This is a genomic window from Kribbella sp. NPDC026596, assembly GCF_040638415.1.
Taxonomy (GTDB): domain Bacteria; phylum Actinomycetota; class Actinomycetes; order Propionibacteriales; family Kribbellaceae; genus Kribbella.
Genome location: NZ_JBEZYF010000052.1, coordinates 1 through 54,909 on the forward strand (window position 1 = coordinate 1; position 54,909 = coordinate 54,909).

59 protein-coding genes (1 of these 59 only partly in view) are annotated in these 54,909 nt (G+C 67.2%); 25 read left to right on the plus strand and 34 right to left on the minus strand.

Annotated elements, in window-relative coordinates:
• Positions 1-148: 148 nt before the first annotated feature.
• The gene (locus tag AB0E63_RS32680; RefSeq protein WP_360374789.1) at positions 149-1,084 is read right to left on the minus strand and encodes an aldo/keto reductase; all 936 of its coding nucleotides are present in this window, start codon (positions 1,082-1,084) and stop codon (positions 149-151) included.
• A gap of 71 nt (positions 1,085-1,155) precedes the next feature.
• On the opposite strand from AB0E63_RS32680, the gene AB0E63_RS32685 reads away from it, so the two are divergent.
• The gene (locus AB0E63_RS32685; RefSeq protein ID WP_360374791.1) at positions 1,156-1,989 is read left to right on the plus strand and encodes an aminoglycoside phosphotransferase family protein; all 834 of its coding nucleotides are present in this window, start codon (positions 1,156-1,158) and stop codon (positions 1,987-1,989) included.
• 82 nt (positions 1,990-2,071) lie between these two features.
• Here AB0E63_RS32685 and AB0E63_RS32690 read toward each other — a convergent pair whose 3' ends face one another.
• From AB0E63_RS32690 to AB0E63_RS32700, 3 genes are read right to left on the minus strand one after another with little or no spacing between them, the layout of a single operon-like run.
• Positions 2,072-2,533, minus strand: a complete 462-nt coding sequence (locus AB0E63_RS32690; protein WP_360374793.1) for an NUDIX domain-containing protein — start codon at positions 2,531-2,533, stop codon at positions 2,072-2,074.
• Between the two features lie 9 nt (positions 2,534-2,542).
• Positions 2,543-3,766: an RNA polymerase sigma factor gene (locus AB0E63_RS32695; protein WP_360374795.1), complete on the minus strand. Its 1,224-nt coding sequence runs from the start codon at positions 3,764-3,766 to the stop codon at positions 2,543-2,545.
• A complete protein-coding gene (locus AB0E63_RS32700; RefSeq protein ID WP_360374797.1) occupies positions 3,763-4,086 on the minus strand; it encodes a YciI family protein in 324 nt (107 codons plus the stop codon). The genes AB0E63_RS32695 and AB0E63_RS32700 overlap by 4 nt, the downstream gene beginning before the upstream one ends.
• Before the next feature lie 195 nt (positions 4,087-4,281).
• On the opposite strand from AB0E63_RS32700, the gene AB0E63_RS32705 reads away from it, so the two are divergent.
• The gene (locus tag AB0E63_RS32705) at positions 4,282-4,935 is read left to right on the plus strand and encodes a GNAT family protein (protein WP_360374799.1); all 654 of its coding nucleotides are present in this window, start codon (positions 4,282-4,284) and stop codon (positions 4,933-4,935) included.
• A 36-nt stretch (positions 4,936-4,971) separates the two neighbouring features.
• Here AB0E63_RS32705 and AB0E63_RS32710 read toward each other — a convergent pair whose 3' ends face one another.
• Positions 4,972-5,874 carry a phosphotransferase gene (locus tag AB0E63_RS32710; protein ID WP_360374801.1) on the minus strand — a complete coding sequence of 301 codons (903 nt, stop codon included), beginning with the start codon at positions 5,872-5,874 and terminating at the stop codon, positions 4,972-4,974.
• 278 nt (positions 5,875-6,152) lie between these two features.
• On the opposite strand from AB0E63_RS32710, the gene AB0E63_RS32715 reads away from it, so the two are divergent.
• From AB0E63_RS32715 to AB0E63_RS32725, 3 genes are all read left to right on the plus strand, one after another.
• Positions 6,153-6,860: a methyltransferase domain-containing protein gene (locus AB0E63_RS32715; RefSeq protein ID WP_360374803.1), complete on the plus strand. Its 708-nt coding sequence runs from the start codon at positions 6,153-6,155 to the stop codon at positions 6,858-6,860.
• 186 nt (positions 6,861-7,046) lie between these two features.
• A complete protein-coding gene (locus AB0E63_RS32720) occupies positions 7,047-7,829 on the plus strand; it encodes a class I SAM-dependent methyltransferase (RefSeq protein ID WP_360374805.1) in 783 nt (260 codons plus the stop codon).
• A 199-nt stretch (positions 7,830-8,028) separates the two neighbouring features.
• Positions 8,029-8,652 (plus strand): AAA family ATPase, encoded by a 624-nt coding sequence (locus tag AB0E63_RS32725; RefSeq protein ID WP_360374807.1) that lies wholly within the window; start codon positions 8,029-8,031, stop codon positions 8,650-8,652.
• Positions 8,653-9,212: 560 nt separating this feature from the next.
• On the opposite strand, the gene AB0E63_RS32730 is transcribed toward AB0E63_RS32725, so the two are convergent.
• Positions 9,213-10,451 (minus strand): MFS transporter, encoded by a 1,239-nt coding sequence (locus AB0E63_RS32730; RefSeq protein ID WP_360374809.1) that lies wholly within the window; start codon positions 10,449-10,451, stop codon positions 9,213-9,215.
• On the opposite strand from AB0E63_RS32730, the gene AB0E63_RS32735 reads away from it, so the two are divergent.
• A complete protein-coding gene (locus AB0E63_RS32735; protein WP_360374811.1) occupies positions 10,429-10,839 on the plus strand; it encodes a hypothetical protein in 411 nt (136 codons plus the stop codon). The two genes, AB0E63_RS32730 and AB0E63_RS32735, sit on opposite strands and share 23 nt — an antisense overlap.
• A gap of 7 nt (positions 10,840-10,846) precedes the next feature.
• Here the strand turns inward: AB0E63_RS32735 and AB0E63_RS32740 are convergent, their stop codons facing one another.
• A complete protein-coding gene (locus tag AB0E63_RS32740) occupies positions 10,847-11,482 on the minus strand; it encodes an HAD-IA family hydrolase (protein WP_360374813.1) in 636 nt (211 codons plus the stop codon).
• A 111-nt stretch (positions 11,483-11,593) separates the two neighbouring features.
• On the opposite strand from AB0E63_RS32740, the gene AB0E63_RS32745 reads away from it, so the two are divergent.
• A complete protein-coding gene (locus AB0E63_RS32745) occupies positions 11,594-12,313 on the plus strand; it encodes a VOC family protein (RefSeq protein WP_360374815.1) in 720 nt (239 codons plus the stop codon).
• A gap of 2 nt (positions 12,314-12,315) precedes the next feature.
• Positions 12,316-12,972, plus strand: coding sequence for a DNA methyltransferase (locus AB0E63_RS32750; protein WP_360374817.1), 657 nt, complete (start codon positions 12,316-12,318; stop codon positions 12,970-12,972).
• Here AB0E63_RS32750 and AB0E63_RS32755 read toward each other — a convergent pair.
• From AB0E63_RS32755 to AB0E63_RS32775, 5 genes are all read right to left on the minus strand, one after another.
• Positions 12,926-13,375, minus strand: coding sequence for an NUDIX domain-containing protein (locus tag AB0E63_RS32755; RefSeq protein WP_360374819.1), 450 nt, complete (start codon positions 13,373-13,375; stop codon positions 12,926-12,928). The genes AB0E63_RS32750 and AB0E63_RS32755 overlap by 47 nt on opposite strands.
• Before the next feature lie 49 nt (positions 13,376-13,424).
• A complete protein-coding gene (locus AB0E63_RS32760; RefSeq protein WP_360374821.1) occupies positions 13,425-13,766 on the minus strand; it encodes a VOC family protein in 342 nt (113 codons plus the stop codon).
• Positions 13,767-13,871: 105 nt separating this feature from the next.
• Positions 13,872-16,253 carry an excinuclease ABC subunit UvrA gene (locus AB0E63_RS32765; RefSeq protein ID WP_360374823.1) on the minus strand — a complete coding sequence of 794 codons (2,382 nt, stop codon included), beginning with the start codon at positions 16,251-16,253 and terminating at the stop codon, positions 13,872-13,874.
• An 80-nt stretch (positions 16,254-16,333) separates the two neighbouring features.
• On the minus strand, positions 16,334-16,744 hold the full coding sequence (locus AB0E63_RS32770; RefSeq protein WP_360374825.1) for a VOC family protein: 411 nt from the start codon (positions 16,742-16,744) through the stop codon (positions 16,334-16,336).
• A gap of 10 nt (positions 16,745-16,754) precedes the next feature.
• The gene (locus tag AB0E63_RS32775; RefSeq protein ID WP_360374827.1) at positions 16,755-17,198 is read right to left on the minus strand and encodes an AraC family transcriptional regulator; all 444 of its coding nucleotides are present in this window, start codon (positions 17,196-17,198) and stop codon (positions 16,755-16,757) included.
• Positions 17,199-17,260: 62 nt separating this feature from the next.
• Here AB0E63_RS32775 and AB0E63_RS32780 point away from each other — a divergent pair, with 62 nt between their 5' ends.
• Positions 17,261-17,404: a hypothetical protein gene (locus AB0E63_RS32780; protein WP_360374829.1), complete on the plus strand. Its 144-nt coding sequence runs from the start codon at positions 17,261-17,263 to the stop codon at positions 17,402-17,404.
• On the opposite strand, the gene AB0E63_RS32785 is transcribed toward AB0E63_RS32780, so the two are convergent.
• The 3 genes from AB0E63_RS32785 to AB0E63_RS32795 all read right to left on the minus strand — a co-directional run bounded on the left by AB0E63_RS32785 (position 17,401) and on the right by AB0E63_RS32795 (position 19,936).
• Positions 17,401-17,946: a DinB family protein gene (locus AB0E63_RS32785; protein WP_360374922.1), complete on the minus strand. Its 546-nt coding sequence runs from the start codon at positions 17,944-17,946 to the stop codon at positions 17,401-17,403. The two genes, AB0E63_RS32780 and AB0E63_RS32785, sit on opposite strands and share 4 nt — an antisense overlap.
• A complete protein-coding gene (locus AB0E63_RS32790) occupies positions 17,840-18,757 on the minus strand; it encodes an endonuclease/exonuclease/phosphatase family protein (RefSeq protein ID WP_360374831.1) in 918 nt (305 codons plus the stop codon). Before AB0E63_RS32790 ends, AB0E63_RS32785 begins: the two co-directional genes overlap by 107 nt.
• A gap of 183 nt (positions 18,758-18,940) precedes the next feature.
• On the minus strand, positions 18,941-19,936 hold the full coding sequence (locus AB0E63_RS32795; protein ID WP_360374833.1) for an NAD(P)H-binding protein: 996 nt from the start codon (positions 19,934-19,936) through the stop codon (positions 18,941-18,943).
• Between the two features lie 71 nt (positions 19,937-20,007).
• On the opposite strand from AB0E63_RS32795, the gene AB0E63_RS32800 reads away from it, so the two are divergent.
• Genes AB0E63_RS32800 through AB0E63_RS32815 form a run of 4 tightly spaced genes read left to right on the plus strand, consistent with a single transcriptional unit; the run spans position 20,008 to position 22,607 of the window.
• A complete protein-coding gene (locus AB0E63_RS32800) occupies positions 20,008-20,946 on the plus strand; it encodes a helix-turn-helix domain-containing protein (RefSeq protein WP_360374835.1) in 939 nt (312 codons plus the stop codon).
• A gap of 11 nt (positions 20,947-20,957) precedes the next feature.
• The gene (locus AB0E63_RS32805) at positions 20,958-21,377 is read left to right on the plus strand and encodes a VOC family protein (protein ID WP_360374837.1); all 420 of its coding nucleotides are present in this window, start codon (positions 20,958-20,960) and stop codon (positions 21,375-21,377) included.
• Complete coding sequence (locus AB0E63_RS32810) at positions 21,374-22,165, plus strand: alpha/beta hydrolase (RefSeq protein ID WP_360374839.1); 792 nt, start codon at positions 21,374-21,376, stop codon at positions 22,163-22,165. The genes AB0E63_RS32805 and AB0E63_RS32810 overlap by 4 nt, the downstream gene beginning before the upstream one ends.
• Entirely contained in the window at positions 22,155-22,607 is a 453-nt protein-coding gene (locus AB0E63_RS32815; RefSeq protein WP_360374841.1) for a GNAT family N-acetyltransferase, read from the plus strand. Before AB0E63_RS32810 ends, AB0E63_RS32815 begins: the two co-directional genes overlap by 11 nt.
• 3 nt (positions 22,608-22,610) lie before the next feature.
• Here AB0E63_RS32815 and AB0E63_RS32820 read toward each other — a convergent pair whose 3' ends face one another.
• Positions 22,611-23,420 (minus strand): MerR family transcriptional regulator, encoded by an 810-nt coding sequence (locus AB0E63_RS32820; RefSeq protein WP_360374843.1) that lies wholly within the window; start codon positions 23,418-23,420, stop codon positions 22,611-22,613.
• Positions 23,421-23,499: 79 nt separating this feature from the next.
• Here AB0E63_RS32820 and AB0E63_RS32825 point away from each other — a divergent pair, with 79 nt between their 5' ends.
• The 3 genes from AB0E63_RS32825 (at position 23,500) to AB0E63_RS32835 (ending at position 25,574) form a co-directional block, all read left to right on the plus strand.
• Positions 23,500-23,820 carry a nuclear transport factor 2 family protein gene (locus AB0E63_RS32825; RefSeq protein ID WP_360374845.1) on the plus strand — a complete coding sequence of 107 codons (321 nt, stop codon included), beginning with the start codon at positions 23,500-23,502 and terminating at the stop codon, positions 23,818-23,820.
• 4 nt (positions 23,821-23,824) lie between these two features.
• On the plus strand, positions 23,825-24,706 hold the full coding sequence (locus AB0E63_RS32830; RefSeq protein WP_360374847.1) for an AraC family transcriptional regulator: 882 nt from the start codon (positions 23,825-23,827) through the stop codon (positions 24,704-24,706).
• A 106-nt stretch (positions 24,707-24,812) separates the two neighbouring features.
• Positions 24,813-25,574, plus strand: coding sequence for an SDR family oxidoreductase (locus AB0E63_RS32835; protein ID WP_360374849.1), 762 nt, complete (start codon positions 24,813-24,815; stop codon positions 25,572-25,574).
• Here the strand turns inward: AB0E63_RS32835 and AB0E63_RS32840 are convergent.
• From AB0E63_RS32840 to AB0E63_RS32850, 3 genes are all read right to left on the minus strand, one after another.
• Positions 25,571-26,497, minus strand: coding sequence for a small ribosomal subunit Rsm22 family protein (locus AB0E63_RS32840; RefSeq protein ID WP_360374851.1), 927 nt, complete (start codon positions 26,495-26,497; stop codon positions 25,571-25,573). The two genes, AB0E63_RS32835 and AB0E63_RS32840, sit on opposite strands and share 4 nt — an antisense overlap.
• Positions 26,498-26,723: 226 nt before the next feature.
• Entirely contained in the window at positions 26,724-27,347 is a 624-nt protein-coding gene (locus AB0E63_RS32845) for a VOC family protein (RefSeq protein WP_360374853.1), read from the minus strand.
• 40 nt (positions 27,348-27,387) lie between these two features.
• A complete protein-coding gene (locus AB0E63_RS32850; protein ID WP_360374855.1) occupies positions 27,388-28,263 on the minus strand; it encodes a DinB family protein in 876 nt (291 codons plus the stop codon).
• Between the two features lie 76 nt (positions 28,264-28,339).
• On the opposite strand from AB0E63_RS32850, the gene pyrH reads away from it, so the two are divergent.
• Positions 28,340-29,047 carry a UMP kinase gene (pyrH, locus tag AB0E63_RS32855; RefSeq protein WP_360374857.1) on the plus strand — a complete coding sequence of 236 codons (708 nt, stop codon included), beginning with the start codon at positions 28,340-28,342 and terminating at the stop codon, positions 29,045-29,047.
• Here pyrH and AB0E63_RS32860 read toward each other — a convergent pair.
• On the minus strand, positions 29,040-30,812 hold the full coding sequence (locus tag AB0E63_RS32860) for an ABC transporter ATP-binding protein (protein ID WP_360374859.1): 1,773 nt from the start codon (positions 30,810-30,812) through the stop codon (positions 29,040-29,042). The two genes, pyrH and AB0E63_RS32860, sit on opposite strands and share 8 nt — an antisense overlap.
• Positions 30,809-32,377, minus strand: coding sequence for an ABC transporter ATP-binding protein (locus AB0E63_RS32865; RefSeq protein ID WP_360374861.1), 1,569 nt, complete (start codon positions 32,375-32,377; stop codon positions 30,809-30,811). The genes AB0E63_RS32860 and AB0E63_RS32865 overlap by 4 nt, the downstream gene beginning before the upstream one ends.
• A 382-nt stretch (positions 32,378-32,759) precedes the next feature.
• On the opposite strand from AB0E63_RS32865, the gene AB0E63_RS32870 reads away from it, so the two are divergent.
• On the plus strand, positions 32,760-34,727 hold the full coding sequence (locus tag AB0E63_RS32870; protein WP_360374863.1) for a translation factor GTPase family protein: 1,968 nt from the start codon (positions 32,760-32,762) through the stop codon (positions 34,725-34,727).
• Here AB0E63_RS32870 and AB0E63_RS32875 read toward each other — a convergent pair.
• From AB0E63_RS32875 to AB0E63_RS32885, 3 genes are all read right to left on the minus strand, one after another.
• A complete protein-coding gene (locus tag AB0E63_RS32875) occupies positions 34,684-35,514 on the minus strand; it encodes a putative protein N(5)-glutamine methyltransferase (RefSeq protein WP_360374865.1) in 831 nt (276 codons plus the stop codon). The two genes, AB0E63_RS32870 and AB0E63_RS32875, sit on opposite strands and share 44 nt — an antisense overlap.
• A gap of 168 nt (positions 35,515-35,682) precedes the next feature.
• On the minus strand, positions 35,683-36,633 hold the full coding sequence (locus AB0E63_RS32880) for an SDR family NAD(P)-dependent oxidoreductase (protein ID WP_360374867.1): 951 nt from the start codon (positions 36,631-36,633) through the stop codon (positions 35,683-35,685).
• A gap of 34 nt (positions 36,634-36,667) precedes the next feature.
• Positions 36,668-37,558, minus strand: a complete 891-nt coding sequence (locus tag AB0E63_RS32885) for a LysR substrate-binding domain-containing protein (RefSeq protein ID WP_360374869.1) — start codon at positions 37,556-37,558, stop codon at positions 36,668-36,670.
• A 95-nt stretch (positions 37,559-37,653) separates the two neighbouring features.
• On the opposite strand from AB0E63_RS32885, the gene AB0E63_RS32890 reads away from it, so the two are divergent.
• Positions 37,654-38,679 carry a hydroxyacid dehydrogenase gene (locus AB0E63_RS32890; RefSeq protein ID WP_360374871.1) on the plus strand — a complete coding sequence of 342 codons (1,026 nt, stop codon included), beginning with the start codon at positions 37,654-37,656 and terminating at the stop codon, positions 38,677-38,679.
• Positions 38,680-38,692: 13 nt separating this feature from the next.
• Complete coding sequence (locus AB0E63_RS32895) at positions 38,693-39,835, plus strand: enolase C-terminal domain-like protein (RefSeq protein ID WP_360374873.1); 1,143 nt, start codon at positions 38,693-38,695, stop codon at positions 39,833-39,835.
• A 324-nt stretch (positions 39,836-40,159) separates the two neighbouring features.
• On the opposite strand, the gene AB0E63_RS32900 is transcribed toward AB0E63_RS32895, so the two are convergent.
• Positions 40,160-41,356, minus strand: coding sequence for a transposase (locus AB0E63_RS32900; protein WP_360374875.1), 1,197 nt, complete (start codon positions 41,354-41,356; stop codon positions 40,160-40,162).
• 120 nt (positions 41,357-41,476) lie between these two features.
• Here AB0E63_RS32900 and AB0E63_RS32905 point away from each other — a divergent pair, with 120 nt between their 5' ends.
• From AB0E63_RS32905 to AB0E63_RS32915, 3 genes are all read left to right on the plus strand, one after another.
• Positions 41,477-42,283, plus strand: a complete 807-nt coding sequence (locus AB0E63_RS32905; RefSeq protein WP_360374877.1) for a sugar phosphate isomerase/epimerase family protein — start codon at positions 41,477-41,479, stop codon at positions 42,281-42,283.
• A 32-nt stretch (positions 42,284-42,315) separates the two neighbouring features.
• Positions 42,316-42,771, plus strand: coding sequence for a carboxymuconolactone decarboxylase family protein (locus tag AB0E63_RS32910; RefSeq protein WP_360374879.1), 456 nt, complete (start codon positions 42,316-42,318; stop codon positions 42,769-42,771).
• Between the two features lie 72 nt (positions 42,772-42,843).
• On the plus strand, positions 42,844-43,200 hold the full coding sequence (locus AB0E63_RS32915; protein WP_360374881.1) for a YciI family protein: 357 nt from the start codon (positions 42,844-42,846) through the stop codon (positions 43,198-43,200).
• Between the two features lie 95 nt (positions 43,201-43,295).
• Here AB0E63_RS32915 and AB0E63_RS32920 read toward each other — a convergent pair whose 3' ends face one another.
• From AB0E63_RS32920 to AB0E63_RS32930, 3 genes are all read right to left on the minus strand, one after another.
• A complete protein-coding gene (locus AB0E63_RS32920) occupies positions 43,296-43,613 on the minus strand; it encodes a hypothetical protein (protein ID WP_360374883.1) in 318 nt (105 codons plus the stop codon).
• Positions 43,614-43,859: 246 nt separating this feature from the next.
• Entirely contained in the window at positions 43,860-44,909 is a 1,050-nt protein-coding gene (locus AB0E63_RS32925) for a LacI family DNA-binding transcriptional regulator (protein ID WP_360374885.1), read from the minus strand.
• A 37-nt stretch (positions 44,910-44,946) separates the two neighbouring features.
• Positions 44,947-45,648, minus strand: coding sequence for an SDR family oxidoreductase (locus tag AB0E63_RS32930; protein WP_360374924.1), 702 nt, complete (start codon positions 45,646-45,648; stop codon positions 44,947-44,949).
• Positions 45,649-45,713: 65 nt separating this feature from the next.
• Between AB0E63_RS32930 and AB0E63_RS32935 the strand changes: the two genes are divergently transcribed.
• Both AB0E63_RS32935 and AB0E63_RS32940 read left to right on the plus strand, forming a co-directional pair.
• Positions 45,714-46,259, plus strand: coding sequence for a MarR family transcriptional regulator (locus AB0E63_RS32935; protein ID WP_360374887.1), 546 nt, complete (start codon positions 45,714-45,716; stop codon positions 46,257-46,259).
• 72 nt (positions 46,260-46,331) lie between these two features.
• Entirely contained in the window at positions 46,332-48,605 is a 2,274-nt protein-coding gene (locus AB0E63_RS32940; protein ID WP_360374889.1) for an excinuclease ABC subunit UvrA, read from the plus strand.
• Here the strand turns inward: AB0E63_RS32940 and AB0E63_RS32945 are convergent.
• From AB0E63_RS32945 to AB0E63_RS32970, 6 genes are all read right to left on the minus strand, one after another.
• Complete coding sequence (locus AB0E63_RS32945) at positions 48,602-49,417, minus strand: SRPBCC family protein (RefSeq protein WP_360374891.1); 816 nt, start codon at positions 49,415-49,417, stop codon at positions 48,602-48,604. The genes AB0E63_RS32940 and AB0E63_RS32945 overlap by 4 nt on opposite strands.
• 32 nt (positions 49,418-49,449) lie before the next feature.
• On the minus strand, positions 49,450-50,460 hold the full coding sequence (locus tag AB0E63_RS32950; protein ID WP_360374896.1) for a winged helix DNA-binding domain-containing protein: 1,011 nt from the start codon (positions 50,458-50,460) through the stop codon (positions 49,450-49,452).
• 102 nt (positions 50,461-50,562) lie between these two features.
• Positions 50,563-51,351, minus strand: coding sequence for an SGNH/GDSL hydrolase family protein (locus AB0E63_RS32955; RefSeq protein WP_360374898.1), 789 nt, complete (start codon positions 51,349-51,351; stop codon positions 50,563-50,565).
• Between the two features lie 160 nt (positions 51,352-51,511).
• The gene (locus AB0E63_RS32960; protein WP_360374900.1) at positions 51,512-52,558 is read right to left on the minus strand and encodes a mandelate racemase/muconate lactonizing enzyme family protein; all 1,047 of its coding nucleotides are present in this window, start codon (positions 52,556-52,558) and stop codon (positions 51,512-51,514) included.
• A 1-nt stretch (position 52,559) separates the two neighbouring features.
• Positions 52,560-53,876 (minus strand): sugar ABC transporter substrate-binding protein, encoded by a 1,317-nt coding sequence (locus AB0E63_RS32965; protein WP_360374902.1) that lies wholly within the window; start codon positions 53,874-53,876, stop codon positions 52,560-52,562.
• A 24-nt stretch (positions 53,877-53,900) separates the two neighbouring features.
• A protein-coding gene (locus tag AB0E63_RS32970; protein ID WP_360374904.1) for a mandelate racemase/muconate lactonizing enzyme family protein crosses the window boundary here: on the minus strand, positions 53,901-54,909 show its 3' portion. It continues 74 nt past the right edge of the window; only the last 1,009 of its 1,083 coding nucleotides appear in the window; its start codon lies beyond the right edge, outside the window; its stop codon occupies positions 53,901-53,903.

Genomic DNA, 54,909 nt, shown 5'->3' on the forward strand with positions numbered 1-54,909 from the left:
CGGCGATCTCCATCCACATCTACGGCACCGACGTCACCCGCATCGGCTCGAGCGTGCGCCGGTACTACGACTGAGGGCGGCGACCACGCGAGGCCGCCGCCCTAGTCGCTAGCCGACCCGGCGCGCCGCTAGTCGACTTGACGCGCCGCTAGTCGACGAAGGAGTCGAGTACGGCGAGTTCGTTGGGGGAGAGGTGGATCGAGCCGGCCTCGAGGTTCTGCCGCAGGTGATCGGGGCTCGACGTACCCGGGATGGCCAGGACGTGGGCGCCCAGACTCAACGTCCACGCCAACCGGATCTGCGCCGGTGTGGCGTTCTGATTGTCGGCAATCTCCTGGATCGTGTCGTTGACGGAGACACCACCGGCCTCCCGGGCATCCGCGGTCAGAGCGAAGAACGGGACGAACGCAATGCCCTGTTCGCCGCAGGAGCTCAGGATGGCGTCATTCACGCGACCGAAGCCGACGCCGTATCTGTTCTGGACGGCCACCACCGGAGCGATCTTCTGGGCCTCGGCGAGGTGTTCGGCGCGGACGTTCGACAGCCCCAGATGCCGGATGAGCCCCTTGGCCTGGAGCTCCGCCAGGACCCCGAAGTGCTCGGCGATCGAGTCGAGGCCGGCCTGTCGCAGATAGACCAGGTCGAGTGTCTCCAGCCCCAGCGCCCGCAGATCAGCCTCGACCAACGCTCGCAACTGATCGGGTCGGGCCAACCCGGTCGGCGTCGGCCCGACCTTGGTGGCGATCACGAGCTCATCCGCGTACGGCGCCAGCGCGCGACGGATCACGTCGTTTGCCCAGCCGAGCGACGTGAAGTCTCGGGGCCGGTTCGGCGGCGCGTAGCTCGGGTAGAACTCGGCCGTGTCGAGGTGGTTGACGCCGAGCTCGACCGCCCGGCGCAGCAGCGCGATCGCCCGTTCCTGGGCGTCTGGTTCGTCGCCGTCGCTGCCCGCGAGCCGCTTCGTCCCGAACCCGATCCGCCGGATCGCGCGATCGCCTAGTTGCCAGAATTCCGCCGACTTGCTTTCGCGAATTTCCTCTGATAAGTTTGTTGGTAGAGTGACATTCTTTTGCGAATTCTGCATTCGGCCAGGATAAGTCTTGCAGGGAATTCCGTCCAGTATTTCGTGACATTTTTCTGCGTTACTCTCAGCTCGTGGATCTCACCGAGCAGCAGCGCGCGCTCCTCCAGGAGTGGCTCCCCAGCGCCGAGATCGTGACGGACCACAGCTGGGGTCTGATCGGGACCGTCGTGCTCGAGCTGGACGTCGACGGCGAGCGCTATGTCGCCAAGGCCGGCGACGCGGCCGACCATCACCTCGCGCGAGAGCTACACGCCCACCGAAACTGGCTGGGGCCGTGGACGACGCGGGGTAGAGCGCCGCAACTCGTCCGTGCCGACGACGACGCCAAGCTGATCCTGACGCGATTCCTGCCGGGGGAGTTGGTGGAAGGTACGCCGGCCGAAGGGGATCCGGACACCTATCGCCAGGCCGGCGAATTACTCGCCGAATTTCACGGTCAACTCGCCGTACCGGACGCGGATTATGAGCGTCGGGAAAACCAGCGGACTCTTGATTACCTGAGTAAGCCGCACGCGATTGACGCGGATCTCGCTGGCCGGTTGCGCTCACAGGTCGAATCGTGGCCGACGCCGCCGGCGATACTCGTGCCGACTCATGGTGACTGGCAGCCTCGCAATTGGCTCATCCATCATGGCGTCGTCGGCATCATCGATTTCGGCCGCGCGGACCTCCGGCCGGCGTACACGGATTTCGCTCGGCTGGCCGCTCAGCAGTTCCAGTCCGCACCCGCCCTGGAGTCGGCGTTTCTGGAAGGCTACGGCGGCGATCCGCGCGACCCGGACACCTGGCAGCGCGTCCGGCTCCGCGAAGCTGTCAACACTGCTGTCTGGGCACATCAGGTCGGCGATTCGGCCTTCGAACAGCAGGGGCATCGGATGATCGCGGCGGCGTTGGGGGAGAGCTGAAACTCTGTTGTGACCGCTCAGGCACAGTGGAATGGTCTCCCGCATGACCCCAGAACTCCTGCGCGAGGCGCTCACCAAGGACTCAACGTAATACTCTTGCGGTCAGCTCCGCCTGGATTTCTGATGGATAGATGCCAGATGATTCCAGGTCGACTAAATTTGTCCATTGTAATGTGAAGCTGTTGTTGGGGGAGTGCTCGACAGCTTCGTCGCCGGAGAGTTGGGCGGTGCCTTCGACGTTCGTCATCAGGAAGTAGTACGCCGGCCGTCGGTTGTGGGTGCCCGTCCAGAGAAGTCGGTCGATGGTGGCGGTGAGGGTTGTTTCCTCTTTGAGTTCACGCAAAGCGGCGTCCTCGGGGGTTTCGCCTGGTTCGACGTGACCGCCCGGCAGGACGGCGTACCGGTGACCGATGCAGTCGGGTCCTGGTACGGCGGCGTTGTCGCACATCACGCAGTCGGCGGCGCGATCCAGGTGCAGGTACCGCTTGATGACGAGGACTTTGTTCGCGTCGAGTACCACCGCGGCGGCCCTTGGAATCAACATTTGAAGGCATTACCCCAGTTGGTCGCGGCGGCGGGTTAGGTGGGCGGTTTCGGCGGTGTTGCCGGCTAGCTCGATGGCTTTGTCGTACGCCTCGCGCGATTTCTGACTGCGGCCCAGCCGGCGCAATAGTTCGGCGCGGGTCGCATGGTATGCGTGATAGCCGGCCAACTTGTCCTCGAGGCGGTCGACGGTCGCCAGTGCCACCTCCGGGCCGTCGAGCTCGGCAACCGCGATGGCCCGGTTGAGGGCAACGATCGCCGAGGGGTCGAGGCGGACGAGTTGGTCGTAGAGGGCGACGATCTGCGACCAGTCGGTGTCGCGTACGTCGCGAGCTGAGGTGTGGACGGCGTTGATCGCCGCGAGGATCTGGTAGCGCCCAGGAGCCACTCCGGTGGCCAGGCGCTCGCGCACCAGCTGATGACCCTCGGCAATCAGTGCCGTGTCCCAGGCTCCACGATCCTGCTCGTCGAGGGTGACCAGTTCGCCGGTCGCCGAGACCCGGGCGGTACGGCGGGCCTCGGTGAGAAGCATCAGCGCCAGCAGCCCGGCGACCTCGCCGTCATTCGGCATCAGGGCACGGATCTGGCGAGTGAGCCGGATGGCCTCGGCGGTCAGGTCGTGGCGCAGGGGATCGGTGTCGGGTCCGGTCGCCAGGTAGCCCTCGTTGAAGACGAGGAAGAGCACGGCGAGTACGCCCGAGACGCGTCCCGGGAGATCCTCCGCGGACGGCACTCGATAGGGGATCCGGGCGGCCTTGATCTTGGCTTTCGCGCGGGTGATCCGCTGGCCCATCGCGGTCTCCTGCACCAGGAAGGCACGGGCGATCTCGGGCACGGTCAGACCGCCGACCATGCGCATCGTCAGCGCTACGCGGGTCTCCATCGCGAGGGCAGGGTGACAGCAGGTGAAGATCAGCCGGAGCCGCTCGTCGTCGATGGCACCGAGAGGCTCGGGCGGATCGTCGTACGACATCTGAGCCTCCTTCTGCTTGTCGTCGCGCTTGTTCTCGCGCCGGATCCGGTCGATGGCCTTGCGGTTGGCGGTCGTGGTCAGCCAGGCGCCGGGGTTCGGGGGTACGCCGTCGGCCGGCCACCGCTCGACGGCGGTCGCGAACGCCTCCGCCGAAGCCTCCTCGGCGATGTCGAGATCACCGAAACGCCGGGTCAGGGAAGCGACCACTCGGGCCCACTCCTGATGGTGGGCCTGGGTGATCGCCTCCTCGATGTCGCTCACTGGAATGGCCGCACCTCGATTTTTCGATCGCAGACCTTCGATGCCTCGGTGGCGAGCTTGAGCACCACATCCAGATCGGGGGCCTCCCACACCCAGACGCCGGCAAGGTACTCCTTCGACTCCACGAACGGCCCGTCGGTGAACACCGCCTCCTCGCCCCGGTTGTCGATGACCGTGGCCGCGGCGGTGTCCGCGAGTCCGCCCGCGAAGACCCAGTAGCCCTCGGCGATCAGTCGATCGTTGAACGTGTCGATGGCAGGCTGCCTGTCCGTGCTGCCGGGATTGCTCTTGTCATCTATCACTGAAACCAGATACCGCATCTCAAATCATCTCCAGTGTTCCGGGCGCCCTCGCCGGCCGCCGCTCACCACTTCCACGAACACCTCAGCCCCGATCCGACACCACCACCCAGTTTTCTTTCAAGTGCGACGCGCCAGGAGCGGCCCACAGCTATCGGACGGCAAGACGGTGAAAACCATGTGCGCCGTCAGCGGAGTGTGACCTTGAATCGTCGCATGTCGATCACGACGAGCTATCCACCTCTTGATGTGCGCGTTACTACGCCGACTCTGGAGTTGCGCGGCGCCACCGACAACCTGTTGGACGAGCTCGCGGATGCGGTACGCGACGGTAAGACGCACGCCGACCCGGCGTCGTACGACGATCCGATGTCGTTCTACGAGCCAGATCCTGACGTGCGCGTGGCGAAGTGGCTCCGGGCGATCTGGCGCGGCAGGGGAAAGGTCGAGCCCGAGGCCTGGCGGCTGTACTTCGTCGTCGTCGTGGATGGGCGCCCAATAGGGATGCAGGACCTCATCGGGGTCAACTTCTCCACCTTGGGCACGGTCACGAGCTTCTCGTGGCTGGCCAACGATCAGCGCGGCCGCGGGCTCGGACATGAGATGCGAGCAGCGATCCTGCACCTCGCGTTCGACGGGCTCGGGGCGAAGGAAGCGGGCAGCGACGCCTTCGTGGACAACCACGGCTCCAACGCGATCTCGCGACGCCTCGGCTACGAACCCAACGGTTCAGACTGGGCCACACGCCAAGGCGAACCCGCCCTGCTGAACCGCTGGCGCCTAACCAGAGCCAACTGGCAACAGCAACGCAGAGACAACATCCAACTCCACAACGTCGAGGCCTGCCGAACCTCCTTGCCCTTGTCCTGACGCAGCACTACGCAGCTAGTACGGTGCTCGAGTTGGTCAAGAGGGCGTATAGCGGGCAATCACGTCCACGCAGCGCCGGAACTGCGCCGGCGAAGCAGGGTTCTTCCAACCGAGCTGCTCAAGTGTCCAGTCGATGGCGAAGGCCGGCGTGAAGCCGCCATCGGCCGCCTCGGGATCAGTGATCCGCGCGTACCCGCGGCGCACCAGGTCAGCGCGGTCGTGCAAGGGATCGCCGGCAGACACCTCCCATCGGGCGAGGTCGAATGCCGGTGATGCTGGGCCGGCGAACTCCCAGTCGATGACGCCGACGACCGTCCCGTCGTGGATCAGGAGGTTCTTGGGCATGAAATCGCCCTGGGCGAGCGAGGACGGGGGCGCCGGACGGGTCGTCACCTCGTGGCGCAAGAAGTCAGCACCGCGCTCGACGACGGCGGCTGCCGCCGGGCCGAGTGTCTCCCTGACGATGTGTGCGACCCGGGTGACTTCGTGCTCTTCGGGCAACCGCAGCTCGTGCCGGATGCCTCGCTCGTCGTCCGGGAGCACGCTGTGCACCCGGGCCAAAATCTCACCGGCGTCCAAGACCAACCGCTCGAGCTCAGCGGCAGGAAGTTCGCCGATGAACTCGTTGAGCGAGCGGCCCGGAAGAAACTGCTGGATCGAGAAGGACAGCAACTCGCCGTCGTGATCCAGGTGCTCGAGGCCGAGCACCTCTGCTGTCGGCACGCCTACGTCACGCGCCTGCGCCATCAGGTGCGCCTCGTCGATGAACCACGGCGTAGGCTGACGCGCGATCCGGACGACCACAGCGACATCGCCGGCAAACTCGGCCCGGTAGGTCTCATTCATCCCGCCACCGGCGAGGGGAACGAGGCACTCGACGCCGCGGCCGCAGACCGACCGCACCACCGAGTCGATGATCGGACGAGGAGTTGTCACCATCGCCCAAGTCTCGTCCAGCGATCCTGACCGAGCCACCCAATATATCCGCCCCCTCGCTGCCCGCTCTCCCAGGAAAAATCAAGAGAGTAAAGCGGACTGATCGTAGAGGATTCATCCAGAGGGCTGAACTCAGCCGTGGGGCCCGTATTGACTGCGCCGTTGTCCATAACGACTTCACAAAACACAGCGAGCTCGGCAAGCCGGCCGCGGCTGCCTACCGCCGTCGACGACCTCGGTGTGTTCTAGGGTCCATGTCAAACTCTGACGACAGGATCGCAATGAAAGCTGATCACTATGACACGTTCGCCGAGAGCTACGCGCGGGAAAACGAGTCCAGCCTGTTCAACGCCTACTACGAGCGACCCGCGATGATCGATCTCGCCGGGGACGTGGCCGGCCGGAACATTCTGGACGCCGGCTGCGGCGCCGGGCCGCTCTCGGCCGCGCTGCGCGACCGGGGCGCCCAGATCACCGCTTTCGACTCGAGCCGGGAGATGGTGGCGCTGGCGCAGGGTCGGCTCGGGACGGACGCCAGGGTGCTGTTGGCCGACCTCGCCGCGCCGTTGCCGTTCAGCACGGGGGAGTTCGACGATGTGGTGGCCTCCCTCGTGCTGCACTACCTTGAAGACTGGTCGGGCCCCCTGGCCGAGCTGCACCGGGTTCTGAAGCCGGGTGGTCGACTGATCCTCTCGGTGAACCATCCAGTGATCCGAGAGGTGGTCTACCCGGAGGACGATTACTTCGCGACCTCGCCGTACACGGAGGAGTACACCTTCGACGGCCACGCCGCATCGCTGACCTTCTGGCACCGGCCGTTGCATGCGATGACAGATGCGTTCGCCCGGGCGGGCTTCGCGATCTCGGTCATCAGCGAGCCGCCGTTCTCGCCCGAGACGCCGCGCGAACTGCTGCCACCCGACCTGGGAGACCGCACGTCCTTCCTCTGCTTCCTCTTTTTCGCACTCGAGGCCCAACCGGTCCGCTGAGAGAAGCCCGCCAAACGCAGTGCACCAGAGCATGGCGAGGAGGCGGATCACGGTCTGGATGACGACTTCTGGACACCCTGCCTATCAAGACTGGTCGTATTCGCCGGGCTAAGCGGCACAGGGGCGCGAGAGCCACGATCGCCCTGGGGTCGGGGGAGGCCCAAGGGGACGACTATGGTCTGTCTCGTGGCGACGTCAGACGACTCACAGGCGGCGACGACTTCTCACACGGACACTCCTGAAGATCCGGGCGAGGCGTGGCTAGAACTGGCTCCGGACTACGAGCGAGCCCGAACCAGGGAGGACTCGCTGGATCGGCTTGTCGAGTGGCCTGCGCAGCGAGACCTTCTGGGTGATGTCACCGAACGGTCGGTGCTCGATGTCGGTTGCGGCAACGGCGGCAAGCTCGCTGAGCTGGTTGGAGACGGTGCGACCGCCTCCGTAGGTGTCGATGTCAGTGGCAACTTCCTCAGTGCCCCGCCGCCTGGCTTGGAGTTCATCCGAGGCGATCTCTCTGAGCTGGATTCTGTGCCTGGGCTCGCCGGTCGCAGGTTCGACCGGATCTTGTTCCTGCAGTCTTTCGGCTACGCGAAGGATCCAGTCCGCACCCTGCAGGCAGCGCGCGCGATGCTGGCCGACGATGGATTCATCTTGCTGACCAGGACGCAGCCGATCCGATACGCCGTCGAACGGGCCGAACAGAATGGGACGTCCTTGGGCGAAGAGTATTTCTCCACCGCCCCGTTCTCCTACCTCAGCGGCTGGAACGACCAGATCACCCTCACCAAGCGTCCCTACACCATCTCTGACCTGATCAACGTGTTCAGTGCGGCAGGGCTGTGGATCGAGACCGCGATCGAGCCTCAGCTGTCCGAGGACGCCCGACGCCGCTACCCGCACAAGCAGGCGTGGATGAACAAGTACCTCGGCATCCTGATCTTCAAGCTCCGGCCCCATCCGGGCCAGTAGCCGCGTCCTGAGCGCTGGCCACGGGCTACTGATGCGCCCGCCGGCACGGGGCGCCGTCAGCGCCCGCAAGGCCGAATCGTCGCACCGTTTCCGCGTCCTCGGGGTAATGGAGCGGACCCAGATGCCGGCAAGCCAGCTCGGCGGATCGGATGCGAACTTAGTTGCGGGTGAGACTGGGTGTCTGGGACTGTTGCCGACCATGAGGCTGCTTCTGATCATTGGACCACCGGCTGTCGGCAAGATGACGGTGGGCCGAGAGATCGCCGCGCATAGTGACTTCAGGTTGTTCCACAATCACCACACCATTGAGCCGCTCGTTGAGGTCTTCGGCTACGGCACCGCGCCATTCAACGTCTTGAACATCGAGTTCCGTCGGCGAGTGATCGAAGAAGCCGCACGCAACAATGTGGATTTGATCTTCACATTAGTCTGGGATCTGCGGGACCCAGCTGATACCGCCTACGTTGAACAGCTCGTCGCGCCGTTCGAGGGGGCCGGTGGTGAGGTATGCGTGCTCGAGCTGACCGCTGACCTTGAAACGCGCCTATTGCGCAACCGGGGCGAAACTCGGCTGGCTGCCAAACCGAGCAAGCGGAATGTAGAATGGTCTGATGGCAACGTCCGTAGCATGGAAGCCCATCAAATGAATACGGATCCGACCGGATCCACGTCGACTCCGGCCGACGGATTCCTCAGCCGGAATCGGCATCTTCGCCTCGACACCCGAAATCTGACTGCAGCCGAGGTCGCCCCGATCGCACTTGACTGGCTTGACCAAGAAGCAGACGAACTCGGTAGCCGACGACCTGTTGACACTGCCTAGATTTCGGGCCTGTCCGCAGACGATCTGTTTGGGGGCTTGAGGCTTTTCTGGTCTTGGTTTCGGCGCAGGCGAGGTAGTCGAGAACCGGCCACGAGAAGGCGCGGAATCGAGCTCGGTCCGAGGACCACGATCGGCCATCACCCATCCAGACGGGGCAACGTCAGCACGGCAGGAGGGAGGGGTCAGCTGGGAGCGATGAGTTGTCGCACTGGAAGCAACTCTTCGGCCTTTAGTTGACATAATGTCGCTTATCGGCGCTTTAGAGGGCGAGGCGGAACACACGTGAGGACCCCGTCTCGATCTGTCCTTGTGTGTTCGGTTGCTGGGTTGAGCCAGGTTGTTGACGGCGCCACGCAGGAGCACACGCCGACCGAGCCGCCGCACTGAACGATTCGCTCGATGTCCGTGGCGAGAACACGTGGCGGACCCCGGCCAGACGGCGGCTCAGCCGAACAGCAACTGAGTGTTCTGAGGCCTCTCCCCCGGGCCAAAACATCAACGCGGTGACTCTGCGTGACCGACTTTGCAGGCAACTGTTCAGCAGTAGCGTGCGACTGCGTCTATGCCGGGGCCCGCACGTCGCGGAAGGATGTCGCACCGAGGCCGGCCGCGACGAGTGCGAAGATTACGGCCGCCAGCAGCAGCGTGGGCCGCATGCCCCAGGCGTCGGCGAGCATTCCTGCGATCGGCGCGACGACCACGATGACAGCCCGGTTGAGCGAACGCAGGGTGGTGTTGGTGCGGGCCTGTAGCTCGTCCGGCGTCACCAACTGGCGGTAGCTCATTTCGTGGGAGTTGCTCATGCCGATCGCCAGACCGTAGAGGCCCTGCCCGACCATGAGAACGGCAAGCGTCCCGACCGCCGGGAGCTTCTGCCCAGCGAGCACCATCGCGATCACCGCGAGGGTGGTGATGAAATGGCTGACGATGATGGTGCGACCGGTGCCGAGACGTCGACCTACCCAGGTGGTGACTGCGGCGCCGATGACGGCACCGATTCCACCGGCGGCACCAACGATGCCGAACTCGAAGGCGGTGAGGTCGAGCGTACTGAGCGCATAGGGAGCGAGCACGACGCCCACGATCGCGTTGCCAACGAACCATGCGTGAGTCGCGAGCGCGAGCGTGGCCAAACCGGAGCCGTGGTAGGCCCACCGAACGCCGTCGGCGATCTCCCTCATAAGTCCTCGTACGGTGACACCCGTGCGCGGTGGCGGTTCGTCAAGGTCGATCCGGCGCAACGTGAGCGCCGAGTACACGTAGGTGAGGGAGTCGAGGAGAACGGCCAGCGGGGCACCGACCGCGCTGACCAATAGCCCGCCAAGCGCTGGGCCGCCCGTCGAGGCCACCGCGTCGGCCCCGTCAATGCGGGCGTGTGCCGGTTGGAGGTGCTTCGCTTCGAGCAATCGCGGCAGAAGCGACATCGAGGCGGCGCCGTTCACTACCGAGGCGGTGCCATAGGCAATGACGACCAGCATCAGTGCCGGCAGCGACAGCAGATCAAGCCACCACATCAGGGGGATGGCCAACAGCACTACCGCCTGCACCAGATCGGTGCCCACCATGAGCGGGAGCCGACGCCTCCCGTCAACGATCGCGCCCACGACGAATCCGAAGACGAGATACGGCAACCATCGCGCGGCGTTGAGCCACCCAACATCCGCCGCCGTGCCGTGCAGCGTGAGGATCACCAGCGCCTGCAGTGCGAAGAGCGTGACGTAGGTGCCAAGGCCCGACACCGCGCTGGCCCTCCAGTACCGCAGGAATGCTCTCGAGATGAAGACGTCACTGCTCGACATGCCCGTCAGTCTCGCATTGACCGGTACTGGCGAGGTGCTGGAGCTGCTCGAGGCGAGTGGGCGGCTGCTTTCGGCGACAGTGCGAGCGGCCAAGCCGACTGATCGCGGCTTCCATCCGTTCGGGATGGCTGACGCAGAAGGGTTCGCCGGCATGGGGTGCGTCGAGCTGCTTGTCCACGCCGGGGACATCGCGGTCGGGCTCGGGCTACCGTTCGAACCGCCGGCGGATGTTTGCGCATGGACTTTGGCGCGGATGTTCCCCGGGCAGCACGCCGAACTCGACCCTTGGACCGGCCTACAACATGCGACCGGCCGAATCGCGTTACCAGGTCAGCCGACAGTCGGCAGCAACTGGCGGTGGCACAGCGCACCTCTCGCCGACCGATAGCAGCCGGCTACTGCCTGGGCTTGCTAGCCGTCATCGTTGCGGCGACGCCGTGTTTGGTGAGGAGGGCGCGTAGGTGATTGTGGCCTTGGGTGAAGTCCCATTGTTCGGCGGGCATGCCGGCTGTTCGGGCGCCTTCGACGTTGCGTGGGTTGTCGTCGATGAAGAGGATCGTCCGGATGTCGGCGCCGATTCGGTGGGCTGCTCGGGTGAAGAAGACTGGGTCGGGTTTGGCGACGCCGAGGTCGTAGGAGTAGCAGCTGACGTCGAACAGGTCGTCGTACCCGAGGGCTGTGCGCATGTGGCCGCCGCGGTAGCACTCCTGGTTCGTGCCGAGATGTACGCCGTACCCGTTGCGCTTGAGTGCTCGCACGATGCCGAACGATTCCTCGATGATCACGATGTTCTTCCAGACCGCGTCGTAGACCTCGGCCACCGGCGTGACGACGCCGTAGTCCTGGAGTGTCGCCGCGAGTACCGGCATGTAGTCCCCCGAGCCGGCGAGCATCGGGAGCTCGTCCTTCCAGGTCTGATGGAGGAACTCACGGGCCTTGTCCCCGAGATACGGCTCCATGGCCGCGTACCAGCCACCCGGAAGGTCTTGCAGTACGCCGTCGGCGTCCAAGAGCACGTGGCGAACACCCATGGAGAAGATCATGCCGCAGGGGGGCAGCGGTTAATCGCGTTGCGTTGCCTGAGCGAGCCGCCTTAGCGTGGCCGTTACTCAGGCCAGCTGTGGATCGGAGATGTGGCGCGGATGACTTCTCGGCTTTTCGCACTCAGTTTTGATGCGCATGATCCGGCTGGGCTGGCGCGGTTCTGGGGTGGCGTTCTGGGATGGGACCTCCACGACGATCCGCACGGCGTGGGCCTGGTGCCGAGTGATGACACCGGATTCCGGCTTCGGTTTGTGCCGAGTCAGAACGAGAAGCGCGGCCCGAACCAGATGCACTTCGATCTGACAAGCCAGTCGCTCGAGGAGCAGCAGGCGACGGTGGCGCGGGCGCTGGAGCTCGGCGGGCGGCACATCGACATCGGGCAGCTCCCGGAAGAGGAGCACGTGGTGCTCGCCGACCCCGAGGGCAACGAGTTCTGTGTGATTGAGCCGGGCAACAATTTCCTGGCCGACTGCGGATTCATCGGGGCGGTGTCGAGCGACGGTTCGCAGGAGGTCGGGTACTTCTGGAGCAAGGCGCTGGACTGGCCGTTGGTCTGGGACCAGGACCAGGAGACCGCGATCCGCTCGCCGCACGGCGGTCCGAAGATCACCTGGGGCGGCCCGCCGTTCAACCCGAAGCTCGGGAAGAACCGGCTGCATTTCGACCTCGCTCCCCCGGCCGACGGTGATCAGGATGCGGAGGTCGAGCGTCTCATCGGCCTCGGCGCGACCCGGCTCGACATCGGCCAGGGCGAGACCAGCTGGGTCGTCATGGCCGACCCCGACGGCAATGAGTTCTGTGTACTGAAGCCTCGGTAGCCGTGGACCGAGTCTGGCGGATGTCGGCCGACGAACTTGCTGCCGAGCGGCCTGCTGGCGCGTTGGAAGACGTGCACTTCACGCACGCGTTCGTACGTCGGGTTGTGGAGGAGTACTCCGCGGTCGGTGACGTCGTCCTGGATCCGTTCGCCGGGTTCGGGACCACGTTGGTGGTTAGCGAGCAGCTCGGGCGGAAGGCGATCGGCGTTGAACTGCTGCCGGAGCGGGCCCGGCTTACCAGAGGGCGGCTCGGGTCGGATGCGACCCTGAAAGAAGGGGATGCGCGGGAGCTCGATCGGTTGGAGATCGGGTCAGTGGATCTCTGCCTGACGTCGCCGCCGTACATGAGCTCCGTGGATCACCCGGAGAACCCGCTGACGGGATACGCGACCCTCGACGGCGACTATGCGACGTATCTGGATGAGCTGATCGAGGTGTTCTGCGCCGTCAAGCGTTGCCTGCGACCTGATGGCTACCTGGTGATCAACGCCGCCAACATCCGCACCGGAGACCTCGTCATGCCGCTGGCGTGGGACCTCGCTCGCGGGCTCCTCCCGCATTTCGCCTTTCGCGGCGAGACGTACCTCGAGTGGGATCGGCCGGCGGACTTCATCAGCGGTGACTACTGCCTCGTGTTCCAGCAAGTGCCACATCGATGATGTCGGCCCGCGGCTCCAGCGACGGCGCCTCGTCCAGCGGCACCCACTGCGCGTACGCCGTCGTGGCGTCAACCTCGGTCGTCCCGAGCGATCCGCCCGTGATCGTGGCTGCGAAGACGACTCCGACAGACTTGTACGGGCGCCCGTCGCGATTAGTCCGCGCGTTGGTGAAGTGAGTGACGGCGATCGGGTCTCCGACGTCGACCGTGTACCCGGTCTCCTCGAACACCTCACGCACCACCGCGTCCGGCAGCGACTCGTCGTACTCCACACCGCCACCCGGCATCGTCCAGCACGCGGCCGCGCTGTCACCACCGACGAACCACGTCAGGAGCACCCGCTCGTCCTCGTCAACAATCAACGCGTACGCCGCCACCCGCGTGTTGTACTCAGTGAAATGCACCGCCCGACGATAACCGGCGGGGGAGAGCATCCTCTCCCCCGCCAGGTTGTCAGCTGTCTTGGACGAGTCCGAGGACGTTGCCGTCGGGGTCGGTGAAGGTGGCTACCAGGCGGCCGTTGGCGACGTCGCGGGGGGATTGTTTCACGGTGGCACCGGCTGCGGTGACCTCGGCGAGTTTGGCCTCGATGTCGTCGACGTGCCAGTACGTGACCGGGCCCTTGTCGTCGCTGTTCGGTACCAGGCCGATCTGCTGTCCCTCGGCCTCGAAGCCGACGTAGTACGGCGAGTCCGCCATCGGCTCCACCCCGAGCAGGGCGGCGTACACCGGCTTGGCCTTCTCCAGGTCCGTCACCGGGTGCAGAACGGTCTTGATGCCTTGCGTGGAAGTCATTTCGTCACTCCAGAACTCTTGGGCCTCGCAGCCCCCGACTCTTACTGACTCCCACGCTATTCCCGGCTCAGCCCCGGTGCTTCTCGATTCCTGACCGGTTCGAGCTCACTTGGCGACGTACTCGGCCAGGTGCTTGGCGGTCAGAGTGGCGGGCTTGGCGATCAAGTCGGCGGGGGTTCCTTCGAAGACGACCTTGCCGCCGTCGTGGCCGGCGCCTGGCCCGAGGTCGATGATCCAGTCGGCGTGGGCCATCACTGCCTGGTGGTGCTCGATGACGATGACCGACTTGCCGGCGTCGACGAGCCGGTCCAGGAGGGCGAGGAGTTGTTCGACGTCGGCCAGGTGCAGGCCGGTGGTCGGCTCGTCGAGGACATAGATGCCGCCCTTCTCCCCCACGTGCGTCGCCAACTTGAGCCGCTGCCGCTCTCCCCCGGACAGCGTGGTCAGCGGCTGACCAAGGCTCAGGTAGCCGAGTCCGACGTCCGCAAGGCGCTCGAGGACCTTGTGGGCGGCCGGCGTACGCGCGTCGCCGTCAGCGAAGAACTCGAGAGCCTCGGAGACCGGCATCGCGAGCACCTCGGCGATGTTCTTGCCGCCGAAGGTGTACCCGAGGACGGACGCCTGGAACCGCCGGCCCCCGCACTCCTCACACGGGGACTCGACCGTCGCCATCACGCCGAGCTCGGTGTAGATCACGCCGGCACCGTTACAGGCCGGGCACGCGCCCTCGGAGTTCGCGCTGAACAGCGCCGGCTTCACGCTGTTCGCCTTGGCGAAGGCCTTCCGGATCGGGTCGAGCAGCCCGGTGTACGTCGCCGGGTTGCTCCGTCGGGAGCCGCGGATCGCAGCCTGGTCGATCGCCACCACACCGTCGCGGTCGGACACCGAGCCGTGGATCAGCGAGCTCTTGCCCGAACCAGCCACCCCGGTCACGACCACCAGAACACCGAGCGGTACGTCGACATCGACGTTCTGGAGGTTGTTCGTCGAGGCACCACGCACCTCCAGCGCCTCTGACGACGCACGCACGGCCGGCTTCAAGGACGCCCGGTCGTCGAGGTGCCGGCCGGTGAGCGTGCCACTGGCGCGGAGCTTCTCGACGGTGCCCTCGAAGACCACCTCGCCACCGCCCGAACCGGCACCCGGCCCGAGGTCGATGACGTGGTCGCCGATCGCGATGGCCTCTGGCTTGTGCTCCACGACGAGGACGGTGTTGCCCTTGTCGCGCAACTGCAGGAGCAGCTCGTTCATGCGCTGGATGTCGTGCGGGTGCAGACCGATGGTCGGCTCGTCGAAGACGTAGGTGACGTCGGTCAGCGAGGACCCGAGGTGGCGGATCATCTTCGTCCGCTGCGCCTCACCACCCGACAGCGTGCCCGCGGGACGCTCGAGAGACAGGTACCCCAGCCCGATGTCGACGAACGAGTCGAGGGTGTCGCCGATCGCCTCGATCAGCGGCGCCATCCGAGGCTCCTTGAGCTCGCGGATCCAGGCGGCCAGATCGCTGATCTGCATCGCGCAGAGGTCGGCGATGTTCTTGCCCTTGATCTTCGACGACAGCGCTTCCTGACTCAGCCGGGTCCCGCCGCAGTCGGGGCAGATCGTGAACGTCACCGCCCGCTCCACGAAGGCGCGGATGTGCGGCTGCATCGCGTCGACTTCCTTGGACAGGAACGACTTCTGGATCTGCGGGATCAACCCGGTGTAGGTCAGGTTGATGCCCTCGACCTTGATCTTGGTGGGCTCCCGGTAGAGCGGGTCGTGCAGTTCCTTCTTGGTGTACTTCTTGATCGGCTTGTCCGGGTTGAAGTAGCCGGCGCCGCGGAAGATGCGCCCGTACCAGCCCTCCATGCTGTAGCCGGGGATCGTCAGCGCGCCCTCGTTCAGCGACTTGCTGTCGTCGTACAACGCGGTCAGGTCGAAATCGGTGACCGAGCCCATGCCCTCACAGCGCGGGCACATGCCGCCCGCGTAGACGACGTTGCGTACGACGGTCCGCTCGCCGCCGCCCTGCCCCTTGTCGGCGATCATCGCGCCGGTCGCCGTCCGCTTCGGGACGTTGAACGAGTACGCCGTCGGCCCGCCGACATGCGGTTTCGCGAGCCGGCTGAACAGGATCCGCAGCATCGCGTTCGCGTCGGTGGCGGTGCCGACGGTGGAACGCGGGTTCGAGCCCATCCGCTCCTGGTCGACGATGATCGCGGTGGTCAGGCCATCGAGTACGTCGACGTCCGGGCGCGCCAGCGTCGGCATGAACCCCTGGACGAACGCGCTGTACGTCTCGTTGATCAGCCGCTGCGACTCCGCCGCGATGGTACCGAACACCAGCGAGCTCTTGCCCGAGCCGGAGACCCCGGTGAACACCGTCAGCCGGCGTTTCGGGATCTCGACGCTGACGTCCTTCAGGTTGTTCACCCGCGCACCGGTGACGCGAATCAGGTCGTGGCTGTCGGCGAGCTGCTTCGCCGACGTCGGGGCCTTGCTCATCGGTGTCTCCATCTGTCGGGCGGAGCCGGCTGCGCGGTCTCCGTTCGGCACGGTCGGGCTGCGGTCGAACAGGGCTGGGCTCAGGAAACCTGGTTGATGCGGATGTGGTTGCCGGCGGGATCACGGAAGGCACAGTCGCGCACGCCGTACGGCTGGTCGGTGGGCTCCTGGATGACCTCGGCGTCGGTGGCCTGCAGCCGCTCGAAGAGGGCGTCGATGTCCTTGGTCGCCAGCACGAGGGTGGCGTAGGTGCCCTTGGCCATCATCTCGCTGATGGTACGGCGCTCGTCGTCGGTGACACCCGGGTCGGCGCCCGGCGGGTACAGCACGACGGAAGTGTCCGGCTGGTCGACCGGGCCGACGGTGATCCAGCGCATGCCGCCGTACCCGACGTCGGTGCGGATCTCGAAGCCGAGGACGTCGCGGTAGAACGCCAGCGACGCCTCCGGATCGGTGTGCGGGAGGAAGCTCGAGAGAATCTTGATGTCCATGGGCGTCACGCTACGTGCTGGTCGCCGGGGATGCTTCTCGATTCCTGACCGGTCGGGTCACCTGTTTCGCGACGCACGACGGAATGCCGACGGTCGCGTCGGCCGCGCGCTCCTTGTAGGCGCTCGGCGGCATGCCGACCAGTTCGGTGAATCGGGTGCTGAAGGTGCCCAGCGACTGGCAGCCGACCGCGAAGCAGACGTCGGTGACGCTCATGTCCCCGATCCGCAGCAACGCCATCGCGCGCTCGATGCGGCGCGTCATCAGGTACCCGTACGGCGACTCTCCGTAAGCGCGCTTGAACTCCCGGCTGAGGTGTCCGGACGACATGTGGGCACCGCGAGCCAGCGCGTCGACATCGAGCGGCTGCGCGAACTCCCGATCGATCCGGTCCTTGACACGCCGCAGCCGCGCGAGGTCCCCCAAGCGCTGCGCATCTGTCGGACTGCCGGTCATCCCTGAAATCGTGCCACGTCGCGGCAAGGAAGTCATTCACCGCACCTGTAGCCTCGGCGTTTGTGACCGCCCAGCACCCGTTGACCTCGGAGCGACTCGACCTGGTGCTGGATGGGCTGGGTTCGGTGTGGGGCGCGATGAGTGACCGCTGGCCCGACGCCACCACACCGCCGCCGCGGCTCTACGCGGCGTTCGCGGGTGGCTAACGGCCGGTCGTTCCGTCCAGTTGCTCGCGGATGATGTCGGCGTGGCCGGCATGGCGAGCGGTCTCGCCGATGACCGACAGGATGGCCCAGCGGAGGTCGTGGGTTGTGCCGTTGCGGGTGACCGGAGCGTCGGGGTCGCCGATGGCGTCGATGATCTCGTTCGAGGCCTCGCAGGCGGCGCGGTAGTCGGCGCGCAGCGTCTTCAGGCTGACCTCGGGATCGACCTGCATCGAGCGCTTACCGCGCTTGGCCTTACCGCCCGTGACGACCTCCTCGAACCAGTTGGACTCGGCGAAGGTGAGGTGCTGCACGAGGCCGGCGACGTTCGTACCCGACGGAACCGTGCTGCGGCGGGCGTCGGCCTCGCTGAGACCGGCCAGCTTCTTCAACACGCCCGCCCGTCGAGGGTCGCACGCAGCTGCTCGAGCTCGGTAGTCATGAGGCGCAGGGTCCGACGGTGGAGATGAGGCCGTGGTGATCCGACACAGGAATCGTGTACCAGCGGCTGTCGTCGGCGCACCAGCCCGGCTTGACGAAGAGATGGTCGATCCGGACCAGCAACGTCGTCCATCTGCCGATCTGTGACGGCCGGCCCCAGGTGTCGAGCATCGCGTCGTCAAGGTCGTTGGTGAGCAGCCGGTAGTCGCGGCCGCGGTCGGTGGTGTTGAAGTCGCCGGCGACTACTACCGGACGGTCGTCTCGTTCGACCCGAGCCGCGATCTGCTCGATCAGCCGGTGGTGGTCGGCAACGGTCGTCTGGTACGGCACTCCGCTGTCCTCGACTGTCCGGTACGACGATCCGCCCGACGTCCACCACGGACGCGGCACATGGACCGCGATCAGGTCGAAGGTCTGAGACGGAGCTTGGACCCGGAGCACGTAGCCGGGCAGATCCGGCCCCGGCCGCTCGAGCACCGTCAGCGGCCAACGGCTGAAGATGCCGATCGCGGGTCCGTCCCAATCGGCCACGTGCACCGGGTACGACTGGGACAGTCGCTCGGTCAGCGGCGGCCCGATCTCGGAGACCACGAGCACGTCGGCGCCGAGCGCGAGCAGGTTGTCGGCGCCGTCGAGTTCGCCGCTGCCGATGTTCGCCGCCGCGACCCGGAATGCGCGCGACCGGTCAACGGTCCCGACGCCGTCTGGAACCCACGGCAGTACCGTCGCGACGATCGCGACCACGAGCGTCGACACCGCGAAGGCAAGAGCTGCCTTGTGTCGCCGACCGACGAATCCCACGAGCAGCGCGGTCACCAACGCCAGCATCGGCAACACGATCGCCACGACGTCGGTCACCACGCCGAGCTGGTCGCGCAGCAGGAACCAGTTCCACGGCAGCAAACCAGCCACCACAACCCCGGCGTACCGTCGCACTCTCGACGACGTTCGATTCCCCACGTGCATGTCGACACCCCCCACCCCAGGGCCAGGCTATGTCGGCTTCCGGCAGATCGAAACCGGCTTCGCATGAACAAGCAGGTGGAGAACGAGTCTGACGTGTTGCTGGCTAGACCACATTCTTCCGCGGCAGGCGGCTTATGGCAGGTCGACGTCCAGGGGCAGGTTCTTCAGGAAGTCGGTCGCGTCGAACAACGCGCCGGCCGACGCCACGCCCGTCGTCCAGGTCTCTCCGGCGAGGATCCGTCGTACTGCTTCGACCGCGAGCGGAGCCGTGATCGCGTAGATGTCCTGCCCGCGGGCCGTTGCCCGGCGCTCGTCGGCGCCGGTGCGGACCAGGACGTCGACGACGAACGTCTGGTCGGAGCGGCCCTGCGCATCGGTGGCCACGGGCGCCGGTGTGTCCGCGTTGGCCAGGTCGCCGGCGGCTTCGAGCGTCATGTAGGTGCGGACCTCGGGTACGGCGATGTGGCTCGGGACGGTGATGACGTCGGCCATGGTGAACTCGGCTATCACGCATCGGCGGCCGAGCGGCTCCGGGAAGGTCCAGTCCTGCTGGACCGGCTTGTCGTCGTGGTACTGGAGCGTTCCGCCGCTGAATCGCACCCGGCGTCCAGCTCGGCGGTCGTGCGAGACCTGTCCGGCGGCGCGAGTACCGGGCGTGGGGTGCCAGCTGCTCAGGCCGTACGCGACGTGCACTTCGTCGGCGGTGGTCCGCTCCCCCAGCGCCGCGGTCGTCAGCAGGTCGCCGAGGCCGCCGTAGAAGGCCATCGCCGGGAGAACCAGGGACTCGCTGCGCCGGCCGAAGGTCGACACGTTGGCCTCGAGCTCGGCGGCGACGTCGACGTACGGGATCCTCGCCCGGCCGGCTGCGTCGATCACCGGGTCGGCGGTCGAGGCGAAGGGGCCGGCGCAGTTGATGACCGCGGCGGCGTTCTGCAGCGCCCGGTCGAGCGCCGACGGATCGTCGACTGCGGCCGGCCGGACGTCCACCGCTCCCCATTTGGAGGCCAGGGTCTCGAGGGTCGTCGCGTCGCGGCCCGAGACGACGGTCGGAAAGCCGCGTCGCAGCAGTTCCTCGACGACAAAACGGCCTGTGTGCCCGGTTGCTCCGTAAACCACCACTGAGTTCATGCGACGAGTCTTGCCGTCCGGCGACCGGAATCGTGAGAGTCCGGAACGACACCATGCGTACACTTTCGGACATGCATACCGTCGCGCTGGCCACCGCCGGGCACCTGCTGCACTTCGAGTTCGCGATCGCGTACGAGATCCTCGGCAATCCGCCGCTGGACGCCGTCGAGGACTGGTACGACGTTGTGCTCTGCGGACCGGGATCTGTCCAGGTCGGGCCGTTCATGGTGGAGCCGGACGACGGCCTGGATCGGTTGGCCCGCGCGGACACCGTGATCGTGCCGGCCTGCGTCGATGTCGACGAGCCGCCGCCGGCCGCATTGGTTGAGGCAGTCCGGGCAGCCCACGAAGCTGGAGCCCGGGTTGCGTCGCTGTGCACGGGCGCGTTCGTACTGGGTGCTGCCGGCCTGCTGAACGGGCGACGGGCCACCACGCACTGGGGCCACGCCGCCGCGTTGAGCGCGCGTTATCCACAGGCTGAGGTCGATCCGGACGTGCTGTACACGGACAACGGGAGCGTGCTCACCTCCGCGGGCAAGGCCGCTGCGGTCGATCTGTGTCTGCACCTCATCCACCTCGACCACGGCGCGACGATCGCGAACACGGTCGCGCGGCGCCTCGTCGTACCGCCGCATCGGGCGGGCGGTCAGGCGCAGTTCGTCTCCACGCCGGTGCCGGTCAGCGGTGACCACACGCTCGCGAACCTTCTGGCCTGGGCGCAGGCACGCCTCGACCAGCCGCTGACTGTCACAGACCTTGCGCGGCAGGCGAACACGAGTCCCCGCCACCTCGGCCGGCTCTTCCGCTCGGTGACCGGCCAGACCCCACTCCAATGGCTCCTGACCCAACGCGTCCGCCGCGCCCAACAGTTGCTCGAGGCCACCGACAACAGCATCGAATCCGTCGCCGTAGCCACCGGCATGGGCACCGCCACCACCCTCCGTCGCCAGTTCAAACGAGTCGTCGGCGTCCCACCCGACACCTACAGAAGGTCCTTCCACACCACGTAGGCTCTGCCGGTATGACGAGCTACCCGAAGCGGATGCATACCGCGCTGGATGCTACGGATGCGCGGGGGTTGGCGGAGTTCTACCGGGAACTGCTGGGGTTGCGGTATCGCGACGGTGACGAGCCGCCGGGTGATGGTGTCGAGGACGACGCGGACTGGCTGGTGCTGGTGGACGACGCGGGGAATCGGCAGCTCGCGGTTCAGCGGGTGGATGAGCTGCCGGCGTCGACGTGGCCGGCGCCCGGCGTACCGAAGCAGTTGCACATCGACTACGCCGTACCGTCCGTCGACGAGCTGCAGCGACACCGGCAGCGCGCCGAAGAACTCGGTGCCACGCTCCTCCTGGACCGAACGTCCGAGGAGTCCGAGCCCCTCTACGTCCTGGCCGACCCAGCCGGACATCCTTTCTGTCTCCTGGTGGGGGTCGCATGAGCAAGCAAACCGGGTACGCCGATGTCAACGGACTCCGCATGTACTACGAGATCCACGGCTCGGGTGGGACGCCGTTGCTGCTGTTGCACGGCGGGTTGTTCAACATCGACCTGCAGTTCGGCGCGCTGCTGCCCGGTCTGTCCGAGAAGCGGCAGGTCATCGCGACCGACTTCCAGGCGCATGGCTACACCAATGACATCGACCGGCCGTTGGGTACGGTCGCGCTGGCGTCCGATGTGGTCGGGTTGCTGAGGCATCTCGACGTACCGCAGGTGGATCTCTTCGGGTTCAGTGTCGGTGGTGCGGTTGCGCTGTACCTGACGATCAAGCATCCGGAGCTGGTCCGGAAGGCGGTCATCTCATCGGTGTCGTTCCACCCCGACGGCGACCGCCCGGAGAACGCGGCCGTCGGTGAGATGAAGGTGGAGATGATCGCCGGTACGCCGATGGAAGCGGAGTACCTGGCGAAGTCGCCGCACCCGGATCTCGAGCACCTGCAGACCCTGCTCGACAAGCTGGGTGGCTACGACCGCGGCACCGCCGGATGGTCCGACGACGACATCCGTGGCATCGCCGCTCCCACCCTGCTGACCTTCGGCGACTGCGACGCGGTCAAGCTCGACCACGTCGTCCGCTTCCTCCAACTCCGCGGCGGCGACGTCAATGGCGACTTCACCGGCGTCCCCACCTCCCAACTAGCCATCTTCCCCGGTACCACCCACTTCAACGGCCTCACCCGCACCAACCTCGTCCAAGACACCGTCACCACCTTCCTCGATGTCGACTGACGTGTTCCGCTTCCGCGAGGCTGGAGATGCCGACTTCGACGCGGTCATGGGGCTGTATCGGCAGCTACATCCAGCGGATCCGGTGGTGCTGGACGGGCGGGATGTCTTCGCGCAGATCCTCGGGACGCCGGGACTGCGGCTGTACGTGCTCGAGGTCGACGGGGTCGTGGTCGCGACGACGTACCTCAATCTCATTCCCAACCTCACCCGTGGCGCGGCCCCGTACGCCGTGATCGAGAACGTGGTTGTGGATGCGGATCGGCGCGGGACCGGGCTGGGGAAAGAGATCATGGCCGGCACCTTGCAGGCGGCGTGGGAAGCGGGCTGCTACAAGGTGATGCTGATGACCGGGTCCAAGACTCCAGCCACGCATGCGTTCTACGAGCGGTGCGGATTCAGCCCGCACGAGAAGACCGGGTACACCGCCCGGCCGGATCGGTGAACGTCAGCTGCTGAGGCGGAAGACCGGCCAGGCTACTTCGGTGCGCCAGGCGGCGGGGTCCGGTGTGTCTCGGGGTCCCACGGTGTAGGTCTCGTGGACCGGGCCGGCGACGGTGAGGGTGTGGTTGTGCGTCCACGTCGCGAGGCGGCCGTAGGTGACGTCGATGTCGTCGTGAGGACCGTGGTGGATGGTCGCGGCCAGGTCGGTGGCGGGGAGTTGAACCGGATGGACCCGGCCGGTGGATCGTGGGGCGGCGACGGGGTGGTAGACGAGGACTGTGCCGCGGCCCGCGGTGAAGAGGGTGTTGTCGTACAGGCCGCCCGGCGGGCCTAGGCGGTGCTGCGCAGCCACGGCGGAGTCGAGTTCGGCCATGGCGCCGTCGTACCAGGCCAGTACGTCGGCCAGGTCCACCTCATCCGTGATCGCGGCAACCATCCGGGCCGGCTCGGAGCGCAGTTCGACCACGAGATCGCCGGGATCGGGCCGGAGCAGTCGCTGGAGCGACGTCACCGCCGCCCGGGTCCGATCGAGCGAAGCCTGCAACCGGTCGAGGTGGGCGGCGATCAGGTCGGCGCGGGCCTGTGGATCGTCGGTGGCAAGGATCTTCCCGACTTCCGCCAGCGGTACGTCGAGCTCGCGCAGCCGGTGGATCACCTGGGCCGACGGAATCTGCTCGGTCGTGTAGTACCGATACCCGCTCGCCGCATCGACCGAGGCAGGCTCGAGCAGACCACTCTCGTGATACCGCCGCAGCGTACGCACACTCAGATGCGTCGCCTGCGCGAACTCACCGATCGTCAGTCCCCGACTCACCCGGCCACTGTGCACCCTCCCCCTGCGAGAGAGTCAATTCCTTGACCCTCTCCCCGGAGGAGCCGGCACCGTGGTCGGCATGTTGCCTGACACGATCACGAAGTACCTGACCGCCCACACCGCACGCGATCTCGACTCCGCCATGCAGTGGTACGCCGACGACGCGGAGGTCACCGATGACGGCAAGACGTACCGCGGTCGCGACGAGATCCGGGACTGGCTCGGTCGCGCAGCCGGCGAGTACACCTACACCACCGAGTTGATCGGCGACCGTCATGTCGACGACAACACCTACGTCGCCACCCATCACCTCGAGGGCGACTTCCCCGGTGGAAGCGTCGACCTCGACTTCACGTTCACCCTCAAGGGCGACGTGATCAGGAGGCTCGTCATAGCCTGAGGGTGTGGAGCAGGCACTGGCGGAGTTGCGGGAGCTGATTGTTGCCGCGGCTGGGCGTGAGCAGGCGGTCGACGGCTTGCTGTTGTCGATTGTCGACGCGCCCACTCCGCCGATGTCCTCCCTGGCGACACCGGTCTTCGCGCTCGTCGCGCAGGGCCGGAAGCGGCTCGCGGTCGGCGACCATGTCTTCGAGTACGGCGCCGGCGACTACCTCGTCGTATCGGTCGACCTCCCGGTCACCGGGCACTTCGTCGAGGCATCGAAACAGGAGCCCTGTCTCGGCGTCGGCCTCGAGCTCCGGCCGGATCGGATCGCCGAGCTCCTCCTGGAGTCGGCCGACGATCAGACGCCGGGCGCGTCCGTTCATGGGCTCACCATCAGCCAGGCGCCCAAGGAACTCGTCGACGCCGTGATCCGTCTGCTGCGTCTGGTCGACGAACCCGATGACGCCCGCGTACTCGCGCCACTCGTCGAGCGCGAGATCCTCTGGCGACTGCTGCGGAGCCCGCAGGGCGCCGCGATCCGGGAGATCGGGCTCGCGGACAGCAGCCTGTCGCACGTCGCCCGGGTGATCCGCTGGATCCGCGATCACTACACCGAACCGTTCCGGGTCGAGGACCTTGCGACGATGGCAAGGATGAGTACGTCGGCCTTCCATCGCCACTTCCGCACGGTGACCGCGATGACCCCGATCCAGTTCCAGAAGAAGATCCGGCTGCAGGAAGCCCGGTTGCGGCTGCTCGGCCTGGGCGAGGACGTGACGAGCGCCGGGTACGCCGTGGGCTACGACAGTCCGTCGCAGTTCAGCCGCGAGTACCGGCGCGAGTTCGGTACGCCGCCCAGCCGTGACACCGGCCGGCTCCGTGAGGAAGCAGCGCTGCCATAGAGCAGGATCGTGCAAGCGCTGGCGAGCAATGGTCTATCGACTCCCTTGTACTACGCGTGTACTGGACGAGTACCTGTTCAACACGGCGTAGGAGAATGACACGATCATGCAAATAGCTGTGATCACCGGCGGGAGTTCCGGCATCGGGCAGAGCGCGGCCTTCGAGATCGCGAAGCGCGGTATCGGGGTGATCCTGACCTACCACGGCAACCGCGACGGCGGCCTGGAGACGGCCGCCCGGATCGAGAAGGACGGCGGTACGGCGGTCGCCCTGCCGCTGGATGTCGGTCGCGCGGAATCGTTCGGTGACTTCAAGACCGCGGTGACCGAGGTGCTGCAGCAGTGGGGGCGGACGTCGTTCGACTTCCTCGTCAACAACGCCGGCGTCGGGCAGCAGCCGGTGATGTTCGAGGACACCACCGACGAACTGTTCGACCAGATGCTGCGCATCCACCTCAAGGGTCCGTACTTCCTCACCCAGACTCTGCTTCCGCTGATCGCGGACGGCGGGTCGATCGTCTACACCAGCAGCACCTCGGCGCTGCCCACGACCCGGCCGGAGCCGGGGTACTCGGTGTACGCGAGCATGAAGGGCGCCCAGGTGGTGCTCACCCGCTACCTCGCGAAGGAGCTCAGTTCCCGCGGAATCCGGGTCAACGCCGTCGCTCCTGGCGTGACCCGGACCCGCCTCGGCGACGACGCGTTCGCCCGCTATCCCGAGCTGATCCCGCCGATCGCCGAGCGCACCGCCCTCGGTCGCATCGGCGAACCGGACGACCTCGGCAAGGTGATCACCTTCCTGCTCTCCCCCGAAGGCGCCTGGATCACGGCCCAGACGCTGGAAGCCTCCGGAGGCTACGACCTCTAGCCCCAGGCGTCACCCCAACCTGCGGCGCGGGCCGCGCGGTAGTCCTTGGACGACTTCGGCACCACCGTCTGTTCACGTGAGCCGGCGGTGGCGCAGAGATCGAGAATCACCTGCCCCTTGGGACGAACGGGCCTGCTGATCACCCGGGCCGACGCGGGTTCCGCCGGAGCGCGGGTCGCGACGAGGTAGGTGAACTTCTCGTCCTCGAAGTTCCGCGTCCCGTCCTTCAGCACCCGGTGCAGTTCGGTCCGAGGCAGCCGTACGGCGAAATGACACCAGTCGGCCGGACACCCGAACTGGTGTGGGCAGGGCGCCGCGATCGTCAGCCCGTGCTCGATGAGTTGATCGCGAACTTCGAGCGTACGGCGATGCCCGCGCGGCGTACCGGGCTCGACGATCACGACCGTGCCGGCTGTGCGTGCCGCGGTGTCGACAAGCTCGCAGCGGGCGGCGTCGGAGAGCTCGTTGAGGACGTAGGAGATGGTGATCAGGTCGACCTGGCGTTGTGGGCTCCACTGGCGGAGGTCGGCGACAGTCCAGGTTTGGTTGCCATCGGCAAGCTGCTGACCGAGCCGGATGGCGCCCGGCTCGCGTTCGACGATCTCGGTGGCGATGGCCGGCCAGACCGCGGCCGCCGCCCAGGCCGCGGCTCCGGTGCCGCCGCCGAGGTCGAGGTGAGTGGTGAAGCTGGTGTGGACATGCTGGTCCGCCGCGACGAGCGCCGCGTAGATCGCCCGGAAGGTGGCAGGCATTCGTACGACGGCGTACGCGAGGCAGTCCAGGTCGTCGCGCATCCCGGGGGTGCCGTCGTCGATCAGTTCGGACCGATAGCGGTCGGACATGGCGGTGACACGGCGGCGCAGTACGTCGTACTGGACACCGGCCACGGCTCGTAAGAGGGCAGCATGAAGTTGTGTGTCCACGGGGGACATGAAGAATCTCCGGTTCGGTCGGCACGGAGTACGCCTAGGCGCACGAGACCCGCGGCCTGACGCCGCGACGCACCAACCGGTCCGGGAGAGCTGTCAGGAAGCAGCAGCCGAGGAGGGATTGGCGCGGAACCGGATAACCAGGCAAGCCATCACGCACCTCCTCGGATCAAGACGATCACGACTCTAACCAACCGCACCCCTGGTCCGCGCCTGATTTTCAGCGACTCAGATAGGTGCACAGGCACACCTTGTTGCCCTGAGGATCGGCCAGGACGGTGAACGCAGGCGCCTCGTCGTCGTACGCCACGGTCCCGCCGGCCGCCAAAGCAGCCTCGATCCGGCCCGGAACCACCTCGGGTGGAAGCCAGAGATCGAGGTGGAAGCGTTGGCGCGGCGTCTCGTGCGGCTCCGTGCCCTGGAACCAGAGGTTGGCGATGCGGTCGGCCGGACCGAAGACGTCGTTGCCCTTGTGCGTGCCGCCGGTGAGTACGGCGGCCCAGAACGGACCGATCGCCTCCCGGTCGGCCGTGTCCAGGGCGAGCTCCAGTTGCGCCACTGCAGCCGGGTCGGGCTTCAGCCCGAGCGACCGAGCGATCCCACTGACCTGCCGCGCGAGGTCCACATCGAGTTGAGTCACGTCCACACCGATCTTCACGTCCACGAACGTCCCGGTCAGCCGGACGTCCGGGTCCTGCCCGGCCGCCGCGCAGACCTCGCCGACAGAACTCGCGAACGTGAGCGCGTCCGCGAACGACTCGACCAGGAAGGACGCGTGAAGTCCCTGCGCGAGCCTCCGCCAGTCATCCAGACCCGCGTCCTGGATCTCCTTACCGCTCAACATGTCCACGGCCAACCCCCAAAGAATCGCGATGCAGAAGAGGCTAGGACGACCCACCGACAGTTTCCCGCAGCACGGCGAGGTCCCGCTCGGCGTACATCCGGTGCTCCCACTCCTCGCTCAGAATGCAGCCGAGACACTCAGCGACGAGATAGCTCTTCGACGCCGGATACCCGGGCTCCAGCACCGGCTCGGTCAGCTGCGTCAGCCGCTCGTCGGTGAGCTCGTCGAAGACCGCACGGACGGTCGCCATCCGGTCGGCCCGCAGCGCGAGGACCTCGTCGAGAGACGGCCGTACGTCGCGATCACGCGGAACGGACGGGACGTCGTGCATCTCGTCGTGCGGCAGATCCAGCGCGTCCCACGGAGCCGGGTCGCCGAGGACGGCACGCCGTACCCACGCGTCGGTCGCGAAGACGAGATGCCGCTGCGTCTCGATGAACGACCACTCGCCGTCCACCCGCTCGTACAACAACTCCGGCGGCAGCGCCCGGGCCCGGTCGACCGTCTCGGTCCAGAGCCGCTCGAGGATGTCCAACGCCTCGCGGTAGCCGGCGGCGTCGGTCGGGCTCATCTTCACGCGGTCCGGGTACCGGCGGTTCAACTCGGCGTCGATCAGCGGCACCACGTCCACGCCCCAGACCCGCAGATTGCGGATCTCACCATCGATCGACACGTCGACCACGGCCGCACCGCGGATCGTGGCGCCGGTCAGATTGGCGTTCTCGATCCGCAGACCGCTCAGGTTCACGTCGTCGAGGTGCGCGCCCTTGAGGTTGACGTTCCTGATCTCCACTCCGCCGAGGTTCACGTCGTCGAACCGCGCACCGCCGAGATCGACCTGGTGGAACGCCGCTTCCTTCAGCGACAACTCCTCGAACCGCGAGCCGGCCAGATTCTGCTGCTTGAACTCGGTCACCCGGCCAGCGTCGCACGGACTCCTGCCGGGTGAGAATGGCGAGAACAGATCACCGCCATTGATCGAACGGAGCGGCATGTACCGCAGGCTCGTCCTCAAGCTGTCCGGACAGGCAATCGCCGGTCCGAGCGAGTTCGGCTTCGACAGCGACCGGCTCACCCACCTCGCGAACGAGGTGATCGCCCTGCACGCCACCGGCGTCCAGGTCGCGGTCATCGTCGGCGGCGGCAACGTCTTCCGCGGCAACCGGTCCGACGAGTGGGGCATCGACCGGGTCGAGGCCGACAACATCGGCATGCTCGGCACCGTGATCAACGCGGTCCTGCTCCGCGGCCGGCTCACGGCGCTCGGCGAGGCCGAGGTCCACCTGATGACGGCGATCCCGATCAACAACCTGGCCGAGCCCTACATCCGGCTCCGCGCCCTTCGGCACCTGGAGAAGGGCTCGATCGTCCTGCTTGCCTGCGGCAACGGGCAGCCGTTCACCACGACCGACTACCCGGCCGTCCAGCGCGCCGTCGAACTCGGCGCCGACGCCCTCCTGGTCGCCAAGAACGGCACCGACGGCGTGTACGACGCCGACCCGAACAAGCACCCCGACGCCCGCCGCTTCGACCACCTCACCTACCAGGAAGTCATCGACCGCGGCCTCGGCGTGATGGACCAGTCCGCCTTCATCCTCGCCCGCGACCATCATCTCCCCCTGCACGTCTTCGACATCGACGGCCCCTCCACCGCCGCAGCCATCACCGCCGGCACCCCTATCGGCACCCTGATCAACTGAGCCGGTAGGCCCGCGCCTGCAGCTCGAAGAGCTCGGCGTACTGCCCGTCGGCCGCCAGCAACTCCGTGTGAGTTCCAACCTCGGTGACCCGGCCTTGATCCATCACCACGATCAGATCGGCGACGCTGACGGTCGAGAACCGGTGGGTTACCAGGATCGTCACCGCACCGACGGACCGGGCCTCCCGGGCGGCGTCGGCGTACCGCTCGAAGAGCTCGTGTTCGGCGGTGGCGTCGAGGGCCGACGTGGGCTCGTCGAGGACCAGTATCAGCGGGCGTCGCCGCATCATTCCGCGCGCGATCGCGAGCCGCTGCCGCTGCCCGCCGGACAGCTCCACACCGTCGTCCCACGTCGTCCCCAGCTGGGTCGCCAGGCCGGACGGCAACGCGGACAGCACCTCGTCGGCGGATCCGGCGCGCACGGCCTGCCGGATCCTTGCCTCGTCGTCCAGTGCCGGCAGGTCGCCGAGACCGACAGCCTCTCTGACCACCAGCTCGAAGTCCGCGAAGTCCTGGAACGCTCCGGACAACCGGGACCGCCATGCCACTGGTTCCATCGCGGCCAGGTCCGCACCGTCGACGAGGACCCGACCGCTGGTCGGCTGGTACATCCCGGTCAGGAGCTTCACCAGCGTCGACTTCCCGGTCCCGTTCTCGCCGACCAACGCGACGACCGAGCCGGCCGGCAGGTGAAGATCCACGTCGGCGACCGCGTCTGCCTTCGCACCGGAGTAGCGGTAGCGGACGCGCTCCAGGGTGATCCCTACGCTGAGCCGCTCGGGGGCGAGCGCCGTACCGTCGCCGGTCGTCCGTCGCGTGTAGTCCTGGAGCCAGACGAACCGAGACACGTTGCGCAGCAGCCTCGTGGTGTCCAGGACCGCGTTCGTGACGATGGTGCTGACGGTCTCGAGTCCGCTGACCGCCGCGACCGCGACCACCAACGCCGATACGGGCGTCCTGCCATGCAGGGCGTCGTACGTCATCCACGCGAGTACGCCGATGGCCGCGCCGAAGAAGATTGTGGAGAGCGCGGCGGAGAGGAGGCCCTGCTTGCGGGCGATCGTGACGACCGGCGCTTGCCAGGCGACAACGCCGGCCCGAATGCGCCGCCGGAGCTCCGACTGAAGGCCGAAGACGCGTGCCTCGGCTGCTCCGGCCGGTGAAGTGACCAGGTCGAGCAGGTGTTTGCAGAGTCTTCCCGGCTCGGCGCTCTGTTCCTCGGCCGCGTGGCCCCAGCGGTTCGTCCATCGGGTGGCCAGCAGCCGGGGAAGGCCGACGACGACCAGGAGGAGCAGCCGCCAGTCCGCGGACGCGGCGACGATCAGAACCCCTGCGGCGTAGGCGAAGTGGTTCACGATGTTCAGCAACCTGTTGAACGCGCCACCGAGGACGCCTTCCGCATCGCGCAGCAACTGGGTCCGGTCGAGGTAGTCCGGTGTTTCGAGATGCTCGAGCGTCGGAGCCTTCGCGACCAGCTCCGCGACCTGGACGTCGAAGCTGAAGCCGACCCGCTCCATCAGGGCGATCCGCGCGTTAGTGCCGATGAGCTGCAGCAGGTTCTGAACGCCGGTCGCGGCGACGAGGGCCAGCAGCGCGAGCACCATCTGACGGCGGTCCGCCGCGATCGCACCCGCGGCGAACAGGCCGAGGAAGAGCGGGATCGCGGCCGTCAGCAACCGCCCGACGGTCTCGGCCAGGCAGCTCAAGGCCAGCCGAGGGCTCTCCCGGAACGAGGCACTCAGCACCATCCACAGGCCGCGGGTCATGAGAACCGGCTCCCCTGAAGCCGGAAGAGTTGGGCGAAGGTGCCGTCCGCCGCCATCAGCGCGTCGTAACTGCCGTCCTCGACGATGCCACGCTCCGAATCGAGGACGACGATCCGGTCGACGTGCCGCACACTCGACAGCCGATGGGTGACGAGGACGGTGGTCACGCCACGGGTCATCTCCAGGAAGCGTTCGAACAGCGCCGCCTCGGTCCGTACGTCGAGTGCGGCGGTGGGCTCGTCCAGGATCAGTACGCCGGCGCCGCCACAGACTGCGGCCAACGCGCGAGCCAGTGCGACCCGTTGCCACTGTCCACCGGACAGATCGGTGCCACCGGCGTACTCGGACGACAGAACCGTGTCCCATCCGTCCTCGAGGCGACGGAGCAGACCGGCGCCGGCCGCCTTGCCGAGGGCTTCGTCCAGCAGAGGCTGATCATTGCCGTTGGCCCCCATCCGGACGTTGTCGCGCAGCGGGAGCGGGTAACGCACGAAGTCCTGGAAGATGGCCGCGACGCGGGACCGGATCCCGTCGGCCGAGTCCGCACCGCCGATGCGGACAGTCCCGCTGTCCGGCTGGTAGAGGCCGCAGAGCAGCTTGATCAGCGTCGACTTGCCGGCACCGTTGACCCCGACGATCGCGAGCGACTGACCGGCGGGGATGGTCAGGCTCAGGCCGGTCAGGGTCGGACGGTCGCGGGTCGGGTACGTGAAGACGACGTCGTTCAGCTCGACCGATGCCGGTCCGTGCGGGACGGTTGTCGGCGTACGCGTGGTGGCGGTTGGGGTGAGTGCCGGCAGGCCGACCTCGGCTCGGAGCATCGACAGTCCGCGGACGGTGGCGGCGTACTGGCCCACTGCTCGCTGGGTATCACCCAGGATCCCGAAGGCCTGGACCGCGAGCACCGCTTGGATCAGGGTCACGGCGAACGCCACACCGACGGTTCCCGCGACGACGTCCGAGGTCAAGACATACAGCACGCCGCCGATCACCACGGCCGTCACGAGACAGGCGAGGTACGCCGGACGCAGCCCACGCTTCCGCAGCGGCCACAGCTCAGCCATCGTCGTGAGCCAGGTGGACTTGTAGCGATCGAGCAACCAGTCCGCCAGCCCGAAGAGCCGAACCTCCTTGGCCGCCGCCGGCCTGGTCAGCAGACTCCGCAGGTACGTCGCCTGCCGCCGGCCACCTGCCGACACCTCGAGGACTCGATCGAACGCCGAGTTCACCCACCGCGCGAACGTCCACGACATCAGTACGAACGATCCGGCCACGACGAACGGAGCCCACCACCGCCAGGTCAGCAGTACGACGAATGCCCCGACCCCACCGAGTCGCTGCGCGAGAACAGCCCAGATGTTGTTGAGCCCGAACAGAAACGTCCAGTCCCGAGTCGCCGCCACCACCGCCTGCAGCCGCCCCGAGAACCCTGGCGAGTCGAGCAGTTCGATCCCCCGCGGCTCAAGACTCGTCTCCGCCACCAGATCCAGCACGTACGCCGCCATCGCAGCCGTCGTCTTCGCGCTGATCCACCCACGCAGCACCGCCAGCAACGGCCCACCCACCAACAGCCCGCCCGTAACCCCAAGCCACAACCACGCCCCCTCCCCCGCAGACACCGCCCCGACAAACCGCCCAATCGCCACCATCACCCCAGTAGCAGCCGCAGCCTCCCCCACCACAACAACAACCGCCGCAACACTCCACCCCCTACACGCGAGCCACGCGACTCGGGCGACGAGGACGAGCCGGCCAGGGGCGGAGGTTGGCATGGGGGCAGCCTAGGGGTGGATGTAGGGGGGCGCTAAAAGGTTTTGCTGGTTGGGGTGGGGGCTGGTGTACTCGGTGGCGTACCCGCAGGTGTCTAGTCATGGAGTTCTGTCATGCGACCTCGCTTCATGTCTGTCGCGGAAGGAATTGACACCTGTTCAAGGGACATGAAGCTGCGTGAAAGTACTGAACCTTGGGATCCTGGCGCATGTCGACGCCGGTAAGACGAGTCTGACCGAACGGCTGCTCTACGCGGCCGGGGTCATCGACGAGGTCGGGAGCGTCGACGACGGCAGCACCCAGACCGATTCACTCGCGCTGGAACGCCAGCGCGGGATCACCATCAAGTCGGCGGTCGTGTCGTTCGCGATCGGCGAGGTCGACCCGGTCACGGTCAACCTGATCGACACCCCCGGCCACCCGGACTTCATCGCCGAGGTGGAGCGGGCGCTCAGCGTGCTCGACGGCGCGGTGCTGGTCATCTCGGCCGTCGAGGGTGTGCAGGCGCAGACCCGCGTGCTGATGCGGACCCTCCAGCGCCTGAGGATCCCGACCCTGATCTTCGTCAACAAGCTCGACCGGGCCGGCGCGCAGTACGACGCCGTACTCAAGTCGATCGCGGACAAGTTGACCTCGTCCATCGTCCCGATGGGCGAGGCAACCCACCTCGGCACCCCCGACGCCACGTTCACGGAGTCGTACGGCGCCCTCCTCGAAGTGCTCGCGGAGCGCGACGACAACCTTCTCCAGGCGTTCGTCGACAACAGGGAGATTTCGTACGCCGACCTGCACCGAGCCCTCGCCCGCCAGACCAGGCAGGCCCTCGTGCACCCGGTGTACTTCGGCTCGGCCATCACCGGCGCCGGCACCGAGGCGCTGACCCAGGGAATCCGCGAGCTCCTCCCCCGCGCAGACACCACAGGCGGCCCGCTCGACGGCGCGGTCTTCAAGGTCGAACGCGGTCCAGCCGGCGAGAAGATCGCGTACGTCCGGATGTTCTCCGGTACGGCGCGAGTCCGCGAGCGACTGCGGCTGGGCAGTGGTCGCGAGGCGAAACTGACCGCACTCCAGGTCGTCGGCGAGCGTACGGCGACCGAGGTACGAGCTGGTCAGATCGGCAAGCTGTGGGGTCTGGCCGACGTTCGGATCGGTGATCACATCACCTCGACCGAGCATGAGTCGACCACCCCGGCCGGTGGGTACTTCGCCCCGCCGACCCTCGAAACCGTGATCACCCCGACGCGCCTGGCCGACAAGGGAAACCTCCGGGTCGCGCTCGAGCAGCTCGCCGAGCAGGATCCGCTGATCAACCTGCGCCAGGACGACGTCCGCCAGGAGATCTCGGTCTCCCTGTACGGCGAGGTGCAGAAGGAGGTCATCCAGACGACGCTGGAGACCGAGTTCGGGATCGAGGTCGCCTTCCGCGAGACGACCACGATCTGCATCGAGCGGCTGGACGGCACCGGCGCGGCGGTCGAGTTCAACAAGAAGGATGCGAACCCGTTCCTCGCCACCGTCGGCCTCCGGGTCGAGCCCGCGCCGGTCAACGCCGGCGTCACCTTCGAGCTGGAGGTCGAGCTCGGCTCGATGCCGTACGCGTTCATCAAGGCCGTCGAGGAGACCGTCCGCGAGACCCTCGGCCAAGGCATCCACGGCTGGCAGATCCCGGACGCGCGGGTCGTGATGACGCACTCCGGCTACTCCGCGCGGCAGAGTCACGCTCACGCCGTTTTCGACAAGAGCATGTCGAGCACGGCCGGCGACTTCCGCAACCTCACGCCGCTGATCGTGATGACAGCTCTCCAACAAGCGGGTACGACGGTGCACGAGCCGATGCATCGCTTCCAGCTGGAGATCCCGACCGACACGACCCGCGCCGTACTCGCGGCGCTCGCCCGACTCCGCGCGATCCCGCAAGTACCGGCGCTGGCCGCGGAAACCTCAACCCTGGAAGGAGAAATCCCCGCGGCCGCCGTGTACGAGCTCGAGCAACTGCTGCCCGCCCTGACCCGCGGCGAAGGCGTGCTGGAGTCGGCCTTCGAGCGCTACCAGCCGGTCACCGGGCCGATCCCGGAGCGTCCGCGGACCGACCACGACCCGCTCAATCGACGCGAGTATCTCCTGCATGTCCAGCGCCGGGTTTGATGCCGGGTTTGATGCCGGGTTTGATGCCATGTTTGATGCCATGTTTGATGCCATGGACAACAGTTGCACCTAGTTCGTCATCGGACGTCACGCGAGCCGTCAGGCCCCGCTCCGCCAGCACAGCGGCGGCCAGCGGGGCCTGATACTCGCTCATCTCCACGAACAGATGACCATCAGGAGCAAGCCACTCGATCGCCCCATCCGCCACCCGGCGCAAGACGGCGAGTCCGTCCGGCCCGCCGTCCAGCGTGACATGTGGCTCGTACAGCCGAGCCTCTGGCGGCAGCAACCGGATCTCATTGGTCGGCACGTATGGCACATTCGCCAGCAGTACGTCGATCCGCCCGCGCAGCTGCTCCGGCAGCGCGGAGAAGAGATCCCCTTGATACACAGCGCCGCGCCATGGGACCAGGTTGCGCCGGGCACACCGAACCGCGGCCAGCTCGATGTCGGCGGCGTACAAAGACACCTGCCGCTCCGCCGCGATCACCGCACCCAACGCACCCGACCCACAACCCAGGTCGACTACGACGGCGCCCGGCGCGGTCACCTGCAACGCCTCCGCGACAAGGAACTCGGTCCGGCGCCGAGGGATGAACACTCCGGGATCGACGGCGATCCGCAGCCCGCGGAAGGACGCCCAGCCGAGGACGTGTTCGAGCGGCAACCCGGCGACCCGTTGGCCGACCATGGCGGCCACCTCGGCCGCGTCCCGGGCAGTCTCCACGATCAACGCGGCCTCGTCCTCGGCGAAGACGCAGCCGGACGCACGCAGCCGGTCGATCACCTGGCTGAGCTCAACAGAAGGAACAGAAGATACAGACACAGAACCCCTTCAACTGACGAGGCTCCCGCGGTCAGCGTGCGATGCCAACCACTCGAGGCGGGAGCAACCAACCTGCCGTACTGGTGATCGGTCCCACCTCCTCAGTCGTCGTTCCTGGTGTCGCCCACCTTACCCGAAAGCGTTCACCCCGGTGAGCTCCGCGGAGATCGTCCACAGCCGAGCCGCCGACGCCGGGTCGATCGCGTACGGCCGGACGCCCGGGGTGTCGTCTGTGGACACCTCGGCGATCTCGCAGTCCTCGCAGAACACCCCACCGAGGCCGTCGAGCTGCGGCGAGGTCGCTGCCCACACCTGGGTCGCGGCGCCCTGCTCCGGGGACTTGAACCCCGGGTTCAGCGGGTTGCCGTCCTCGTCGATCCAGCCGAAGGCGACCATCTCCTCCTTCGGCAGGTGCCGCTGCAACGGCGTGAGGATTCCACCCGGGTGCAACGCGAACGCACGTACGCCGGAGTCCTTGCCTAGAGCATCGAGCTGCACCGCGAACAGCACGTTGGCCGTCTTCGCCTGCCCATACGCCTGCCACTTCTCGTAGCCCTGCCGGAACTCCAGGTCGTCCCACCGGATGTCCGAGCGCCGGTGCCCGGTCGACGACACCGACACGACCCGGCCGCCACCGTTCGCCGCGATGGCCGGCCAGAGCCGGTTCACCAGCGCGAAGTGCCCGAGGTGGTTGGTCGCGAACTGCGCCTCCCAGCCCGGCCCGACCCGGGTCTCCGGAGCGGCCATGATCGCCGCGTTGTCGATCTGGATATCGATCGATCGCCCGGATGCCAGGAACCGGTCCGCGAAGGCCCGCACACTCTCGAGGTCCCCGAGATCCAGCTCGTCGATCTCCACATCCGCGACCCCAGCCAGTGCTTCCCGCGCGGCATCCGGTCGCCGCGCCGGTACGACGACGTGCGCACCGGCCTTGGTCAGCGCACGGGTCGTTGCGAGGCCGAGACCGGAGTACCCACCGGTGACGACCGCCAGCTTGCCGGTCAGGTCGATTCCGGCGAGGACGTCGTCCGCGGTGCTGTCGTGCCCGAACCCCGAACCGATCTTGTGCTGTGCAGTCATGCCTCGGACTCTACGAGTTGGAGCACACTCTAGGTCAAGCGTCGAGGTGCGGGTTCTCGCGCAGCGACTCGGCCAGCCGCTGCAGAGCCGGGTTCGGACTGTCCGGGCTCCAGCACGCGTGCAACGTGACCGAATGCGCGTCGGCCGCATCGAGCTCGCGATAGCGGACTCCCTCGACCCCCATCGCCATGATCGACCGCGGGATCAGCGCGCATCCCAGACCGGCCCGGACGAGCGCCAGCATCGTCGGCACCTGCGAGGCGAGCTGGCTGACGGCGTACCGATCCATCCCGATCATCGCGGCGCAGATGTCGTGCAGGTACTGCGAACCCTCGGGGCTGTAGCCGATGTAGTCCTCGGTGGCGTCGGCGAGCGTCACCGGGGCATCGCCGGTCGCCAGGGCGTGGTCAGCGGGTACGGCGAGCACCAGGTCCTCGGAGTGGACCAGGACGGACTCGAACTGGTCCGGGATCGGCGGCCGGACGAGGCCGATGTCGATCTCCAGGTTCGCCAGTGCCTCGAACTGCGCCGGGCTCACCAACTCGGTGAGCTCTGAAGTCACCGCCGGCGTCCGCTTCCCGACCATGGTGAGGAAGTCCGCGAGAACGGCGTACGCCCCGATGGCCGTGAACGCGATCCGCAGGGTCCCGGTCTGTCCGTCGGCGGCCCGCCGGGTCGCCTCAGGTGCGACCTCGAGCAGCGCGAGCACGCGGCGGGCATGTTCGAGGAAGACGTCCCCGGCCGCGGTCAGCCGCACGCCACGACCGGTCCGGTCGAACAGGCGGACGCCCAGAGAGCGCTCCAGGCCCTGGATCTGGCGGGTCAGCGGCGGCTGGGTCAGATTCAGCCGCTGGGCAGCGCGGCCGTAGTGGAGTTCCTCGGCGACGGCGACGAATCCCCGGAGTTGCTGCAGCGACAAGTCCATACCGGCACGGTATCGGTTCATGCGAAATAGGGCTTGGACCTGCATAACGGAAAGCGCCTACCGTCGAGGCACCGCCTACCGAAGGAGCCTCCACGGTGCCGAAACTTGCAGCTCTGATGACCCCCGAACGCGCGGCCGACGTGATCGACGGACCCACGCGGCGGCTGCTCGAGGAGCGGTTCGAGGTCGTCTGGGCCGAGTCCGCCCACGCCGCCGGTCCGGCCGCGCCCGGCAAGCCGCCGGCGCTGGACCCGGCCGCCGTGCCCGAGCTGGTCGCCGGCGCCGACGTACTCCTGACCAGCTGGGGTACGCCGCGCCTCGGCAAGGAACTGTGGGCCGACGGCAACGGCCCGAAGGTGATCGCGCACGCCGCCGGCACGGTCAAGAACCTGATCGATCCGGTCATCCTCGACCAGGGTGTCGCGGTCTTCTCCGCCGGCCCGCGGATCGCCTGGTCCGTCGGCGAGTACTGCCTGGCCGCGATGCTCACCCTCGCCCGCCGGCTCCCTCGCTTCGACCAGGCAATCCGCCAGGGCGGCTGGAAGCAGACCGAGTACCGCGGTCACGAGCTGGCCGGCGCCAAGGTCGGCATCGTCGGCGCCAGCAGCACCGCACGCGCTCTGATCACGCTGCTCAAGCCGTTCGCCTGCGACGTCGTCGTCTACGACCCGTACCTGACCGCCGAGCGGGCCGACCAGCTCGGTGTCCGCACCGCTGAGCTGCGAGAAACGGTGGAGAGCGCCTTCTTGACGATCCACGTCCCGAACGTGCCGGAGACCAAGGGCATGATCACCCGCGAGCTGATCGAGCTGGTCCCCGATGGAGCGGTCGTCGTCAACTCGTCCCGCGGTCCCGCGGTCGACCAGCAGGCACTCCTCGACCACGTGCTCGACGGCCGCCTCTACGCCGCGCTCGACGTCTACGACCCCGAGCCGCCGGCTTTCGAAGCGACCATCCTCCAAGCCTCGAACCTGCTGCTCAGCCCGCACGTCGCCGGTGACACCGAAGAGGGCCACCTCGCGCTCGCCGGGTACGTGCTGGCCGACGCGCTCAACTGGCTCGAGGACGGCACCCGGGGACCGAGCTTCGTCGACCCGGCCGTCTGGTCGATCGCGGCCTGAGAGGACGACGATCATGTCCCGGATCACTCAGGTCGAAGTCTTCCCGGTCGCGGTCCCGTTCGCCCGCCGCTTCGTCATCGGCAGCGGCGCGGTCGGCGCGCCCGACGATGCACCCGACCAGGCCGCCGCGGTGGTGTTCGTGAAGCTGACCACGGAGGACGGCATCGTCGGGTGGGGAGAGCAGCGAGCGCTCCCCAGCTGGAGCTACGAGACGGCCGAGACGATGGCCGTCGTCATTCGCAGGCACCTCGCGCCGATCCTGCTCGAGCTGACGCCGTTCGACGTCGAACTGTTCCACCAGCGCGCCGCCAAGCGACTCAGTCCCGCGGTGTCGAACGGGTTCCCGTTCGCCCGCGCCGCCGTCGACGTCGCCATGCACGATGCGGCGGGCAAGCTCGCCGGTGTGCCGGTGCACGCTCTCCTCGGCGGCAAGGTGTACGACGAGATCCCGCTGTGCTCGGCGATCGGAGTCGGCGACCAGGACACGGTCCGCGAACACGCTCTCCAGTCGTCGGACTATTCGGCGTACAAGGTCAAGATCGGTGGCGACCTGGATGCGGATGCCGCGGCGATCCGGACCGTGGCCGAGGTGGCCGGCGGCAAGCCGCTCTGGCTCGACGCGAACCAGTCCTACCGGCCGAGCGCGCTCAAGCAACTCCTCGACCGTACGGCGGGCATCCGCACGATCCACTGCGTCGAGCAGCCCGTACCGAGCACCGACACACTCGCGATGCAACGGCTGCGCGACCTGATCGACCTGCCGATCGCGATCGACGAGGGCAGCTTCTCCGCTCAGGACCTGGCCCGCGCCATCCGGCTGAACGCGGCCGACCTGGTCGTGGTCAAGGTCTGCAAGTCCGGCGGCCTGCGCAACGCGCTCAAGACCGCCCAGACCGCGCTCGCCGGCGGGGTGGAGATCCTCGCCAGCGGTCTGACCGACTGCGGAATCGCCTTCGCCGCCGCACTGCATGTGTTCAGTCAGCTCGAGCTCGCCTTGCCCGCCGAGCTCAACGGGCCGGAGCTGCTGTCCGATCTGTACGTCGAGGGGCTGAACATCACCAAGGCCGTCGCAACGGTCCCCACCGCCCCTGGACTGGGCGTTCAGGTCGACGAGGAGCGAATCCGCGCCGAGTCGATCGACCTGCTCTATCGGTGAGGAGAAACATGGGAACGAAGCTGTCCCGCCGCGGGTTTCTCGAGCTGACCGGCCTGGCCGGGCTCGGGCTGGCCGCGGCCGGGTGCTCATCAGGACCACCGGCCGCTTGCTCGATAGCAGCAAGCCATCGAGTTGCCGTTACGCACCGAGCCGATGCCGTGGGCAACCTTCTGGAAGCCGGGCGATGCACTCATCAAGCCGGGTGAGCGGCAGGCTTCGCCTGTGCACCAGTGGCACGCTGTGGAACCCGGTCCTCATGGCTGCCTCTCGTCCGAGGTATCACCTTGACGTCCTCCCCGTCCTGAGGAACAAGGATTCCAACCACTACGCGGAGGTAGCGGGTTGAGGTTCACGCTTCGACAAGACCCGTGCGGGCGTCTCTCGGCGTGCGCTAACGGCCCGTCCGGCCGCGATGTTGACTGCCGCGTTCACGTCCGCGTTCGCCTTGTGTCCGCACGCTACGCACCGGAACACCGCTTGGTTCTCGCGATTCTCCGGTGCGCAATGCCCACAGACGCTGCAGGTTTGCGACGTGTACGCCGGGTTCACTTTCTCGACCCGTCCCGGCGCCTTCTGCTCCAGACGACGTACCAGCGCACCCCAGCCGTTGGCCAGGATGCCGCGGTTCAGCCCGGCCTTGGCGCGGCGCCGATTCGGCAAGTACCTCCCTGGCCGTTCGGGATCGGGCTTGGGCTTCGGGCGACTTGTCATGTGGGCGATGCGCAGGTCTTCCACGCGGATGACGTCGAACCGTCGTGCCAAGTCCGTGCTGGTCTTCTCCACCCAGTCCTTGCGACGGTCACCAGCACGCGCGTGCAGCTTGGCGATCGCAAGCTTCACCCGCTGACGACGTTTGGTGCCACGGCGGCAGCGGTCAAGGCGGCGTTGCAGGTGCTTCAGCCGCTCCTGCTCACGCTCCGACAGGCCGGGGCAGGTCAGGAGCTCCCCGGTGGACAGGGCAGCAGAGACGGTGACGCCGCGGTCCACCCCGACGACTTCGCCCGTCTTGGGTGCGGGGATCGACTCCGGAACGACTGCGAACGCAAGGTGCCAGCGGCCGGCCCGGTCGCGGGTGACGCGGTACGACTTCGCCACAGGTGCAGCGCGGGTCCGTCGGAACCGTACCCAGCCGACCTTCGGCACAAGCACCCGCGTCCACCTACGGTTCACTTGCTCGACACGGCCTGCTTGCACGCCGACGATCCGGAACCCCTCGTGCCACCTGGCCTTGCGCCAGGTCGGCCGCTGATGCGTACCGGCGTAGAAGTTCTTGACGGCCTGGTCGAAGTCTCGCAGCGCCTGCTGCTGCACGGTCTGCGATCCGGCGCGCAGCCAGTCGAACGCGGCGCGTGCCTCGGTGAGTTGCCGGGCCTGCTCGACGTACCCAGGCGTCCGGCGTTTGTCTCGGGTCCACATCGACCATTGCTCAAGTGCCAGGTTCCACACGCACCGGGCATGCCTGCACTGCTCCAGCAACGCGGCTTGCTGCGCTGGAGTCGGGTACAGCCGGAACCGGGACATGCCACATATCCAAGCAGTCGGGACCGACAGTCCCCGATCTCCGAACGGAGGCAGTCGCGGTTCCCCTGAACAACGAGGTCGCCCGCACCAATCCTATGAGCCGTCTGCGAGGCCGATGCTGTGCGCACCTACTTCCCCACCCCACCTGCTTACCTATGGTCCGCCTTTACCAAACCCTGGGCGGGGCTACCCGGCGGCGAGGTCGGCCGGCTGGTGGCCGGCATCGGGTTCGGTGGCGCCGAGATCCCGGTTCGCGATGCGGCCTACCTGACGCCGGCGTCGGCCGAGGCCGAGCTGCCGAAGTTCACCGCGCAGTTACGGGCCGAGGGCATCGAACCGATCAGCGTCGCCAGTGATCTGTCCGAGCGCGTGTTCGCCGCCTGCGCGGAGGCCGGCGTACCGATGATCCGGATCATGGCCGAGCTCGGGCCGGACGGGTACGCCGCCTCGGTCGGACGCAACCGGGCCATGCTCGAGGAGGCGGTCACGCTCACCGAGCGGTACGACGTCCAGGTCGGTGTCCAGCCGCATCACGGGCGATTCGTTTCGTCGACGCTCGGCGTACTGCAACTGCTGGACGGGCTGCCCGAGCGGTTCAAGCTGGTCTGGGACGCCGCACACGATGCGCTCGCCGGTGACCATCCCGCGGTGACCCTCGAGCTCGGTGCGGATCGCCTCGGCATCGTCAACCTGAAGAACGTGCAGTACATCCGGACCGACGGTGTCTGGAAGCCGTACTTCGTGCAGGCCGACGACGGACTGTCCGACTGGTCCGCGGTCTTCGCCGCGCTGCAGAAGGTGAAGTACGCCGGCCCGATCTGTCTGACGGGTCAGTACTCCGATCCCGCCGTACCGGTCGAAGAGCGGCTCTCGAGAGATTTGCACACCGCTGTCACATCTGCGGCACAGCATCCGTCAAGGGAGTGAATTCAACACACTCACGCGATGGAGAACCTCCCATGAACGCACGGATGACCAACCCCGCCATGATCCTGCCGGACGCCACCAAGGGCATCCAGAACATCTACAAGGCCATCGGGCAGTCGGGCGCGTCTGGTACGACGCTCGAGCTCGTGCACCTGCGGGCGAGCCAGATCAACGGCTGCTCCCCCTGCGTGTTCGGCGGGATCAAGTCGGCGCTGAAGAACGGTGAGACCGACGAACGGCTGCACCAGGTGGCGGCGTGGCGTGACTCGGATCTGTTCACCGACGCCGAGCGGGCGGCGCTGGAGATGACCGAGGCGGCGACCCGGCTGGCGGACCGGCCGAACGCGGTCACGGACGAGATCTGGAACGCGGCCGCCGATCACTTCGACGAGAAGGAGCTGTCCGCGATCGTTTTGATGATCGCGCTCACCAACATGTTCAACCGGATCAACACGACGGTTCGCGAACCTGCTGGTGCCACCTGGTAATGGCTACTCTGGGCGCCGGATGTCGAGAAGGCATCCGGCGCTCCGACGTCCCCGGGTGAATGGAGGCACGCGATGAAATACATGCTGCTGATCTACGGGAACACGCAGACCTGGGACGCCCTGCACGAGGAGGGCATCGACCAGGTGCTCGACCAGCACCGGAAGCTCTCCGAAGAGCTGAAGGCGAACGGCGAGTACGTCGATGGCCTCGGACTGACGACCAGGGACGCACGGGTGGTCCGGGTCAATGATGGCATTCCGGCCGTGACCGATGGGCCGTTCACGGAAGCCAAGGAAGTCCTGGCCGGCTACTACCTGGTCGACTGCAGCCTGGAACGGGCGACCGAGATCGCCGCCAGGTTGCCGGAGGCGCGGTTCTCGCCGATCGAGATCCGTTCCTTCACAGATCCGATGCCGGAGGACTCTTGAGACTCACTGCCGGGTGCGTCGGCAGATTCTGGGCTGCTCCAGGGACTTGCCGGCCTCAGCTCGGCGTTGGGACCTGAGACCGGCGAGTCACCGACTCAGCCCGTGCGTGTTCCGTCGGGGCTGCTCGACGCGAGGATGACCCCACCTGAGGCGGGTTGATCACCCATGCCCCGGCCACCCCGGACGAACACGGTGGCACCGCGTTCCGGCGCCTGGGCACCGTCGCCGAGTCGCAGCGTGGTGGTCATTCCGTTGCTCAGTCTGAGCACCGCCACGCGTCGCGGCCGGACCGACTGGATCGACGAGCTCACCTCGTGGATGCCGGTACACACCGCCGGTTGGATCGCGGCTCGTCCGAGTCCCGCGTTGCCGTGACTCCTCACATCACGGCACTGCTCGGCAAGCCTTGTCATCGCTGACACACTTCCCCCTTCTCATCGGTACTACCCCCGAGTGACGGTAGATGCGGACGCCAGTACGACGCGACGACCGCACACCTCCCCGTCCTTCCCGCACCCGGAAACGACGCGGAAGTGATCAGCCAACCCTTGCTGAGAGTGACGGCATATTCAAGGGATAGTGACCGGAATCCCGAGTACCGGAACCGCTGTCCATGCTGACCTACTGACCACCGAAGTCCTCTTCTTGGAAGGTCTCCGTTACCGTGTGGTACTGGCGCGCTCGATGATCTGATGCGGGATCATCACCCGGCGCGGTGCCGCGGTCTTGTCCGCCATCCGCTCACCGAGCAGATCGAGCGCCGCCGCCACGAAGGCCCGCCGGTCGAAGTCGACGGTCGTCAGCGGCGGGATCATGAACCGACTCTCGAGGATGTTGTCGAACCCGGCCACCAGCGTCTGTCGCGGTACGTCGACCCCCGCGCTCCACAGCGCCGACAACGCGCCCGAGGCGACCGTGTCGGTGAAGCAGAAGAACGCATCCGGCAACTCGTGCTCGGCCAGCCACTTCCCCACCACCGTTGCAGCACCCTCGGGCCGCCACCGGTCCAGCCCGATCTCGAGCGCGGGATCGATGGGTACGCCGGCCTCCTCGAGGGCCTGGCGGTAACCAGCAGCCCGCAACCGGGAGGCCGCCGTACCGGGACCTTCGGCCGAACCGGCCAGGATGCCGGCGCCACTCGAGCCGCGCGGGACCTCCGGCATACCGACGGCCGCGATCCGGCGGCAGCCCTTCGACAGCAGGTACTTGGTCATATCACGGGCGGCCGCGACGTTGTCGATCGCGACCTGACTGACCAGGTCCTGGTCGACGTCCCCGATCAGGACGAGCGGCGGCAGCGGTCCGGCCGACAGGACCGCGCTGTCGTCGAGGTTCACCGGGTTCAGGATCAGGCCGTCGACCAGGTACGCGCGGGCCTTCGACAACAGCTCGAACTCACGCTTGGGCTCGGCCGCGGTCTGCTCGATCTGCACGCCCCAGCCGCGCTCGTGGGCGAGCTCGACGACCAGGTGGACGATCTCCGCGGAGTACGGCCTGAGCAGGTCGGGCAGCGCGAGCGCGATCATGCCGGTCCGGCCGTTGCGCAGGCCGCGAGCGCTCATGTTCGGCACGTAGTCGAGCTCGGCCAGCGCACTCTCGACCCGTGCCCGCGTCTCCGGGCGGACGAACACGACGCCGTTGATCACGTTGGACACCGTCTTCGGGGACACCCCGGCCAGCTTGGCGACGTCTTTGACGGTGGCACGCATGTCGCCCATTGTCACACCTGGCGACGTTGTCATGGATTCAGCGCGTCATGAGCGCGCCGCCGTTCACCTGCAGGACCTGGCCGGTGAGGTGCCGGGCGGCCGGGGATGCGAGGAAGTGGATGGTTGCAGCGATGTCCTGCACCTGCCCCTCGCGCTTCGTCATCGTTGCTGCGAGCAACGTCTCGCGCCGGGCCGCGGTGAGCCGGCCCTGGAAGAACTCGGTGTCCGCGGTGAAGCCCGGGGCAACGACGTTCGAGGTGATCCCACGCGGTCCGAGATCGGCCGCAACGTCCTGGTTCCACAGGGCAAGCGCGGCCTTGGAAGCGCCGTACGATCCTGGGCCGCGGGCGCCCGCGATCGAGCCCAGGTGCACGACCGCGGTGGTGAGTCGAGGTGCCAAAGCGGTCGTAGTGAGGACAGCGCTGAGCAGGTTGGCTTCCAGGTTGGCCAGCCAGTTCGCCTTCAGTTGCTTCAGGCCACCCTCCGGCCGGCCGAAGTCGGTGTTACCACCGGCATTGTTGACCAGGACATCGACCTGCTCCGGCAGTACGTCGAGCAGCCGCTCGAGCTGCGTCGGGTCGGTCGCGTCGCACACCACTCCCCTGGCTCCGAGGTCGGCCGCGGTCTTCAGCAGCACGTCCTCCCGGCGGCCGGTGATCACCACCTCGTCGCCGTCCGCGCGGAACCGCTCGGCGGTCGCCCGCCCGATTCCGGTCGCTCCCCCGGTCACCACGATCATCCGCGTCACGGTCAGATCCTCACGTTTAGGTCTAAATGTTTAGGTCTAAACGTAGCATGTTGGCTGTGACGGACACCTATCCCCTGGACGGCCCGAGCCCGTATCCCGCCGCGGAGATCGCCCGCGCCTGGCAACGCGAACGACCTGGTACGCCGACCGACTCGATCGAGATCGTCACTCCCCTGTGGCGGCTGGCGAAACTGTTCGCCGACGACCGGCGGCGGCTCCTCGCCGACCTCGGCGTGGACCCGGCCACGCTGGATCTGCTCAGCGTGCTGCGCCGGGCCGGAGCGCCGTACGAGCTGAGTACGCGCGAGCTGAGCCGCCGTACTCTCGTCACCGCCGGCGCCATCTCACAGAGGGTCGCCCGGGCCGAAGAGTCCGGCCTGGTCACTCGGCGGACGGCCGGCGACGGGACCCGCGCCGTGGTGGTGACCCTCACCGCGGCCGGCCACGAGCTGATCGAGCGAACCGTCGACCAGGTGCTGACGCGCGAGTCCGAACTGGTGGCCTCGCTGTCCCCCACTGGCCGCACGCAGCTCGCGGCGCAACTGCAGGAACTCCTCGACGAGGTCGCGGAGCAGGCCCGGAAACCTTCGTCGGGCGTATAAGCTTTTCGGGCGCCTTCAAGCCTGGGATTCGGAGCAAAGTTCCTACGATTGCTTCAATGTCACAATTGAAGGATGCCTGTTGCCGACAGTCACGATTCCATCCAGGTCCGAGGCGCCCGCGAGAACAACCTGAGCGGCGTCTCCCTCGACATCCCGAAACGCCGGCTCACCGTCTTCACCGGGGTCTCCGGTTCCGGCAAGTCCTCCCTCGTCTTCGACACGATCGCCGCGGAGTCGCAGCGGCTGATCAACGAGACCTACACCGCGTTCGTCCAGAACTTCATGCCGAGCCTCGGCCGGCCGGACGTGGACTCTCTGCAGAACCTGTCCGCCGCCATCATCGTCGACCAGGAGCGGATCGGCGCGAACGCCCGGTCCACGGTCGGCACCGCGACCGATGCGCACACCATGCTGCGGGTCCTGTTCAGCCGCGCGGGTACGCCGTACGTCGGACCGCCGTCCATGTTCAGCTTCAACCGGGCCGAGGGCATGTGCCCGGAGTGCGAGGGACTCGGGCGCACCACCGAGTTCGACCTCGACGAGCTGGTCGACCGGGACAAGAGCCTCAACCAGGGTGCGATCAAGGCGCCCGGGTACGCGATCGACAGCTGGCACTGGCAGCTGATGGCGAGTTCCGGCCTGTTCGATCCGGATCTGCCGCTGAAGGACTACCCGGCCGAAGCCTGGCGGCAGTTCCTCCACCAGGAGCCGACCAAGATCAAGGTCGGCAAGAGCAACCTGACCTTCGAGGGACTGATCAGCAAGATCAAGCGGCAGTACCTCGGCAAGGATCCACAGTCGATGCAGAGCCACGCCCGCGCGTTCGCGGAGCGCGCGATCCGCCAGACGACCTGCCCGGCCTGTCACGGCGAGCGCCTGAACGAGGCGGCACGGACGACCACCGTGGACGGGCGCACGATCGGCGAGTGCTCGGCGATGCAGATCAGCGACCTCGCCGACTTCGTTGCCGGGATCAAACATCCGGGCGTCGGCCCGATGCTCGAGGGACTCCGGCAGGCGCTGGACTCGTTCGTCACCATCGGCCTCGGGTACCTCAGCCTGAATCGCGAGTCGTCGACGCTGTCCGGCGGCGAGGCGCAGCGGGTCAAGCTGGTCCGTCATCTCGGGTCCAGCCTGAGCGACGTCACGTACGTCTTCGACGAGCCGACGGTCGGTCTGCACCCGCACGACATCCAGCAGATGAACGACCTGCTGCTGCAACTGCGGGACAAGGGCAACACTGTTCTGGTCGTCGAGCACAAGCCGGAGACGATCCGGATCGCCGATCACGTCGTCGACCTCGGCCCGGGAGCCGGTCTGGCCGGTGGACGACTCTGCTATGCCGGTGATCTCGAAGGCCTGACCAAGTCCGGCACGCTGACCGGCCGGTACCTGGATCACCGGGTCAGCCTGCGCGACGACGTACGCCGTCCGACCGGGAAGCTCTCCATCGAGAACGCGACCCTGCACAACCTGCGGAACGTGAGCGTCGACGTCCCACTCGGCGTACTCACGGTGGTCACCGGAGTCGCCGGATCCGGGAAGAGCTCACTGATCCACGGCTCGCTGGCCGGCCGGGACGGGGTGATCATCGCCGGGCAGGAGCCGATCCGCGGGTCCAAGCGCAGCAACCCGGCGACCTACACCGGACTGCTCGATCCGATCCGGTCCGAGTTCGCCAGGGCGAACAAGGTGAAGCCAGGCCTGTTCAGTGCGAACTCGGTCGGCGCCTGTCCGACCTGCAAGGGGATCGGTCTGGTCTACACGGATCTGGCGATGATGGCCGAGGTCGCCTCGACTTGCGAGGAGTGCAACGGCGCCCGGTTCACCGCCGAGGTGCTCGCCTACCGGTTACGTGGGAAGAACATCAGCGAGGTGCTGCGGATGACCGTGACGGAGGCGCGGGAGTTCTTCACCAAGGGCCCGGCACGGGCGATCCTGGATCGGCTGTCGACGGTCGGACTTGGCTATATCGGCCTCGGCCAGCCACTGACCACACTGTCCGGCGGTGAACGGCAGCGCCTCAAGCTGGCGATCAACATGGGTAAGACCGGGTCGATCTACATCCTCGACGAGCCCACCACCGGCCTGCACCTGGCCGACGTCGACCAACTGCTCGGCATGCTCGACACACTGGTCGACCACGGCAACACGGTGATCGTCATCGAGCACCACCAGGCCGTGATGGCCCATGCCGACTGGCTGATCGACATCGGCCCGGGCGCCGGTCACGACGGCGGACGGGTCGTCTTCACCGGCACGCCGGCCGATCTGGTCGAGAGCAGCCCGACGATCACGGCCGAACACTTGCGCTCGTACGTCGGCGCTCCGCGGGCCGTTGCCTAGCGCACCAACTCGGCGGTCAGGGTCTCGATCAGGTCGTGCCAGGTGCTGAGGTAGTCCGCGGCGGGGCCGGTCTGGGTGAGCACCAGGCGGGCTCCGCCGTTGCCGTCCCGCAGCGACCAGGTCACCTCACCCTGCGACCACGGGTAGCTGAGCCGTTCGGCTGCCACCACCTCGGTCACCGGGCCCGGGTCGATGCCCTTCGCAACGAACCCGGCCGGCGGCGGGCTCCCGGCGGCAGTCGTCCCCGCGCCGGTGAGCAACTCCCAGACGGTCTCCTTCGGCTTCACCAGTTGCCGCTCGAACCGTACGCCGCAGTCGTCGGTCACCACGCCTTCGTCCAGCCCGTACACCTTCACGAAGTGCTCATGCAGTACGGCGTAATCCCTCTCGGGCACCGAGTCGCCGAGGACCCGTACGAGCGCGTCGAAGCACAGCGTCCAGCCGCCGGAGAAGCTCGCGGACCCCGGGCGATCGTCGTACGTCGCGGTGAGGTTCAGCATGCAGCCGTCGGAGGACGGGACCAGCTCCCAGCGCAGGACCTCGTCACCCCAGGTGTACTCGATGAGATTCGGTGGTTCGTACGCGCGGATCACGCCACTGGTCTCGAGGTCGACGGGCGCCTCCGGGTCGTTCTCGAAGGTGAACCTCACCGGCCCGTCCAGCCGCAGGTCGAACTCGACCGCGGCCGGGAACCACCCGGCCAGTTGTCCCGGCTCGGTGATCGCCCGCCAGACCTTCGCCACCGGATGCCGCAGCTCCCGCCGCATCCGCAGCACGGTCCGCCCGTTCTCGGTGCTCAAGGTCTCGGTCATGACTCCATATATACCCGACCAGGCATATACGATCAACCGCCGAATCGGACCAGGTCCGCGAGCTCTTCGGTGAGGTCCATCCGCGCACTGCGGTCGAACAGTTCGTAGGAGTGGTCGGCGTGTTTCCAGGCGCCGATCACCCGGCCGGCTTCCAGTACGGCTGGACGGAGCATGCCGCCACCGGGATAGACGCGCTGCTGGAATTCCGCCGCCAGCGCCCACCGCCGATCCCGGTAGCCGAGCAGGTAGGCGTCGAACTCCCCCACCATCCGCACGTCCCGGCACCCCGGCAGGTCCTCGGTGGCGACGAACTCAGCGCCATCAACCTCGACAGTCACCGTTGCCGCCGCCTTCAAGCCGCGGCGTGCGATCGGCACCGCCAGGCCCGACCAGGTCGCGAAGTCTTGCGCTGTCGCCGGTCCATAAGCGGTCAGATAACGCCGGGCCAACGCGTCGAGGTCGCGCTCCTGCACGAGCGGCTTTCCCAGCCACTCGCTCACGGCGACCCAGGTGTCAGTCCCCGGCCCGTAACACAATCGGCCGAGCAGCCCGGTGTGCCGGATGAGGGCGTAGACCGCCTGTCCTTTGGGCTCGACGATCAGTCCGCGACGCACCAGTACGTCGGCTATTTCGGCGCGCGTGGACGGTCCATGGCTGACCAGATACGCCTCGAGGTGGTCGGCAGCCTCCGCCCGGATCGCCTCGGTCAGACCGAGCTCGCCGTACCGGCGTTCGGTGTCCTTGATCAACTTCGGGCCGAGCAGGCCGAGCAGTGGGCCGGCGTCCTCGACCGTGACGAGTTGCAGTGTGCCGCGCATGAACCAGCCCCGGATGACCGACCGGTCGACTTCCTGGGCGTGGGTGACGTCGGCGGAGGTGGTCGCGGTGGAGCGCGCCCGTACGGCGTGGGTGGCGCCGCGCCAGGTCTGAGCCTGCAGTCCCCCCGTCCGGCGTACGACGTCGGCCACCCCTCCGGGGCCGGCCTCGTTCACCGGACGCGCGAGGCAGTTGGCCTGCATCCGGGCTGCCAGCAACCAGTCCACAGACCTCCGCGCCACCCCAGCATGACACCACGAACCAGCCTGGTCCGCACCTCGAAAGCACGAAACCGCCCCGGCCGGTCGGCCGGGGCGGTCTGTGGGCAGCTATCCGCCGAGGGCGGGCTGGACCAGGTTGGCGTAGTTGGCCTGGCCGGTGACGTTCGGGTGGTAGGACTCGCTGACCGGGTTCGACAGGCCGTTGATCCACTCCGGGCTACCGCAGACGGAGTGCCCGATGAAGAGCGACGTCGGGTTGACGAAGCTGAACCCGGCCGCGCTCGCCGAGGCGGCGAGCTTCGAGTTCAGCAGGTTGGCGGTGGCGTTCAGCCGGGTCATCTCGTCCGGGCTGAAGAACGTGCCGGCGTTGCAGTCGGTGCCGTTGAACAGCCGCGGGTACCCGACCACCACGACCCGGGCGGACGCGGCCCGGCTCCTGATCGAGGAGTACAGACCGTTCAGCCGGCCGGGCAGTGTGTTGTTGATGATCGCCTGCGCGTTGGCGACCGCACCGGTGCAGTCGCCGAGCCAGGACGGCTTCGCGCACTCGGTGATGACGGAGGAGAACCCGGCATCGTTGCCACCGACCTGCACCGAGACGATGTTCGTCGCGCTCGTCACCGACGGGAGCTGGTTGGCGGTGACATCGGCGACGCGGGCGCCGGAGCAGGCCACGAACGTGAGAGTGGCGCCGATCCGGGCCGCGTCGAGGTACGGATACGCCTTGGTCGAGCGCTGGCAGGAACCACTGCTGGAGATGTAGGTCCGGGTGCCGACGCCCGAGGCGTACGAGTCACCGAGGGCGACGTAGTTCGTCGCCGCGTGGGCGACGCCGGGGGTGAGCAGCATCGCGGCGCCGAGGGCCGCGGCGGAGAGCAAACTGGCGATGGACTTCATCGGCGGACCAGCCTTTCTGTGCATGACAGCACAGCGCGTGTGCGAGGGGCGTCGACAGAGGCACTCAAAGTCACCTTCGCTGACTCGCCAGTAACACGCAAGGGTCTGGTAAGAAATTCACCGCCAGTTGCCGATTCCGGTTGTCCGCGTTACTGAACTGCTAGTCGTTCCAGGACGACAGGCCCGGGCCGGGTGGCAACGGGTAGCAGCCGTCGGTCAGTTGGACCCGCCCGTCCGCGGGCAGCAATCCGCTCTCCACGTAGATGGTGTTCGGCAGCGCGGCGAGCACGTGGATGTGTGCTCCACCGCCGTGCGAGGCGTACGGAACGCCGAACCCAGCAGCCATCAGTCCGATCTCCAAGCAGTCGGTCAGCCCACCGGCCCGCCTGAGATCCGGCTGTACGACGCCTACCCCGCCGCGAGCGATCAGATCGCGGAAGGCAGCCTGTCCGTACCGGTTCTCACCGGTGGCGATCGGGATGTCCAGCTTCTCCGCCAGCCGGACGTGGCCATCGGTGTCGGCCGCCGGCAGCGGTTCCTCGAACCACCGGCAGTCGAGCTCTTCGTACACACGTCCCCGTCGCAGGGCCTCGGAGTACCCGAAGGCCTGGTTGGCGTCGACCATCAGCGGTGCGTCCGGGCCGATCACCGCGCGTACCGCCTTGATCCGGCGGACGTCCTCGGTGAGCGGTCCGCCCCCGACTTTCATCTTCACACCGCGGAAACCCTGCTCCATCGCCTTGGCCGCCACAGTCTCCAGGCCCGTGACGTCCAGCTCGAGCCAACCCACCATCGCGTACGTCGGAATCGCGGTGCGCTGCGCTCCGAGCAGCTTCCACACCGGCACGTCCAGCGACTTGCCGAGCAGGTCCCACAACGCCAGATCGATCGCCGAGATGCCGTACGACGACAGCCCGGCCGTGCCCTGGTAGTCGGTCAGCGTCTGCAGCTTCTGCCGGATCCCGCGAATGATCGTCGGGTCCTCGCCGACGATCGCGGGCGCCAATTGCTCGGTGATGATCTTGGCGAGCACCGCCGGCGAGCTCGCCACCCGGCCGAAGTACGTCGTACTGACGCCGCTCACGCCTTCGTCCGTGTCGATCCGCACCCGGGTCTGCCCGTTACGATCGAGCAGCTGGATCGCGTCCCGGACCGCGTGAGCCTTCGGCTCCGACACGATCTCGACGCTGATCTCCTTGATCCTCATGTCACCCCTTGCCCGCGAGGATGTCTTCGACCTTTTGCTTGACGCTGCCCAGAGCCGCGGCCGCGGTCTGCTTGCCGCTCCAGACGTCGTCGAGGACCGGGCGGTAGATGGTCCGGGCCCGCTCGATGTAGCGGCTGAAGTTCTCGTTCACCGCGTTGTCCAGCGCCTCGGTGACGAGCGCGAGGTTGGCAGGGCCCTTGTCATCGGGCACGAACAGCGACGATGAGCTCTTGGCGACCGGCATGAAGCCACGGGACTGCGCGAGCAGCTTCGCCGCGTCGCCTCCGGCGCAGTACTTGAGGAAGTCCCAGGCCGCGTCGGGGTCCTTCGACTGCTTCGGAATCGCCAGGACGGTCATCGTGTTCACCGTGGTACGGCGGGCCTTCATCGGCGTCGGGAAGATATCCCACTTCACCTTCGCGTTCGAGCGCAGGTACGGGATGCCGCTGGTCAGCGAGAGCAGCATCGCGACCTTGCCGGTGCCGAGCTGAGCCAGTGCCCAGTTCGGCGTCTGGCGGCCGGCCGTGACGGTGGCGAAGTCCGGGTGGACCTTGTGAACCAGGGCGAGGTCGGCGACCCACTGGACCGCCTCGGCGCCCTGCGGCTCGGCGAGCGTGAAGCGGCTGGCGTCCTTTGAGTAGATGCCGTCGCCGCCGTTGCTGACCGGGAAGACGGTCTCGAGCGAGGTGTCGGGGAACACCAGTGCTCCCCAGCGCTCGCCGTTCGGCTTGGTCAGCTTCTTCGCCGCGTCGAGGAAGTCGTCCCAGGTCCAGCCGCTCTTGGCCCAGTCCTTCGGCGGCAGTTCGACGCCGGCCTCGGCGAACGCGTCGGTGTTGCAGTAGATGACGCCCGGGTTGGTCATGATCGGCCAGGCCGCGTGCGCGCCGTCCTCCTGCTTCGGGAAGTTGAAGGCGACCGGGAAGTAGTCCTCGGCCTTGATCCCGTCCTTCTCCAGGTACGGACGCAGATCGAGCAGCGAGCCCTCCGCGTAGTACCCCTTCACGTAGTCGTCGTTGATCCTGATCGCCGTCGGAGCGGCACCCGACGACAGCACGGTGCGCAGCTTGGTGTCGTAGTCGTCGCCCGGCACCGACTGGATGTCGAGCGTCTTGCCGGCGCTCTTGGCCCAGTTCTCCGCGACGGTGTAGAGCGGCGTACCGCTGTTGGTGTCCCAAGTCAGGAAGGAGGCGTTGCCACCGCCGCCTCCCCCGCTGCCGTTGCCACCGCAGGCCGACAGCGGTGCGCCGACCGCGATGGCTCCGGTGGCCAGGCCCAGGCCTCTGAGTACCGATCTGCGGGAAATCTGTGATGCGGTCATGGTCGTTCCTGTTCTGTCAGGGGATCAGTTGGTGCGCAGCTTGGCGACCGCGTCGTCGTCGAGCTCGACGCCCAGCCCGGGCAGCTCCCACGGCGTGATCTCGCCGTTCACCGGGACGAGCGGGTTCTGCCAGATCGGCACGTCGTCGAGGATCGGGTTGTGCTCGATGTTGTACTCCTGCGGGTAGACGCAGGACGGCGTACTGACCCAGAGGTGGGCGTGCGCCGACGTACCGATCGTCTGCTGGGTGTTGTGCACGGTGATCGGCTTGGTGAAGGTGTCCGCGAGGACGGCGATCTTCTTGAACTCGGTGATGCCGCCGCACTTGATGACGTCGGGCTGCAGGATGTCGACCCGCCCGGTCAGGATCAGGTCGCGGAACTGCCAGGTGGTGTACTCCTGCTCCCCCGCCGCGATCGGGATGTCGACCGCGTCGGCAAGCCGCCCGTACGCCGTGTAGTCGTGGGCGGCGAGCGGTTCCTCGAAGTGCCACACGCCGAGGTCCTCGAGCGCGTGGGCCAGCTTGATCGCCGTGTGTTCGTAGTACGCGTTGTTGACGTCGACCAGGATCGGGAAGTCGTCCCCGACGAGTTCGCGGACCGCGGTCACGGTGGCGATGGTCTGGTCGAAGCCGTCGTCGTGCATCCACGGCGTCGACGAGTGGATCTTGTAGCCGTGGAAGCCTTTCTCCTGGAAGGACTGCGCGCGCTCGGCCTCCTGCTGCGGGGTCATCCCGCGGGCCATCGAGCTGGCGTAGACCTTCGCGCTCGGGCGGTATTTGCCGCCGAGCAGCTTGTAGGTGGGGAGTCCGGCCGCCTTGCCGAGCAGGTCCCACAGGGCGATGTCAATCCCGGCAATGGCGTTCAGCTGGGCGCCGCCGGGGCCGAGCTTGTACGGCTTCGTGTACAGCCGGCGCCACAGCCGCTCGATGTCGGTCGCCTCCTCGCCGACGAGCAGTGGCGCCAGCGCCTGCTCGATGACGCTGTGGGAGACGTGGGCGTTCATCGGACTGACCTCGCCGACGCCCACCAAC

Excerpts from the sequence above, each read along its gene's own strand:
- AB0E63_RS32940 (WP_360374889.1), top strand. The coding sequence starts at position 46,332 with ATGCCTGTTGCCGACAGTCACGATTCCATCCAGGTCCGAGGCGCCCGC.
- AB0E63_RS32860 (WP_360374859.1), bottom strand. The coding sequence starts at position 30,812 with ATGACCCGCGGCCTGTGGATGGTGCTGAGTGCCTCGTTCCGGGAGAGC.
- AB0E63_RS32760 (WP_360374821.1), bottom strand. The coding sequence starts at position 13,766 with ATGACTTCCACGCAAGGCATCAAGACCGTTCTGCACCCGGTGACGGAC.
- AB0E63_RS32930 (WP_360374924.1), bottom strand. The coding sequence starts at position 45,648 with ATGATCGTGGTGACCGGGGGAGCGACCGGAATCGGGCGGGCGACCGCC.
- AB0E63_RS32680 (WP_360374789.1), bottom strand. The coding sequence starts at position 1,084 with ATGCAGAATTCGCAAAAGAATGTCACTCTACCAACAAACTTATCAGAG.
- AB0E63_RS32965 (WP_360374902.1), bottom strand. The coding sequence starts at position 53,876 with ATGACCGCATCACAGATTTCCCGCAGATCGGTACTCAGAGGCCTGGGC.
- AB0E63_RS32765 (WP_360374823.1), bottom strand. The coding sequence starts at position 16,253 with ATGAGCAAGGCCCCGACGTCGGCGAAGCAGCTCGCCGACAGCCACGAC.
- AB0E63_RS32800 (WP_360374835.1), top strand. The coding sequence starts at position 20,008 with ATGCATACCGTCGCGCTGGCCACCGCCGGGCACCTGCTGCACTTCGAG.
- AB0E63_RS32880 (WP_360374867.1), bottom strand. The coding sequence starts at position 36,633 with ATGACTGCACAGCACAAGATCGGTTCGGGGTTCGGGCACGACAGCACC.
- AB0E63_RS32710 (WP_360374801.1), bottom strand. The coding sequence starts at position 5,874 with ATGGTGACAACTCCTCGTCCGATCATCGACTCGGTGGTGCGGTCGGTC.
- AB0E63_RS32740 (WP_360374813.1), bottom strand. The coding sequence starts at position 11,482 with ATGGGTGTTCGCCACGTGCTCTTGGACGCCGACGGCGTACTGCAAGAC.
- AB0E63_RS32900 (WP_360374875.1), bottom strand. The coding sequence starts at position 41,356 with ATGTCCCGGTTCCGGCTGTACCCGACTCCAGCGCAGCAAGCCGCGTTG.
- AB0E63_RS32960 (WP_360374900.1), bottom strand. The coding sequence starts at position 52,558 with ATGAGGATCAAGGAGATCAGCGTCGAGATCGTGTCGGAGCCGAAGGCT.
- AB0E63_RS32885 (WP_360374869.1), bottom strand. The coding sequence starts at position 37,558 with ATGGACTTGTCGCTGCAGCAACTCCGGGGATTCGTCGCCGTCGCCGAG.
- AB0E63_RS32745 (WP_360374815.1), top strand. The coding sequence starts at position 11,594 with ATGACTTCTCGGCTTTTCGCACTCAGTTTTGATGCGCATGATCCGGCT.
- AB0E63_RS32815 (WP_360374841.1), top strand. The coding sequence starts at position 22,155 with ATGTCGACTGACGTGTTCCGCTTCCGCGAGGCTGGAGATGCCGACTTC.
- AB0E63_RS32715 (WP_360374803.1), top strand. The coding sequence starts at position 6,153 with ATGAAAGCTGATCACTATGACACGTTCGCCGAGAGCTACGCGCGGGAA.
- AB0E63_RS32920 (WP_360374883.1), bottom strand. The coding sequence starts at position 43,613 with ATGACAAGGCTTGCCGAGCAGTGCCGTGATGTGAGGAGTCACGGCAAC.
- AB0E63_RS32735 (WP_360374811.1), top strand. The coding sequence starts at position 10,429 with ATGAAGACGTCACTGCTCGACATGCCCGTCAGTCTCGCATTGACCGGT.
- AB0E63_RS32725 (WP_360374807.1), top strand. The coding sequence starts at position 8,029 with ATGAGGCTGCTTCTGATCATTGGACCACCGGCTGTCGGCAAGATGACG.
- AB0E63_RS32690 (WP_360374793.1), bottom strand. The coding sequence starts at position 2,533 with ATGTTGATTCCAAGGGCCGCCGCGGTGGTACTCGACGCGAACAAAGTC.
- AB0E63_RS32700 (WP_360374797.1), bottom strand. The coding sequence starts at position 4,086 with ATGCGGTATCTGGTTTCAGTGATAGATGACAAGAGCAATCCCGGCAGC.
- AB0E63_RS32915 (WP_360374881.1), top strand. The coding sequence starts at position 42,844 with ATGAAATACATGCTGCTGATCTACGGGAACACGCAGACCTGGGACGCC.
- AB0E63_RS32770 (WP_360374825.1), bottom strand. The coding sequence starts at position 16,744 with ATGGACATCAAGATTCTCTCGAGCTTCCTCCCGCACACCGATCCGGAG.
- AB0E63_RS32730 (WP_360374809.1), bottom strand. The coding sequence starts at position 10,451 with ATGTCGAGCAGTGACGTCTTCATCTCGAGAGCATTCCTGCGGTACTGG.
- AB0E63_RS32955 (WP_360374898.1), bottom strand. The coding sequence starts at position 51,351 with ATGAAGTCCATCGCCAGTTTGCTCTCCGCCGCGGCCCTCGGCGCCGCG.
- pyrH (WP_360374857.1), top strand. The coding sequence starts at position 28,340 with ATGTACCGCAGGCTCGTCCTCAAGCTGTCCGGACAGGCAATCGCCGGT.
- AB0E63_RS32925 (WP_360374885.1), bottom strand. The coding sequence starts at position 44,909 with ATGCGTGCCACCGTCAAAGACGTCGCCAAGCTGGCCGGGGTGTCCCCG.
- AB0E63_RS32795 (WP_360374833.1), bottom strand. The coding sequence starts at position 19,936 with ATGAACTCAGTGGTGGTTTACGGAGCAACCGGGCACACAGGCCGTTTT.
- AB0E63_RS32835 (WP_360374849.1), top strand. The coding sequence starts at position 24,813 with ATGCAAATAGCTGTGATCACCGGCGGGAGTTCCGGCATCGGGCAGAGC.
- AB0E63_RS32825 (WP_360374845.1), top strand. The coding sequence starts at position 23,500 with ATGTTGCCTGACACGATCACGAAGTACCTGACCGCCCACACCGCACGC.
- AB0E63_RS32910 (WP_360374879.1), top strand. The coding sequence starts at position 42,316 with ATGAACGCACGGATGACCAACCCCGCCATGATCCTGCCGGACGCCACC.
- AB0E63_RS32810 (WP_360374839.1), top strand. The coding sequence starts at position 21,374 with ATGAGCAAGCAAACCGGGTACGCCGATGTCAACGGACTCCGCATGTAC.
- AB0E63_RS32705 (WP_360374799.1), top strand. The coding sequence starts at position 4,282 with ATGTCGATCACGACGAGCTATCCACCTCTTGATGTGCGCGTTACTACG.
- AB0E63_RS32805 (WP_360374837.1), top strand. The coding sequence starts at position 20,958 with ATGACGAGCTACCCGAAGCGGATGCATACCGCGCTGGATGCTACGGAT.
- AB0E63_RS32895 (WP_360374873.1), top strand. The coding sequence starts at position 38,693 with ATGTCCCGGATCACTCAGGTCGAAGTCTTCCCGGTCGCGGTCCCGTTC.
- AB0E63_RS32945 (WP_360374891.1), bottom strand. The coding sequence starts at position 49,417 with ATGACCGAGACCTTGAGCACCGAGAACGGGCGGACCGTGCTGCGGATG.
- AB0E63_RS32775 (WP_360374827.1), bottom strand. The coding sequence starts at position 17,198 with ATGACCGGCAGTCCGACAGATGCGCAGCGCTTGGGGGACCTCGCGCGG.
- AB0E63_RS32845 (WP_360374853.1), bottom strand. The coding sequence starts at position 27,347 with ATGTTGAGCGGTAAGGAGATCCAGGACGCGGGTCTGGATGACTGGCGG.